Origin of the sequence: Kitasatospora sp. NPDC088346 (assembly GCF_044740765.1) — a bacterium.
GTDB lineage: Bacteria > Actinomycetota > Actinomycetes > Streptomycetales > Streptomycetaceae > Kitasatospora.
This window is the reverse complement of the sequence record NZ_JBIURH010000041.1, coordinates 1-56130: the sequence shown is the minus strand read 5'-3', so window position 1 is coordinate 56130 and position 56130 is coordinate 1. Positions and strand designations below refer to the sequence as shown.

The window sequence follows — 56130 nt, the reverse complement described above, 5'->3', positions numbered from 1 at the left end:
GCTGCCGCGGTCCTGCTGGGCGGTGCGCCAGCGGATGAAGCCGGAGACGCCCACCGCGTACAGCAGGTACTCGGCGAGGTAGAAGCCGTCGGCGATGGACGGGAAATCGAACTGGGCCAGGTACTCGGTCTGGATGACCTGGGCGATCTCCCCGACCGTGAAGCTGAGGTTCGCGAGCGCCAGCACGTACCAGTACTGCGGGTGGGCGGGCCGGTTCAGTCGGGTGCCGACCACGATGGCCGCGACACCGGTGAGACCGATGCCCGTCCACCAGATGATCCGTTCGTCCGGATTCTGGTAGTACACGACGGTCAGAACGGCCATCCAGCCCAGGTAACAGGCCATCAGTCGTTGTCTTCGACGCGTCAACCGAGCTACCTCCTTCGCGCCGTGGCGGATTCTGGAGGGGTCGATGCACGAGAGTTGGCCGCCGGCGACGCGGAGGCAGGGAGCCCAGCGGCTCCGTGACAATGCGTCTCAATGATACCCAAGGCCATTCGGGTGCCTATAGTCGAAGGTATCGGGGCCGGCCGAGGTCCGCAGCGGACAGGCCGGATCGCAGCAGCTCACCGCGTGCCGGCTCAGCGTCGTGTTCGCGTCGGTGGCCGGGCGGAGCACCAGCCGCCGTCCTTCTGTCTCCACACTCCCGAGGTCAGGCCGGTGGACCAGCCGAACCGCACCCCACAGCCGCAGTCCGGGCCGTACCAGGTGCTCATCAACGACGAGGCCGTGCACGCCCTGTGGCCGGACGACCTCCCCGTCCCGGCGGGCTGGCAGCCCGTGGCCGGGCCCGCACCCCTCCCCCAGTGCCTGCACGCGGTCGCCGAACGCTGGACCGACCTGAGACCGGTCAGCCGCCGGTGCGGCGGCGTCACGGTGCACGGGCTCTTCCGCCGGCAGGCCGCCCGCACCCCGTCGGCGACGGCGGTGATCGGCGACGACGAGCGGCTCAGCTACCGCGAGCTCGACCGCCGCAGCGACCGCCTCGCGCACGCCCTGCGGGCCGCCGGCGTGGTGGCCGACTCGGTGGTCCCGGTCTGCCTGGAACGCGACGCCGACATGGTGACCGCGCTGCTCGCCGTCCTCAAGGCGGGCGGCGCGTTCCTCCCGCTGGACCCCGCGCACCCCGCCCACCGGCTGCGCCAGCTGGTCTCGGACGCCGGCGCCGCGCTCGCGGTGACCAGCAGTGACCAGCACGGACGGCTCGGCCTGCCGGTGATCCTCGCGGCGGACTACCGGGGCCCCGGCGGTACGGTCTCCGTCCCGCCGAACACCACCGTGCCCGAGGACCTGGCCTACATGGTCTACACCTCGGGGACCACCGGGGTGCCCAAGGGCGTCCCGGTCAGCCACCGGACGATGGCACTGACCGTCTCCCGGGCGGCCGAGGCGTTCGGGCTCGGCCCGGCGGACCGGGTGCTGCAACTCGGTGCGCTGGGCTTCGACACCTCGCTGGAGCAGATCTTCGCCCCGCTGCTCAGCGGCTCGGCGGTGGTCCTCGGCGGCCGCAGCACCTGGGCGCCGATCGAACTCGCCCACTGGATCCTCGAACTGGGCATCACCGTCGCCGATCTGACGCCCACGTACTGGCACCGCTTCCTTGACCTGCTCACCGAGGGCGCCCGCCCGCCGGCGTCCCTGCGGCTGATGATCATCGGTGGGGACACCGTGCACGCCGAGGACTGCCGCGCCAGCCTGCGCCGGATGCCCACCGCCCGGCTGATGAACGCCTACGGGCTGACCGAGGCCGGCATCACCTCGACGGTGTGCGAGATCCTGCCCGGCATGCTGGCCTCGCCCGCGCACGCGCCGGTGCCGGTCGGCCGCCCCCTGCTGGGCACCTTCGTCCACGTCCTCGACCACACCCTGCGACCGGTGCCCCCCGGCGAGCGCGGCGAGGTCTTCCTCGGCGGCCAGGGCCTGGCCCGCGGCTACTGGCGCCAGCCCGGCCTCACCGCCCAGCGCTTCCTGCCCGAGCCGTACGCCGGTGACGCCGGCACCCGGATGTACCGCACCGGCGACTCCGCGCGCTGGCGCCCGGACGGCAACCTCGAACTGCTCGGCCGGACGGACGAGCAGGTCAAGGTCCGGGGCTTCCGGGTGGACCCGGCGGAGGTCGAGTCCCATCTGACCGAGCACCCGGCGGTCGGTCAGGCCAAGGTCCTCGCGCCCGAGGACATCGCCGGGGCCAAGGCACTGACCGCCTTCTACACCCCGGGCGAGGGCAGCGGGCCCGACTTCCGGGAGTTCCTGGCCGCCCGGCTGCCGGACTACCTGGTGCCGGCCGCGTTCGTCGCGGTCGAGCGGATGCCGGTGACGCCCAGCGGCAAGATCGACCGGCAGGTGCTGGCCGAGGCCGGCCGGTCCACCGCCCGCGTCGCCGGGGGCGTGACCAACGGCGGCAACGGACAGCGTGCCGGCCGCAACGGCGGGCGGCGCGGCAGCGAGGCCGCCGAACACGGACTGGCGTACCTCTGGGCCCAGTTGCTGGACGTGGACACCGTGGCCGCCGAGGACGACTTCTTCGCCCTGGGCGGCAACTCCCTGCTGGCGATGGAGATGCTCGCCCGCGCCCGGATCATGTTCGGCATCGGCGTCGACCGGGTCCGCGAACTCACCCGCGCGCTGCTCACCGACCCGACCCTGGGCGCCTTCACCGCCGCCCTGCACTCCGTCCGCCAGAGCCCGGGCGCCCCGGCGAGGCAGCCGGCCGGCCAGCGGATCGACTTCACCGGCGAGGCCGAACTCGGCGTCCCGGTACGGCGGATCGACCCGGCCGCGACCCGGCCGGAGCAGCCCGCGGAGATCCTGCTGACCGGCGCCACCGGCTTCTGCGGCGCCCACCTGCTGCACACCCTGCTCGCCACCACCGACGCCCAGGTGCACTGCCTGGTGCGGGCCCCCGACCCGGAGCACGCGCTGGAACGGATCCGCGCGGCCCAGCAGCGCTTCCTGCGCCGGGACCTCGACCCGGCCCGGGTCCGCCCGCTGGTCGGCGACCTGGCCGAACCGCTGCTGGGCCTGGACCGGACCCGGTTCGAGCAGCTGGCGGGCAGCGTGGACGCCGTCCACCACCTCGGCGGGCAGGTCAACTTCCTCTACCCGTACCACCAGTTGAGGGCCGCGAACGTGGCCGGGACCCGGGAGGTGATCCGGCTCGCGGGCCACTCCCGGGCCATCCCGGTGCACTACGTGTCCACCATGGCCGTGCTGGCCGGCTTCGGCCTCGCAGGCGTCCCCGTGCTCGACGAGGACACCCCGCTCGACCACGCCGAGCACCTCTCGGTCGGCTACGTGGAGAGCAAGTGGGTCGCCGAGGCGCTGCTGCACAACGCCGCCGCGGCGGGGCTGCCGGTCTCGGTCTACCGGGTCAACGACGTCACCGGCGACCTCACCACCGGCACGATGAACCTCGGCACCGAACTCTGCGCGCTCATCAAGTACTTCACCGACACCGGCGAGTTCCCCGACGTCGAACTCCAACTGGACTTCGTGCCCGCCGACTCCTTCACCCGCGCACTGGCCCACCTGGCCACCGACCAGCCGGCCACCGGGCAGGTCTACCACCTCACCAACCCCAACCCGGCGATGCTCCCCGCCCTGACCGACCGGGTCCGCGCCAGGGGCCGACGGACCGAGCAACTGCCCTACCAGGAATGGGTCCACCGCCTGGTCGGGTACGCGGCGGGGCACCCCGAGCACCCGATCACCCCGTTCGTCCCGCTGTTCGTGGACCGCCCGGCCGGGGCCGGGATGTCGATCAGCGAGATGTACTTCCGGCCGACGTTCCCGCTGTTCACCCGCGACCGGGCCGACCGGGCGCTCGCCGGCAGCGGCATCGACATCCCGCCGGTCGACGCCCGGCTGCTGGACTTCTACCTGGACCGGCTGGAGGCCACCGGGTACCTGGAGCCGGCGGCATGACCAGCCGGACCACCGACTGGTGGCACACCCTGGAACTGGCGGCCGCCCCGGCCGACGCGCCGGCCGCGTTCTGCGCGGACGTGGGCCCCGACAGCCTGCTGGCCGCCTACCGGGCCGGCCTGTTCCCGATGCCCGCCGCCGACGACTACGGCCGCTGGATGAACGAGGCGCTGTACGAGGAACGGGTCGCCGCCGGGGCGATCGCGGTACCCGGCAGCGACCGCGACCTCCCGTACCAGGTCGCCTGGTGGTCGCCCGACCCGCGGCCGGTACTGCTCCCCGGCCAGGCCCGGCTGGGCCGCCGGCTGGCCCGGCGGCTGCGCAACCGGCTGGACTGGTCGACCAGCGTCGACCGCGACTTCGGCCGGGTGGTCGGCCAGTGTGCCGCCGACCGCGAGCCGCGCTGGCTCACCGAGGAGCTCCGGCGGAGCCTGCTCGCCCTGCACGAACGGGGCTGGGCGCACAGCATCGAGGTCTGGCAGGGCGCGGAGCTGGTGGGCGGCGCCTTCGGCGTCCGGGCCGGGCCGGTGCTGAGCCTGGACTCGATGTTCCACCGCCGGCCGGACGCCTCCCGGGTGGCGGTCGCCGACCTGGCCGCGCGGTTCGGCGCGGTCGGCGGGCGGCTGCTGGACGCCCAGTGGGACAGCCCGCACATCCGCAGCCTCGGCGCCCGACCCCTCCCCCGGCAGGACTACCTGGACCTGCTGCGCTCCGGCCCGCCCGTCGGCGCACCGGCCACCGACCTGCTGCCGGCCGGCCGGCTCGTCACGGCCTGATGCCGCGCGGCGCCGGCGTCAGCCGCCCGCCGCCGCGGGCTGCGGATCCGGCCCGCCGGCCGGCGCGGTCCACGACACCGCCGGGGCGCGCTCGGCGGGCAGCGCCGCGGCCGCCAGCAGCGGGACGGCGGCCGCGGCCGCGAAGGCCGGCGGGTACCCGTGCCCGGTGATGACGGCGCCGACCAGCGGCGGGACCAGCACGATGGCACCGTGCTGGCCCACCCCGTGGACGCCCAGCGCACGGCCGGCCCAGCGCGGCCCGGCGTACTCGGCGACGGCGGTGTTGTGCAGGCCGTTGGTGCTGACGGTCAGCCCGGCGGCCAGCAGCAGCGCGGCGGTACCGAGGGCCGAGTCCCGGGCCGCGCCCAGGGCCAGCAGCCCGAGGTCGGCGGCGGTGGCCAGGATCAGCACCCGCATCGGCCGTACCCGGCTGCCCACCCGGTCGGACCACCAGCCGGCCAGCAGCCGCACCCCGGCGCCGGTCAGGTTGGCCACCGCCAGGACGGTCCCGGCCAGGCCCGGCGACCAGCCGCGGGCGTCGATCAGGAAGACCAGCGCGAAGCCCGTGACGACGAACTGCGGCACGCACAGCAGCGCGGCCACCGCGTGCAGCCGCCACAGGTAGGCGCCCCGGTACGGCGCGGGGGCCGGGCCGGCCGCGGCGGGGGCGGGCCGGGGCGGGTCCTGCGCGAGGACCGCGATGGCGGTGCCCGCCACGGCGCACAGCCCGGCGCAGAACAGCAGCGCCGCGCCCAGGCCCGCGGCGGCGGCGATCGGCGGCAGGACCGCGGCGGCCAGGGCGGTCCCCAGCGGCTGCGAGGCCTGCCGGACCCCCATCGCGACACCCCGCCGGTCGGGCGGGAACCAGCCGATCACCAGCCGTCCGGACGCCGAGTTGACCGAGGAGCCGGTCGCCCCGGCCACCACCAGCAGTGCGCCCAGGGCCCGGACGCCGTCCGCGTCCGCCGCCACCGCCATCGCCGCCGCGGCCGGCAGCAACCCCGCCGCGAGCGCGATCCGTTCGCCGAAGCGGTCGGCGACCAGGCCCCAGCCCACCAGCGCGAGCAGGATCCCGAAGACCGGGCAGGACACCAGGACGCCGGCGGCCGGCAGGGACAGGCCGAACTCCCGCCGGAGGGCCGGCACCAGGAACGGCAGCCCGTAGAGCACCGTGGTGCTGGCGGTCTGCCCGGCGGTGCCGAGTCCCAGCATCAGCCACCTGCGGTGCGCGCGCTCCTGGTCCATGCCGGGACCCTACCGCCGGTGCCGCGATGTGAGACAGATCGTTCTGCATGTCGAGACGACTCCGGGAGCGGCGGCCGTGCACCGCCGCCCACGGTCCGTCAGGCCGTCGTCGAGGCCAGCGTGACAATGGTGATGTCCGACGGCGCCCCCACCCGCACCGGCGGCCCCCAGGCGCCCGCGCCGCGGGTCACGTAGAGCTGGGTGTCGCCGTACCGCTCCAGCCCGGCGACGGTCGGGTTGGCCAGCTCGGCAAGGTAGTTGCCGGGCCAGAGCTGTCCGCCGTGGGTGTGCCCGGAGAGCTGGAGGTCGACCCCGAACCGGACGGTCTGGTGGATGGTGACCGGCTGGTGCGCCAGCAGGACGGCCGTGCGGGCGCGGTCCCGGTCACCGAGCGCCTTGGCGTAGTCCGGGCCCTGGCCCTCGGCGGTGCCCTGGATGTCGTTGACCCCGGCGAGGTCGAACCAGGGCAACTCGGTGCGGGCGTTCTCCAGCGGGTGGATGCCGAGCTCGCGGACGAACTCGACCCAGGGCGCGGCACCGGAGAAGTACTCGTGGTTGCCGGTGACGAAGAACGCCCCGTCCCGGGCCCGGAGCTGAGCCAGCGGCAGGGCGGCCGGACCGAGCTCGGGCACCGTGCCGTCGACCAGGTCGCCCACCACGGCGATCAGGTCCGGCTGGGCGCGGTTGATGGTGTCCACGATCCGCTGGGTGTGCGCGCGGCCCAGGATCGGACCGAGGTGGATGTCGCTGACCACGGCGATCCGGTAGCCGTGCGCCCGGCGCGGCAGCTTGGCCAGCGGCACGGTCACCTGCTTGAGGGACGGCCCGCGGAGCACCCCGTACATCCCGGCGCCGACCACCATCGCCGCGGCGCCGCCCGCCGCGACCGCCACCGACCGGGCCACCAGCAGCCGGCGGCCCGGATCGGCCGCCGTACCCTCGCGGGCGGTCCCGGGGACGCCGTCCGGCGCCGGGCCCGGGTCCGGTACCGCCACCGCGCCCGCCCGCCGGGGCAGGCGCATCAGCAGCGGCCGGACGGCCTCCCCCACCGCCAGCGCGAGCACCAGGTACAGCATCAGCGCCAGCCACAGGAAGCCCGGCCAGGCGAACCACCGCTCCACGCCCAGCGGCAGCAGCCGCCCACCCACCAGCGCGCCGACGCTCAGCAGCGGCAGCACCACCGCGAGCACCGTGCCGACCCGCCGGTACCACCCGCCCGGCGCGGACACGTCCCGCACCAGCCGCCGCCAGAGGTACCACTGCGCAAGGCCGACGCCGCCGAGACCCAGCAGCAGGACGAGAACGATCACCATCGCGCCAGTATCCGTCCCACCCCGCCCGGCCCCCGCCGCCGGGTCGGCCTCCGGTTCCGCCCCGCCTGCGGTCCGGCGGACCGGTACGAGCACTCCACGGGACGCCGCCGGGCGGCGGCGGACGCCGGCGGACATCGGCGGCCGTGGGCGAGGCGGTGGCCGCTCCGCGGGCGAGGCGGTGGCCGCGATGGCCGCTCCGTAGTCGAACGGTCACCGCACGGCGAACCTCCGCGGCGGTACCTGTGAGGCCCGCCACACCGGCCGCGGGGACTACTGCCGCCGATAGTTGATGCCGGAGCGTGAGGGCGCGCCCGCGCCGGGTGTGGGGGCCGAGGACCCGCGAAGTCGGGTCCATCGGCCCTGGTCAGGCCAGAAGTTCCGGGCGGCGGGGAGGAAATGGTTTGGCGGATGTAACGGCCGGGTAAACCCTCCCGGCGCGCCCGTGGACCGTCCGGGCGCCCCGCCGTGACTACGACCGGCGATAGTTTTCAGCTCGTTGCCACCGCCGCGCGGGTCTGCCAAGAATGTGCCGTCGCCGGGCGGCGACGGCCCTCCTGGACGCCACGCCGCCCGCCCGCCCCGGTCCACCGACGGGGGTGCCACGGCCGTCCGACCCGGCTCGCGAGCCCGTTCCCCGAACACGTCCCGCGATACCCGTGTGCCCGACGCGGCCCCGCCCGACGGAAGAGGTCCTCCCCATGCAGCACCCCAAGCACCGAATGCCGCGCAACCGGCGGACCGCCCTGATCGCCGGCGTCGCGACCCTCGCCGTGGCGGGCTCCGCGACCCTGGCGCTGGCGCTGCCGCAGGACGACAAGGTCGCCGAGGCCGCCGCGCCGCAGACCGTGGCCGCGCAGTCCGCCCAGCCCGCGCAGCAGCTCGCCGACCAGGCCGCCGCCGACGCCGCGGCCGCCGCCCAGGCGCAGGCCGACGCGGACGCCAAGGCCGCCGCCGACGCCGCGGCCGCGCAGGCGCAGGCCGATGCGGACGCCAAGGCGAAGGCCGACGCCGACGCGAAGGCCGCGGCGGACGCGAAGGCGGCCGCCGACGCCAAGGCCAAGGCGGACGCGGACGCCCGGGCGAAGGCCGCCGCGAAGGCGAAGGCGGACGCCGACGCGCGCGCCAAGGCCGAGGCGGCGTCCCGCTCCCAGGCGCGCAGCCCGCTGGCCGCACCGGTGCCCACCGGCTCGCCCAAGGAGATCGCGGCCCAGCTCGTCCCCGCCGGGCAGCTGCAGTGCTTCAGCAACATCGTGGAGCACGAGAGCGGCTGGAACGTCACGGCCACCAACCCGTCCTCGGGCGCGTACGGGCTGATGCAGGCCCTGCCGGGCTCCAAGATGGCCTCGGTGGGCGCCGACTGGAAGACCAACCCGGTCACCCAGATCACGTGGGGCCTGCAGTACATGAACGAGACCTACGGCAGCCCGTGCGCGGCGTGGGCGTTCTGGCAGGCCCACAACTGGTACTGATCGGTAGCTCCCACCGGGCGGCCGCCCCCCGTTCCGCGGGGCCGGCCGCCCGTCGGCGTACCGACCGTAAGCACACGGTGAAGATATCGCGGAGCTGCGCTGACCTATGACCCTGATTGACCGGTTTCGCCTGACTTCCGGCCTTTGCCCGGGGCCGGTCCGCCGCTTAGCCTCCCGGCCATGGCTCCACCGCTCATCACCGTCGTGCTCCCCGCCTTCGACCACCACCAGCAGCTCAAGGACTGCCTGGACGCGCTGCTCGCGCAGTCCTTCCGGGACTTCGAGGTGGTGCTGGTCGTCGACCGCTCCCCGGAGTGCCCGGAGCGGGTCGCCGACGCGTACGAGATCCGCGACCCCCGGGTCTCGGTGCTGCGGCTGGAGGCCTCGGTCGGCATCGGCCGCGCCCGCAACGCCGGGGCGGGCCGCGGCACCGGCCGGTACCTGCTCTTCCTGGACAGCGACCACCTGGTGGCGCCGGACGCCTTCCAGGCGATGGCCGACCGGCTGGCGGAGACCGGCGAGGTGGACCTGCTGCTGTTCGGCCACGACCGCGAGCACCGCGGCCGCCGCTGGCCCGGCGGCGCCGCCGAGCTGCTCGCCGCGGCCGGGCCGGAGGTGTTCGGCCCGCTGGAGCGGCCCGAACTGCTCAGCGCTCCCCCGCTGGTCTGGGACCGCCTGCTGCGGCGCGGCACCGTCCCGGCCTTCCCGGACGGGCAGTACGAGGAGGTCCCGGCCGTCCACGGGGCGCTGCTGGCCGCCACCCGGGTGGCGGTGCTGGACCGCGAGTGCGTCACCATCCGGCGCCGGCACACCGTGCACCCCACCGGCTCGCCCGGCAGCAGCCACTTCGACGTCTTCCAGCAGTACGAGCAGAGCTTCGGGCTGCTGGACGGGCGGCCGGGCCACGAAGCGGTGCGACCGCACCTGTTCACCCGGATGATCCGGCACTACCTGTTCGTCTTCGACCTCGCGGGCTGCGTTCCGCGGGCCGAACGGCCGCAGTTCTTCCACCGCGCGGCCGAGCACTACCGGCGCTTCCTGCCACAGGGCTACCGGCGGCCGGACGGCCGCGAGGGGGTCAAGTTCTCGCTGCTGGCGAGCGGGGCGTACGCGGCGTTCGAGGTCGCCAAGCTCTCGCACCTCGCCCGCGGGGCCGTCGGCCGCCGCTGAGCCCCGGGGGCCGCGGCCCCTGCGATGATCTGGTCATGGCCACCGGTCTCGCGCACGCCCTGTCCGCCGCCCTGCGCGGCGAGGTCCGCTTCGGCACCGCCGAGCGCGCGGTGTACGGCTACGACGCGTCCAACTACCGCCATCTGCCGCTCGGCGTGGTCAAGCCGGCCGACACCGAGGACGTCCGCGCCGCGCTGGCGCTGTGCCGGGAGTTCGGGGTGCCGGTCGTGCCGCGCGGCGCCGGGACGAGCATCGGCGGCCAGGCGATCGGCCCGGGCGCGGTGGTGCTGGACCTGAGGCGCCACGTCAACCGGATCCACTCGGTCGACCCCGGCACCCGTACCGCCCGGGTCGAACCCGGGGTCGTCCTGGACGACCTCCAGCGGGCCGCCCGCCCGTACGGGCTGCGCTTCGGCCCGGACCCCTCCACGCACACCCGCTGCACCATCGGCGGCATGATCGGCAACGACTCCTGCGGCGCGCACTCCGTCGCCTGGGGCCGCACCAGCGACAACGTGGAGTCGCTCGACCTGCTGCTCGCCGACGGCACCGAACTCACCGTCACCGGCCCGCTCCCGCCCGCCGCCCGCGCGGAGCTGCGCCGCCGCCCCGGCCGCGAGGGCGAACTCCACCGGGCCCTCCAGGACCTGGCCGCCGGGAACCTCACCACCCTCCGGCAGGGCATGCCGCGGCTGCCGCGCCGCACCTCCGGGTACCCGGTGGACGCGCTGCTGCCCGAGCGCGGCTACGACCTGGTACGGGCCCTCACCGGCACCGAGGGCGGCTGCGCGCTGGTGCTCGGCGCGACCCTCCGGCTGGTGGAGTCCCCGCCGGCCCGGGTGCTGGTGGTGGCCGGCTACCCGGACGAGACGGCGGCCGCCGACGCCGTCCCGGCCCTGCTGCCGCTCGGCCCGCTCACCGTCGAGGGCATGGCCGCCGACCTGATCGCCGCCCTGCTCGCGGCCGGCCCGCGTCCGCCCGCACTGGACCGCCTGCCCGAGGGCGGCTGCTGGCTCTTCCTGGAGGCCGGCGGCGGCACCCCCGCGGAGGCCCTGGAGGCCGCCCACGCGCTGGCCACCGCCGTACGGCGGGCACCGCGGGCCACCACCGCCGTGGTCACCGACGCCGGCGAGCAGCGCCAGCTGTGGGGTGTCCGGGAGGCCGGCGCCGGGATCGTCACCCGGCTGCCCGACGGCGGCGAGGCCTGGCCCGGCTGGGAGGACTCGGCGGTGCCCGTCGAGCGGCTCGGCGGGTACCTGCGCGAGCTGCGCGCCCTGCTGGCGCGGCACGGCCTGCGCGGCGTCCCGTACGGGCACTTCGGCGAGGGCTGCGTGCACCTGCGCCTGGACTGGCCGCTGACCGACCCCGGACGGCTCGGCGGGTTCCGGACGTTCCTGGAGCAGGCCGCCGACCTGGTGGTCGCGCACGGCGGGTCGCTGTCCGGCGAGCACGGCGACGGGCAGGCCCGCGCCGAGCTGCTGCCCCGGATGTACCCGCCGGAGGTGATCGACCTGTTCGGGCGGTTCAAGCGGATCTGGGACCCGGACGACCTGCTCAACCCCGGCTCGCTGGTCGACCCCCGCCCGTTCGACGCCGACCTCCGCTTCCCCGGCCGCGACCTGCCGCTCGCCCTGCCGTACCCGCAGGACGACGGCAGCCTGCTCAAGGCGGTGCACCGCTGCGTGGGCGTCGCCAAGTGCGTCGACACCACCGGCGGGGTGATGTGCCCGAGCTACATGGCCACCGGCGAGGAGCGGCACTCGACCCGCGGCCGGGCCCGGCTGCTCGCCGAGATGCTGCGCGGCGAGGTCATCACCGACGGCTGGCGCTCCGAGGAGGTCCGCGAGGCGCTGGACCTCTGCCTCGGCTGCAAGGGCTGCGCGAGCGACTGCCCGGTCCACGTCGACATGGCCACCTACAAGGCCGAGTTCCTGCACCAGCACTACCGGCACCGGCTGCGCCCGGCCGCCCACCTGTCGATGGGCTGGCTGCCGCTCTGGCTGCGCGGCGCGGCCCTCGCCCCGCGCCTGGCGAACCGGCTGATGCGGCACCCCCGCACCGGGGCCGCGCTGAAACGGCTGGGCGGGATCGACCCCCGCCGGGCCCTTCCGCCGCTGCCGGAGCGGACCTTCGCCGCCTGGTTCCGCCGCTACCGCGCCCAGCACCCCGAACCCGTCGGCGCGCAGCCCGTCCTGCTCTGGCCCGACAGCCTGTCCAACCTGCTGGACCCGGCACCCGCCCGGGCGGCGGTGGAGGTGCTGGAGGCGCTGGGGTTCGCCGTCCGGCTGCCCGACGGGCCGGTCTGCTGCGGACTCACCCTGATCTCCACCGGGCAGCTCCGGCTCGCCCGGCGGGTGATGCGGCGCAGTCTGCGCGCGCTGCCCGCCGGCCTGCCGGTGGTCGGGCTGGAGCCGAGCTGCACGGCGGCCCTGCGCGAGGAGTGGCCGCGGCTGCTCGGCACCGCGGCCGGCGGGCTGCCGGAGCGGGTGCGCACGCTGGCGGAGTTCCTGGACGGCGCCGGGGTCGAGCTGCCGCACCTGGGCGGCCGGGCGGTCACCCAGGTGCACTGCCACCAGCACGCCGTCCTCGGCACCGCCGCCGACCGGCGGATCGAGGCCGGCATCGGCCTGGACAACCGGGTCCTGGACTCGGGCTGCTGCGGCCTGGCCGGCAACTTCGGCTTCGAGCGCGGCCACTACGAGGTCTCGGTGGCCGCCGCCGAACGCGTCCTGATGCCCGCCGTACGCGCCGCCGACCCCGACACCGTGGTGCTCGCCGACGGCCTCAGCTGCCGCATCCAGATCAGCCAGCTCGGCGACGGCAGGCGGCCGCTGCACCTGGCCGAGCTGCTCCGCCGGGCGCTGCGCGAGGGGGACCGCCCGCCGGCCGGTCCGAATCCCGACCCCGGCGCGGCGGAGGGTGCTTGAGCCCGTCCGAAAGGTCGGGCGCCGGGCGGACGGGGCGTCCCGCCGAACGCCCGCCGGGCGTCCCCGGGATCCATCGCCGCCTGCCGCGGGTCCCGTACCCGGGCTCGGACGCCCGCCGGGGTGCCGGGCGTGGGGTCGCGCCCGAGGTCGGTGAGCCCGGCCCGGTCGACGGTGCCGAGAAAGCCCGCGCGAGACCCCTGGGCAGCGGGGCTACCGCGCAGTAGCCTCACCGGGCCGAGCCACCCCCAAGGCCGGCCCACCCTGGAGGTCCGTATGCGTCCAGCCCTGTCCGTCAGGCTCGAACTCCTCCTCGCGGCCCTGCTGTTCACCGCCTCGGTGCTCGGCCTGGCGGGCGCCTCGACGGCGTCGGCGGCCCCCGTCGCGGACGGCCGCACCCCCACCCACTACCTCGCCCTCGGCGACTCGCTCGCCGCCGGGTACCAGTCGACCCCGGACGGCGGCCACGTGGTCGGCCGCGGCTACGCCCAGGACATCGCCAAGGTCCTCGGCGGCCGAGCGGCGGCGGCCGGTCAGCCGTTCGCCTTCACCGGCCTCGGCTGCCCGGGCGAGTCCACGGCCACCATGATCGACGGCGGCTGCCCCTACCCCCATCCGTACTCCGGGCCGCAGTTGGCCGAGGCCGAGAGCTACCTGCGGGCCCACCACGGGGACCGGGTGCTGGTCACCCTGGACATCGGCGCCAACGACATCGGCCACTGCACCGCCGGCGGCTCGATCGACGTCCCGTGCACGCTGGCCGGCGTGGACACCGTCCGGCACGGTCTCGACACCGTCCTGACCAGGCTGCGGGCCGCGGCCGGCCCGCACACCCGGATCATCGGGATGAACCTCTACGACCCCTACCTGGCCGCCTGGCCCACCGGCGACCAGGGCCGGGCCACGGCGCTGCTGTCGCTCCCGCTGGCCGATCTGCTGAACGCCGTCATCGGGACCGTCGACACCGCGCACGGGGTGCCGACCGCCGACGTGGCCGGCGCGTTCCGCACCAACTCCCTCTTCCCGACGGTCCCGTCGGGCGCCGGCCGGGTGCCGCTGAACGTGGCGCGGGTGCTGCAGTGGACCAACATGGCGCGCGGCGACATCCACGCCAACGACGCCGGCTACCAGGCGATCGCGGACACCTTCCTCGCCCGGCTCTGACAGCGCGTTCCTCGCCCGGCTCTGACCTCGCGCGCGTTGCCGCCCGGGACGGGAGCCACCCGTCCCGGGCGGGAACCGGCCGGTCGCCGTCCGGGCGCTACTCCGCGCAGATCGCGCCGACGAACTCGGCGACCCGCTCCTGCGGCATGTTCCGGGCGATGTCGGCCTCGCTGATCATCCCCACCAGCTTGTGGTCGGGGTGGTTGATCACCGGCAGGCGCCGCACCAGGTGCTGCTCCATCACCCGCAGCACCTGCTCGGCGTCCTCGTCCTCCTCGACCACCATCGGCCGCCCGACGGCGAGTTCGACGGCGGGGACGGTGCTCGGGTCGCGGCCCTCGGCCACGCACTTCAGGACGATGTCCCGGTCGGTGAGGATCCCCAGCAGCTTCTGGTTCTCCCCGCAGATCGGCAGCGCGCCCACGCCCCGGTCCCGCATGATCCGCGCCGCGTCGGCGAGCGTCTCGGTCTCCCCGACGCACTCGGCCCCCGGATGCATGATCTCTCTGGCTGTGGTCATGGTCAGGCCTCCCGACGACGTTGAACAGCCCGGTTACTCCATCCTGGGACGGCCCCGGTGGCCACGCCACCGGGGCCGTCGCCGAGCCACGCCGCCGCCGGCGGGCTCAGGGCTTCGCCGACTTCAGCACCTCGTCCGCCGGCACCTCCCGGGCCAGCACCTCCTCCGCCGGCACCTCCCGGGCCAGCACCTCCTCCGCCGGCACCTCCGCGGCCAGCACCTCGTCGGCGGGCACCTCCCGGGCCAGCACCTCGGCGGCCGGCATCTCGGTCGCGAGCACCCCGTCCAGGTCCGGCAGTTCCAGCTGCTCGACCGGGCGGGCGTCCGGCAGCGGCTCCGCCGGCCGGTCCGCCGCCTTGGCCTTCGGCCGCGGACCGCCCTCGGCCTGCTGGGTGGCGCTCTCCAGGAAGCGCAGCAGCTCGACCGGGAACGGCAGCACCAGGGTCGAGTTCTTCTCCGCCGCCACCTCCACCACGGTCTGCAGCAGCCGCAGTTGGAGCGCGGCCGGGGTCTCCGCCATGATCGCGGCGGCCTCCGACAGCCGGGAGGAGGCCTGGTACTCGCCGTCGGCCGTGATGATCCGGGCGCGCCGCTCGCGCTCCGCCTCCGCCTGCCGGGACATCGAGCGCTTCATCGACTCCGGCAGCGCCACGTCCTTGATCTCCACCCGGTCGATCTGGACGCCCCAGCCCAGGGCGGGGCTGTCCAGCATCAGCTCCAGCCCCTGGTTGATCGGCTCGCGGTTGGCCAGCAGGTCGTCCAGCTCGCTCTTGCCGATGATCGAGCGCAGGGACGTCTGGGCGACCTGCGAGATCGCGAAGCCGTAGTCCTGCACGTTGACGGTGGCCTTCACCGGGTCCTCGACCTTGAAGTACACGACGGCGTCGACCCGCACCGTGACGTTGTCCCGGGTGATGCCCTCCTGGCCGGGCACCGGCATCGTCACGATCTGGACGTTCACCTTCCTGAGCCGGTCCGCCACCGGCATGATCATCACCAGGCCCGGCTCCCGCACCCGGTCCAGCACCCGGCCGAACCGGAACACCACCCCACGCTGGTACTGCTGCACCGTCCGCACGCTCAGTCCGGCCAGCACCGCGAGCGCCAGCACCACCCCTATCACCACATCCAGAACGAGCATCGCGTCACCTCGGGCAGGACGGGGACCCGTTCTCCACGCTACTCCGCCGCGCTCCTCTAGGATCCGGACCATGGACGTGCGTCACCCCCACCCCGCCGACGGCGTCCGCGACCTGGCCCGGCTGGACGCCCTGGTCACCGGCTGCCGGGCCTGCCCGCGGCTGGTCGCGTGGCGCGAGGAGGCCGCCCGGGTCAAGCGGCGGGCGTACCTGGACTGGGACTACTGGGCCCGACCGATCCCCGGCTTCGGGCCGCCCGACGCCGCACTCGTCCTGGTCGGGCTGGCCCCCGCGGCGCACGGCGCCAACCGGACCGGCCGGATCTTCACCGGCGACCCCTCCGGCGACCTGCTCTACCGGGCGCTGTACGACCTCGGTCTGGCCTCCCAGCCGCACTCCGTCGGCCGGGACGACGGGCTGGTGCTGCACGGCGTACGGATCACCGACCCGGTGCGCTGTGCGCCGCCCGAGAACCGGCCGACCCCCGCCGAGCGGGACACCTGCCGCCCGTGGATCGCCAGGGAGTTCGAGCTGATGCGTCCGACCGTCCGCGCCGTGGTGGCCCTCGGCGGCTTCGCCTGGCAGGCGGTGCTGCCCGCACTCGCGGCCGCCGGACGGCAGCTGCCGCGGCCGCGGCCGGTCTTCGGGCACGGCGCACGGGTCGAGCTGCCGGCGGCGGACGGCGGTGCGCCGCTGGAGCTCTTCGGCTGCTACCACGTCAGTCCGCGCAACACCTACACCGGCCGGCTCACCCCGGCGATGGTCCGCGAACTGCTGGCCGAGGCCGCCGGGGCCGCCGGGCTGCGGTGACCCCCGCGCGACGCGGTCACGCGCCGGTCGGCCGGCGGACCCGCCGCCAGGCCTCGGGGAACTCCTCGCGGGCCCGGGCGGCCTCGGCGAGCTGCAAGCCGTACAGCACCCCGTAGCCGAAGCCCCCGTCGGACAGTCCGCGCAGCGTGTGGCCGGCGATCACGGCGTCCTGGTGCCGTCCGAGGACCTCCTGCACGGCCTTCATCCCGGCGGTGAAGGCCGCCGCGTCGGGGCCGGCCGTCTCCCCGGTGTAGCGGGCCCGCTTGGCCGCCTTGCGGACGTCGTGCAGGGCGGACTCCGCCCCGGGGCCGGTCGCCCGCCCGGCCGCCCGGACCCGCCGTGCGGTGCGGCGGTACTCGCGGCGGACCGCCCGGGCGAGCTCCGGCCCGGCGGGGCCGCGGGCCCGGCCGGACGGGAGCGGGCCCGCGCACAGGTCGGCGAGGGCCCGCAGCAGGGCCGGGAAGCGCGGTCCGTCGAGGGCGGCCAGCACCTCGGGGCGGGCGAGCAGCAGTTGTTCGCGCTCCCACTCGGCCAGGTCGGCCACCAGGTCCTCCCGGCCGTCCTCGGGCGGCAGCCCGCGGGCCAGGTCGAGCAGACGGGCACCGAGCACCTCGCAGTCCCGGGCCCGGCCCAGCGCGCCGCCGAGCCAGGCCAGCTCGTCCGCGACGGCGCCGGGGCCGCCGTCGGCGTCCGGCAGCAGCCTCCCGAACACCCGCAGGGTGCTGCGCAGCCGGCGGCAGGTGATGCGCATCTGGTGCACCGCGTCGGGCTCCTCCGCCCGGACGGCCGGGGCCAGCGCGGTCAGCCGGGCGGCCAGCTCCGCGACCCGGGCGGCCACCACCGCCCCGGCGGTCCGCTCGGTCCGATCCCTGCGGTGCGGCACGGCCTCCGCCCTCCCTCTCCGATCGGACCAGCCTAGTCCGCGGGCGTTCACGGCCGGAGCCGGATCGCCGCCGAAAGGGTGTCCCCGACCAGGGCGCCGAGGAACGAGACGGCGGTGACGTGCGGCGGTCGGACCCCGGCCCCGCCCGGCCGGTGACACTCACCACAGCCCGGGCGGGCCCGTCGGCCCGGGCCGGCGCCCGCCCGCGGTCCCACCCGGCGGCCGTCGGGCCCGTGCCCCCCACGGCTCCCGCGCCAGCCGGCGGCCGCCCGGGCGGGGCACGGCCGGCGGGCGAACGGGCGTGCGACCACCCGATGCGCCCTCCCGTCGGGCCCGGCTCCCGTGACATACTCCGGAACCATGACCGAGAACCAGGCGACCAGGGCCCTGCGGGCAGCGGTGTTCACCGCGCTCGCCGTGCCGCTCGCCGCCCTGGGACAGGTCCTGCTGACCGGGCGGGCGCTGTCGCTCACCCTGGTCGCCGTCGTCTCCGCGGCCGTGTTCGTGCTGTCGATGGCCCTCTCGGGCACCCGGCGGGGCTTCCCGCACATCGCCGCCGTCCTGGTCCCGGTCGAGCTGCTGCTCAACACCGCCTTCAACCTCGGCCAGGACACCTGTGCCTCGGCCGCCCCCGGCCACGGCGTCGACCTGCTGGTCTGCGGCGGCGGTTCGGTGAACGGCAGTTCGCTGCTCACCGACTGGGCCGGGCACTCCGGCGGCTGGGTCAAGCTGCTGGTCCTGCTGGTGCACGTCGGCCTCGCCCTGGTCGCGGCGGCCTGGCTGCGGCTCGGCGACCGCGCGCTGACCGGCCTCGCCGAGGCCGTCCGCGCCGTCCGGGCCCTGCTGCCCGCCCCCTGGCGGGCCCTGCTGCCGAGCAGCCCGCTCGCCGGCTGCCCCGCGGCGCTGACGCCGGCCCCGGAGGCCGAGCGGCCCCTGCTGCGCCAGGCCCAGCTGGTCCTCACCCCCGCGCCGCGGCGCGGTCCGCCGGCCCTCGTGCTCGCCGGCTGACGCCTCCTCCACGGAGGGCTCGGCCGGCCCCACCGGCCAACCCACCCCTCCCGCATGCCCGGCGCGCGTTCGCGCGGCATGCCGCAGTCCAGGAGTCGACGGACCATCATGAGCAACAACCAGCAGACCCCCCTCTCCCCCCGCGAGCGCATGAAGCAGGCGAAGCAGGCGGAGGCCCGCAGTGCCGCCGTCCGCCGCCGGGTGATCGTCGCGGCGTCCGTGGTCGGCGCGATCGCGGTGGTCGCGGGCGCGACCGCCCTCGCGATCGGCACGGCGGACAAGGCGGGCGGCAGCTCCGACACCTCGGCCACCGCCTCCGGTACGGGCTCCGCCCTGGTCGTCCCGGCCAACGTCTCCGGCCCGGACGGCACCCTCGTCGTCTACGGCAAGGCGGACGCCCCGCACACCCTGAAGGTCTACGAGGACTTCCGCTGCCCGATCTGCAAGCAGTTCGAGACCTCGGCCGGTCCGACGGTGCAGCAGCTCGCGGACGACGGCACCTACAAGATCGAGTACAACCTGGCCGCGTTCCTGGACAACAACCTCGGCGGCAAGGGCTCCAAGACCGCGCTGGCCGCGGCCGGGGCGGCGCTCAACGAGGGCGTCGACAAGTTCAAGCAGTTCCACGACGTGCTGTTCGCCAACCAGCCGGAGGAGCGCGTCGACGGCTTCGGCGACGTCAACCGGATCCTCCAGCTGGCCGAGCAGGTGCCCGGCCTGAAGACCGAGGCCTTCACCAAGGCCGTCACCGAGGGCACCTACAAGCCCTGGGCCGCCAAGGTCGCGAACGCCTTCAACGACAGCGGCGTGACCGGCACCCCGACCGTGAAGCTGGACGGCAAGCAGCTCACCATCTTCACCAAGACCGGCCCGGTCAACGGCGACCAGTTCAAGGCCCTCGTCACCCAGTCGATCGGCGGCTGACCCCGTGACCGCCCCCGCGCCGGTCGGCGCGGGCCGCCGGTTCGGCTGGCTGCTGCTGGTCGGCGGCCTGCTCGGACTCGCGGCCTCGGCCGTGCTGACCGTCGACAAGATCCGGTTGCTCGCCAACCCGGACTACCGGCCCAGCTGCAACCTCAACCCGATCATCAGCTGCGGCTCGATCATGCGGACCGAGCAGGCCGAGGCCTTCGGCTTCCCCAACTCCCTGATCGGCCTGGCCGCCTTCGGCGCCCTGGCCGCGGTCGGCGCCGGCCTGCTGGCGGGGGCGGCCTACCGCCGCTGGTTCTGGCTCACCCTCCAGGCCGGCACGCTGTGCGGGCTCGGCTTCGTGGTGTGGCTGATCGACCAGGCGCTGTACGACATCGGTGCGCTCTGCCCGTACTGCATGGTGGTCTGGGCCGTGGTGCTGCTGCTGTTCTGGTACACCACCCTGCACAACCTGCGGACGGGCGTCCTGCCCGCACCGCGCTGGTGGGACGCGGTCGCCCGCTGGCACTGGGTCGTCCCGGCGGCCGGGTTCCTCACCGTCGCCCTGCTGGTGCTCAACCGCTTCTGGTACTACTGGAGCACCCTGCTCTGATGGACCACTCTTGATGGCTCCCACCCGCGGTTTTCCGGGTGGGAGCCATCAGCGCGTCTGCGCTGGACCGTCCACGGGCCGTCGGAGCGGTCGGCCGGCGGGCAGTCGATGCCGAGGGGCGCAGTCGTCGATCGGGTCGCTCGCCGGCCCGGGCTCAGTCATTGATCACGTCCGCGGTCTTGAGGTCGTTGATCTTCTTCTGGTAGTCGTCCAGCCTGTCCGGGCAGTACACCTTGACCACCTCGGCGCCCGCCTCGAGGATCTGCTTGTCGACGATGACCGGACGCATCCCGGGGCCACCGGCGCCGTTGGCGAGCTGGACCAGCCAGAGGCCGCGCTTGAGCGCCGAGTTCGGGTCGTTGCAGACGACGCCGCCGTCCGTGCCGAGGGTGAGGGCGATGTTCTCGACGTTCCGGGAGGCGAAGCCGTTGGCGACCAGGGCGTCGTTCAGCCGGGTCGCCTTTCTGTGGGCCTCGTTGGTGGCCCTCTGCTGGGTGTACGTGAACAGTCCGATGATCATCATGGCGACCAGCACGACGATCGCGCCGATGTAGATCCAGCGGTGCTGGGACTGCATCCGGGTGGGGCTCATGCGATACCTCCGTCCACCGGCACGGCGTCCGCGTCGGGCTGGCGCCAACTGGGTTTGCGTGCCTTCAGGAAGCCGAAGGGGATGACCACTCCGAGGAGCAGCAGGCCGCCGCCGACGATGGCGACGTACGCCCAGCCGCTGCCGCCGCCGAATTGGGAGGACGGGATGAAGCCGATCACCATGGCCAGCGCGGAGGCGACGAAGCCGACCACGCAGAGCGTGGTGAGCAGCGGCGCGCGGTAGCCGCGAGGGTGGTCCGGCAGTTTGCGGCGCAGTTGGATGGCGGCCAGGAACATCAGCAGATACATGATCAGGTACACCTGGGTGGTGATCACCGAGAAGATCCAGTAGACGCTGGACACGTTCGGGATCAGTGCGTACAGCAGGGCGATCACCGTGGTGAGCAGGCCCTGGGTGACCAGGATGTTCTGCTGGATGCCGTGCTTGTTGAGCTTCTGCAGGTAGGGCGGGAGGTAGCCCTCCTGGCGGGAGATCAGCAGCAGGCCCTTGGAGGGGCCGGCCAGCCAGGTGAGCATCCCGCCGAGCGAGGCGGCACAGAGCGCGAACGCGACGATCGGGACCAGCCAGCCGATGTGGAAGTACTGGAAGAAGGCGTCGAAGGCCTGCATGACTCCGGCGGTGAGGCTGAGCTGGTCGGCCGGGATGACCCAGCTGATGGCCAGGGCCGGCAGGATGAAGATCAGCAGCACCATGCCCATGGCCAGGAACATCGACTTCGGGAACTCCTTGGCCGGGTCGCGGAGCTTGTTGACGTGGACCGCGTTCATCTCCATGCCGGAGTAGCTGAGGAAGTTGTTCACGATGAGCACCAGGCTGGCGATCCCGGTCCACTCCGGGAGGATGTGCGAGGCGTTCATCGGTGCGGCGGAGGCGTTGCCCTGGCCGAGGAAGACGAACCCGAGCAGGACCAGCAACGTGCCGGGGATCAGCGTGCCGATGATCAGACCGCCGGAGGCCAGCCCCGCGACGGCATTCGTGCCGCGGGAGGACACCCAGACGCCGGTCCAGTACAGCACCACGATGACGATCGCGGTGTAGACGCCGTTGCTGGCCAGCGCCGGGTTGATCACGTAGGAGATCGTGCTGGCCACAAAGGCGAGCAGGCTGGGGTAGTAGAAGATCGTCATGGCGAACTGGCACCAGACGGCGAGGAAGGCCAGTGGCTTCGACAGCCCCTGCGCCACCCAGTTGTAGACACCGCCGCTCCAGCCGGAGGCCAGCTCGGCCGACACCAGCGCGGTGGGCAGCAGGAACACGATGGCCGGCACCAGGTACAGGAAGACACAGGCGAGGCCGTACACCGCCATGGTGGGCGAGGAGCGCAGGCTCGCGACGGAGCTGGTAGTCATCAGCGCCAGCGTCAACCAGGTGATCTTCTGCGATCCGGCCGTTGCCCGCGCTTCGTCCGCAGCCCGGGCTCTGCTCGACCGCCCGGCATCGTCCGCCGGCACATCCGCACTGCTCATCGGATCCTCCTACACCGCGATCGGCTGCGAGCTGACACTTCACTCGGAAGGATCGTTGGGATGCCCGCCGTCGGCATGTCGGCTTAGGCCGTCCGGAGTCACCGTGCCAGGTCCGCCAGCCAGCGGTGCCCCGGGTGGACGCGGGCGAGGAGTGCGGCCAGCGTCCGCCGCGCGGCGCCGTCCAGCAGGGGGAGCGCGCCGGCGAAGTCCTGCTGGTCCTTCGGGCGGACCGCCTTGGCCTTGAACAGCAGCGCCAACTCCGGTGCGAGGTAAGGGATCCCGTCCGGGGTGCGGCGGACGACGGCGGTGTACGGCAGGCGGATCGACGGGTCGCGCCGGCAGATCCAGGTCGGGCCGTCGTGCGGCTCGCGGAACACGTCCACCAGGTAGCGGCCGGTCGACGGGTCGCGCAGCCAGGTCTGGTGGGTCAGTCCCGAGACCTCCGGCGTGAGCTCCCAGATCCGGTCGAACGCCACGACGTCGAAGGCGAACCCGGCGAACCTCGACCGGATCTCGGCGAACCCGGCGGCCGGGACGGCGATCTCCAGGTCACCGTGCTCGCGGGTCCGGCCGCCCCGGAACAGGTCGACGGCCCAACCCCCGGCCACGTACCAGGGGGTCGCGAGGCCCGCCAGCCGGGCCGTCACCTCTTCGGGTGTCCAGGCGCCCACCCACCGGGCCGCGGCCTCGGCCTCGCCGATCCGGACCCCGCCCGGGGGCGGCCCTTGGCTCATCCGGCCAGCGTACCGGGCTCCGGCGCCCGAACCGCCCGTCCGCGCACGGCTTCTGTCACACCGTCCACCGCACCGTCGGCGCCGGGCGGCCCCGGCGCCGCCCGGCGGTCCGCGGCCGTCGCCGGGGCGTCCGGGAGGCGCCGGGGCCGCTCACCCGTCGTCCTCCTCGCTCCTGGTCCCCGCGCGGGCCGCGACGAGGAAGAGGACGAGGGCGACGGTGGAGCAGCCGAGAACGATGAGCAGCCAGAACATGATCCTCCTTCTTCCCTCGTTCTCGGCACCCGGACGGCGGTACATGAGCACCGGAAAGCTCCGTTCGAATGCGGACGGCCCTCGGTGGGGCGGCCGCGGGGGCGTGACGGCGGTGGGCCGCCCCGGCACCACACCCGTGCGTTCGATCAGAGCGTCAACCCGTGCTGTCCGGACCGTCGAGCGCGGGTCGCGGCGGCCGCTGCGGGGCCCGCGGCGTTCACCCGTGCGGCCGCGGCGTGCTCCCGGGGCGACCGCGCGCGGCGCCGCCCGGGCTGCCGGGCGGATCGGCCGATGGCAGTCTGGGTCGCGTGTCCGACCCCGTCGCCAGACCCCGTGGGGGCAGCAGATGAGTCCGTCCGGAAGGCTGGCGTCGCTCCCCTGCGGGCGCCGCAGCAAGTGGGTCGTGCTGGCCCTGTGGCTGATCCTGGTCGTGGTGGCCGGGCCGCTGGCGGGCAAGCTGATGGACGTGGAGGACAACGAGGCCTCCAGCTGGCTGCCCGGCAGCGCCGAGTCGACCCAGGTCCTGGTGGAGCAGCGCACGTTCCAGCCGGTCGACACCGCGCAGGCGGTGGTGGTCTACGAGCGGCCGGGCGGCATCACCCCGGCCGACCGGGCCAAGGCCGCCTCCGACGCGGCGTCCTTCGCCACCGCGCCGCACGTGCTCGGCAAGGTGATCGGCCCTCAGGTGTCCGCGGACGGCCAGGCGATGCAGACCGTGGTGCCGGTGGAGATCGGCTCCACCGGCTGGAACGACCTGCGCACCGCCGTGGACGACATGCGGGCGACCGCCGCCGCCGGCAGCAACGGGATGGCCACCCACGTCACCGGCCCGGCCGGCATCGGCGCGGACCAGGCCGCGGCGTTCGCCGGGATCGACGGCACGCTGCTGTTCGCCACCGTCGCGGTCGTGGTGATCCTGCTGCTGCTCACCTACCGCAGCCCGACGCTGTGGCTGCTGCCGCTGCTCTCGGCCGGTGTGGCGCTGTTCGTCGCCCAGGCGGTGATCTACCTGCTGGCCGAGCACGCCGGGCTGACGGTGAACGCGCAGAGCGCCGGCATCCTGATCGTGCTGGTGCTGGGCGCGGGCACGGACTACGCGCTGCTGCTCACCGCCCGCTACCGCGAGGAGCTGCGACGGCACGAGGACCGGCACGAGGCGATGGCCTTCGCGCTGCACCGGGCCGGGCCGGCCATCCTGGCGAGCTCCGCCACCGTGGTCGCCTCGATGCTGTGCCTGCTGATCGCCGAGATGAACTCCACCCGCGGTCTCGGCCCGGTCTGTGCGATCGGCGTGCTGGTGGCGCTGGCCGCGATGCTGACGCTGCTGCCCGCACTGCTGGTGATCTGCGGCCGCTGGGTGTTCTGGCCGGTGAAGCCCGGGTACGGCACCGCGGAGCCGACCCGGACCGGCCGGTGGGCGCACGTGGGTGCGTGGATCGCCCGCAAGCCCCGCAAGGTGTGGATCGGCACCGGGCTGGCGCTGGCCGTCTGCTGCATCGGGCTGGTCTCGCTGAACGCCAACGGCCTGTCCACGGCGGGCACCTTCACCGGTACGCCGGACTCGGTGGTCGGCCAGGAGGTGCTGGTCGAGCACTTCCCGGGCGGCACCGGCGCCCCGCTGACGGTGATCAGCGAGGCGGCCCCGGCGGAGGCCGTCCGGGCGGCGGCCGCGACGACCCCGGGCATCTCGGCGACCACCCCGGCGATCGTCCACGACGGGCTGGCCACCTTCCAGGCCACCCTGAGCGACCCGCCGGACAGCGAGGCGGCCAAGGACACCGTGGACCGGGTGCGCGACGCCGTCCACGCGGTGCCGGGCGCGGACGCCAAGGTCGGCGGCAGCACGGCGGTCATCCTGGACGCCGGCCGGGCCGCCTCCGCCGACAACCGGGCGATCATCCCGCTGGTGCTGGGCGTGGTCCTGGCGATCCTGGCGCTGCTGCTGCGGGCGGTCGTCGCACCGCTGGTGCTGATCGCGACGGTGGTGCTCTCGTACGCGGCGGCCATGGGCATCAGCGCGTTCTTCTTCGCGCACGTGTTCCACTTCGACGGCCAGGACAACGCGTTCCCGCTGTTCGTCTTCGTCTTCCTGGTCGCGCTCGGGATCGACTACAACATCTTCCTGATGACGCGGGTCCGGGAGGAGTCCAGCCACCGGGGCACCCGGGACGGCGCCCTGGTCGGCCTGGCCGCGACCGGCGGGGTGATCACCTCGGCGGGACTGATCCTGGCCAGCACCTTCGCGGTGCTCGGGACGCTGCCGGTGGTGGGGTTCGCCGAGATCGGCTTCGCGGTGGCGCTGGGCGTGCTGCTGGACACCCTGGTGGTCCGGTCGGTGCTGGTCACCTCCCTCACCATCGACCTGGACCGGCACATGTGGTGGCCGAGCGCGCTCTCCCGGGTCGGCCGGCCGCGCACCCCGTCCCCGGACGTCTACGCGGGGCCGTCCTGAGCGGCCCGGCCCCGCCCGGGCGGGCAGGCCGGGATCCGACGCTTGCGCCGGATGCCTTACGGGACCAGGGACTTGCCCATGCAGATGCTGTCCGGGTGGTCCTTGTAGTAGCCGAACTTGTCGATCGGCAGGTAGCCCTCGGAGGCGTACAGCGCGACCGCCTCGGGCTGCTTGTTGCCGGTCTCCAGGACCAGCCTGGTCCGCCCGGCCTCGACCGCGGCCCGCTCCAGGTGGCGCAGTACGCCGCGGGCGAGCCCGCGGCCGCGGGCGCCGGGCACCACGTACATCCGCTTGAGCTCGGCGTCTCCCTCGCCCAGCCCCTCCTCGTCCTTCTCGTTGACCCGCCAGCCGCCGCAGGCGACCGCCGAACCGTCGAGGTACACCACCACGAACAGGCCGTACGGCGGGTCGAAGTGGTCGGCGTGGATCGAGGTCTGGTCCATGTCGCCGTAGCGGCGGACGTACTCCTGCTGGACCTCGGCCGACAGCCTCACGGCGTCAGGGTGGCCGAAGCCGGTGGTGCGCATCTCCATGGTGGTCAAGCCTACGGGGGCCGGCTCAGCGCTTCTCGAAGCGGGCCACCAGGTCCTCCTTGCCGAACATCCGGGCGGTGTCCAGGGCGGAGGGGGCGCCGGCAAGGGGGTCCGCGCCGCCGTCGAGCAGCGCGTCGACGACGGTCGGCTCGCCCTTGAAGACGGCGCCGGCGAGCGGGGTCTGGCCGCGGTCGTTGACCCGGTCCGGGTCGGCGCCGCGCTCCACGAGGGCCCGAACGGCGTCCGCGTGGCCGTGGTAGGCGGCCAGCATCACCAGGGTGTCCCCCCGGTCGTTGGCGAGGTCGGCCGGCGCGCCCGCGTCCAGGTAGGAGGTCAGCAGGGCGGCGTCGCCGCTGCGGGCGGCGTCGAACAGCCGGCCGGCCAGCGCGATGACCTCGGCGTCTGGCCCCTGCGGGTCGTCGGGCGTCTTGGCGGCGGAGTCGGCCATGGCAAACCTTTCGTGGATGACCTGCGGAGGAGCGCGTGGGGCTGCACACGGCACGGTATCGGACGAGGTCGGGGCCGTGCGGTGGCGCATCCGTTCGAGCGAATTTCCGGCCGGCGCGGAACCCGGCGCGGCAGGGCGGGGACGCCTGATGCGCGGCACGGCGGCCCGGGACGTACACAGCCGATCCGCCCGCCTCGCCAGATCCACCCGTTTGCCACACTCCATCATCTATTACTTTTTGTCACGATAAGAGCACTTTCGGTTACCACTGTCCCCACCTCTCCGAGGAGCAGAACCGTGATCCTCTCCATCTCCGGCATCGTCCTGTTCGGCACCATCGCCTTCCTGTTCTTCCGCCGGGACGGCCTGAAGATCTCGCACGCCCTGGTGTGCGCGCTCCTCGGCTTCTACATCGCGGGCTCCTCGATCGCGCCGAGCATCCAGGCGGGCGGCGCGAGCCTCGCCAGCCTCATCGGCGGCCTGAAGTTCTGAGCCGCGGCACCGATCGACGGCCCGGGCGCGGATCCCACCGCCCGGGCCTTGGCCGTCCGCCGGCCACCACCTGCCGTCCCACCCGCCCGGGGAGTCCCACGATGCCTGTCACCCGCCACCTCAGCCGGGGTCGCGACCTCGCCCGCACCGCCGGCGACCACGCCGCCGACATGTTCGCCCCGCTCGCCCTGATCGGGCGCGGCCTGCGCCACCACGCCGAATGGGCCAAGGAGCGCTGGGCGGCGACCCCGAAGGACCGCCGGGGTCCGACCCTCTTCCTGGGCGCCGCGGCCGCCGTCGGCATCGCCCTGCTGCCGCACGGCCCGCTGTTCGCCGCGGTGGCGCTGATGGCGAGCGCGGCGTGGGTCGGGCGGCAGCCCAGGGCGGCCGCCGCCCCCGCGCCGGACGTCGCGGAGGTCAAGCTCGCCGCGCTCTACGCCGCCCTCACGCCGTACCTGGCCGGACCCGAGGAGCTCGGCTCGCCCTACCGTCCGGACGGCGACCACAAGGACGTCTTCCACACCTGGGAGTTCGACGCCGACGGGCGGATGACCTCGCTGGAGCTGTCCTACCCGGTGTACTTCACCGACACCGAGCCGGCCGCCCGGGCCCGGATCGAGCAGGTGGTGCAGGGCAAGGCCGGCCGGGCGCGCGAGTACCGCTTCGACTGGGACGAGGAGTCCAACCGGCTCGCGGTCAGCGCGCTCGCCGAGCTGGCCACCGACATCGCGGCGCAGCCGTTCGTCACCACCCCCGGCGAGGTGGTGCTGGGCTTCACCGACAGCGGCAGCAGCCACCGGACCATCCCGGTGGTCCAGGACGGGGTGTCGGCCCAGCAGCCGCCGGTGGTCTGGCGGACCGGCCCGCGGTCCTCCGAGCCGCACCTGCTGGCGCTCGGCTCGGCCGGCGCCGGAACCTCCTCGCTGCTGCGCTCGATCGCCCTCCAGGCCCTGCCGCACGGCGACCTGGTGGTGATCGACGGCGCCGGCACCGGGGAGCACGCCTGCCTGGTCAACCGGCCCGGCGTGCACACCGTGGAGACCAGCCTGCACGGCGCGCTGGCGGCCCTGGAGTGGGTGGCGAAGGAGACCGAGCGCCGGCTGACGGTGCTGAACGCGGCCCGGCACCACGGCGTCGCCGCGCCGGAGGACGCCACCCGGCCGCTGTGGCTGCTGCTCGACCACCCCACCGAGCTGTCGGAGCTGGCCCAGGCCGAGGGCCGGCCCGACCCGCAGGACCTGCTGGAGACCCCGCTGCGGCACGGCCGGGCGGCGCGGATCACGGTGGTCTTCGCGGACGACATCGAGGCCCGTGAGCGGATCAGTGCGACCGTCCGGTCCACCTGCCGGGCCCGGGTGGTACTCGGCCCGACCACACCGGACACGGCGGCCGCCGTGCTGGGCGCGCCACTGGACATCGCACCGGCCTCGCGGACCCCGCTCGGCCGCGGGTACGCCCGGGTGGGCGCCGCCGCGCCGGTCCGCCTCCAGGTGCCCGCGACGGTCGATCCGCTGGACGAGGAGGTGTCGGCCCGGCTGCGGGACGCGGTGATCGCCCTTCTGCCGCACCGCGACACCCGGACGGAGGCACCGGCTCCGACCGCGGTGCCGGTCGCCGCGCCGGTGGAGGAGGCGATCCGGACGGCTCCGGGGGACGTGGTCGAGCTGACGAAGGACGCGCAGGCCGTCCAGGCCCGCCCGGCCTGGTAGGCCGCCGCGGGCCCCGGCCCGGGGCCCCGCTCGACCGGGCGCGCGACCGGATCCGGAGGTCACGACCAAGCGAGCATCAAGCGCATGACGATAGGCTGTCCCCGCGTCGATCAGGCGGTCGCAATGTGCACAAGATGTGACACAGAGGGTGATATCACCGCTCAGATGTGACAAATCGGGCGACGATGGGTACAAACAGGGGCGGCACGACAGGCGACGCCCGTCCCGGGACGGGAATCTTCGTCGGCGGCCGAGCGTTGGACCGAACGACGAAGACAGCGACCACTAGTCCTGTGGGCCAGAAGCCCGGGAGGCACGATTCATGAGCGAGCGAGCTCTCCGCGGCACGCGACTCGGGGCGACCAGCTACGAGACCGACCGCGGCATCGATCTGGCTCCCCGCCAGACCGTCGAGTATGCATGTCAGAACGGACACCGGTTCGAGGTTCCCTTCTCCGTCGAGGCGGAGATCCCCTCGATCTGGGAGTGCCGGTTCTGCGGCCAGGAGGCAATGCTGCTGGACGGTGATGAGCCGGAGGAGAAGAAGGTCAAGCCGACGCGTACCCATTGGGACATGCTGATGGAGCGTCGGACGAGGGAGGAGTTGGAGGAGGTGCTGGCCGAGAGGCTGGCCGTGCTCCGCTCCGGCGGGATGAATCTGGCGATCCATCCCCGCGACACCCGCAAGAGCGCATAACCGCTCCTCCGCCACGGCGGTAGGGCATGGGAAGGGCCCCGGGCTGATGCCCGGGGCCCTTCCCATGCCCTACCGCCCCCTGCTGCCCGGGCGGCGGGGCTCAGCCTCAGCCGGCGATCGGGGGGCGGTACGCGGTGTCCGGGCCGTCCGCGCCGGGCTGCGGGTGCTCGACGACCTCGCCCTGGATCACCTTGCCGTCCGGCCGATGGATGCGCAGCTGCTCCTGGAGGCGCAGGGCGTCGGCGAGGGGGTCGGAGCCGGCCCGTGCGGTGGACTGCAGGGCGCGGCCGGCCACCCGCCGGCCGAGCGCCCGCCAGAGCGCCCGGGTGGGCGGGAACAGCAGGCTGAGGCCGAGCAGGTCGGACAGGAAGCCGGGCACGATCAGCAGCACGCCCGCCAGGACGGTCAGGCTGGTCCCGGTCTGCGCCTGCTCGGGCCGGGGGTCCCGGCTCTGCTCGACGGCCGCCGAGAAGGCCCGCAGGCCCGCCCGCCTGATCAGCGAGCCGCCCAGGAAGACCCCGGCGACCAGCAGCACCAGCACGGCGAACCAGCCGACCGCACCGGCCACCACCGTCAGCAGCCAGATCTCCAGCACCAGCCAGGCGGTGACGGCGAGCGGCAGGAAGCGCCGCACTCGACCCCGGGGGGCCGGGCGGACCTGGTCGGTTGTCTGGGCCACGGTACGAATCCACTCCATCGCGGTGCTCTCCGCACCGCCGGTGGACTCCGGCCGCGACTACGGCACCTGTGGGGTCAACGGCTCGGAGTCGGTCGATGTTCCACCCGAGCGGCGGCGGCGCAGGCCGGCCGCGGCCGCGAAGCCGCAGGCCAGCAGGCCGGCGACGGCGAGCGTCCACTCGGGTGCGGCACCGAGCCGGTCGGCCACCGTGCGGCCGTCGCGCAGCGGGACGGCCGCGTTCAGCACGGCCGGGGTCAGCTCCTCGGTGCGCGAGACCACCGAGCCGTCCGGGGCGATGACGGCGCTGATCCCGCTGGTGGCGGCGATCAGCACCGCGCGGCCGTGCTCGACGGCGCGCAGCCGGGACATCGCGAGCTGCTGCTCCGGCTGCCCGCTGCGGGCGTAGGTGGCGTTGTTGGTCTGCACGACCAGCACCCGGCCGCCCTGGTCGACGGTGTCGCGGACGATCTCGTCGTAGGCGACCTCGAAGCAGATGACGTCGCCGATCCGGGCCGGGCCGACCTGCATCACGCCGTTGTGGGTGCCCGGGTAGAAGTCGCGGGCGACCCGCTGGAGGCGGGAGATCACCTGGGACAGCTCGGCGCGGAACGGCACGTACTCGCCGAACGGCACCGGGTGCTGCTTGGTGTAGGAGGCGCCGGGGCCGGTGGCCGGGTCCCAGACGATGCCGTTGTTCTGGACGTGCTGCAGGTCCGGGCCGTCCACCAGGGCGCCGACCAGGGTCGGCACGCCGATCCGGCGGACCGCCTCGTCGATCCGGGCGTACGCGGCCGGGTCGGTGTACGGGTCGAGGTCGGAGGAGTTCTCCGGCCAGATCACCAGGTCGGGCTGGGGCGCCCGGCCGGCCGCGACGTCGGCGGCGAGCCGCTCGGTCTCGGCGGCGTGGTTGTTGAGCACCATCATCGGGCGGCCGAGGAAGTCCATCCCCGGCTGCGCGACGTTGCCCTGCACCAGGGCCACCTTGACGGTCTCGGCGCCGCCGGTGGGCACCGGCACCAGGTAGCCCGCCAGCAGGGCCGCCAGGGCCCCGCCGGCGCCCAGGGCGGCCAGCGGGAGGGAGCGGCGGGGGCCGCGGCGCAGCCGCAGGGCCGCCCAGGCCAGCAGGGTGCCGCCGAGGGCGACCGCGAAGGTCACCAGCGGGGCGCCGCCGAGCGCGGCCAGCGGGGTGAACGGGCTGGCGGTGTTGGCGAAGGCGAGCCGTCCCCACGGGAAGCCGCCGAGCGGCAGCCGGTCACGGGCCCACTCCTGGGTGACCCACAGGCAGGCCGCCCACAGCGGCCAGCCGGGCAGCCGGGAGGTGAGCGCCAGGGCGCCGCCGAGCGCGGCCAGGAAGAGCGCCTCGACGACCGACAGGCCGACCGTGGCGTCCCAGCCGATCACCCGCAGCCAGGACAGCAGCGCCAGGAAGAACGGCAGCCCGAACGCGAAGCCCGTCCAGGCGCCCTGGCGGACGGTCCGGCCCCGGGTGAGCAGCGAGAGGGCCGCGACGGCGAGGAAGGAGAGCGGCCACAGGTCGTACGGCGGGAAGGCGGCCGCCAGGAGCAGGCCGGCGAGCACGGCGAGACCGGTGCGGGGCAGGCCGGCCCGGATCCGGGTGAGCCGCCCGGGGCGGGCGGCGGCCGGTGCCGGCGTCGTGGCGTCCATCGCCGGTGTCTCCTGCGCTGCGGGCAGTGCCACCTGCGCACCACCTCTCTCGTCGTGCCTGCTCTCGGTCGCGGGCCGTCCGAAGAAGGTACCCCGCACCAGTATCCGTCCGGGCCACGGGGTGTCCCAGGTCACCCCGTGGCCGGACCGGGTTCAGGCCCGGAAGACCGTGCGCCCGCGGACGACCGTGCGCAGGCAGCCGGGCAGCGGCCGGCCGGGGGTGAGGTCGGGCAGGCCGGGGGTGCCGGAGCGGGGGTCGGTGGACCAGCCGGCCACCCGGTCGTCGGGGGCCTGGACGACCAGGTCGGCGGAGTCCCAGACGGCGAAGCTGGCCACCGCGCCGGGCACCAGGACGCCGTCCTGGTCGCGGCCGAGGGCCCGCCAGCCGCCGCGGGTGTGGGCGGTGAAGGCGGCCCGCACCGAGATCCGGTGCTCCGGGGTCCGGTGGAACGCGGCGGCCCGCACGGTGCCCCAGGGGTCGAGCGGGGTGACCGGGGCGTCCGAGCCGAAGGCCAATGGCACACCGGCCCGCAGCAGGGCGGCGAAGGGGTTCAGGGCCGCTGCGCGCTCGGCGCCGAGCCGCTGGACGTACATGCCGTCGGGGCCGCCCCAGGCCGCGTCGAAGGCGGGCTGGACGGAGGCCGTCAGACCCAGCTCGGTGAAGGCGGCGATCGCCTTGTCGTCCAGCGACTCGGCGTGCTCGACCCGGTGCCGGGCCGCCCTCACCCGGGCCGCGCCGACCCGGTCGGCGGCGGCCCGGACGCCCTCCAGGACGGCGCCGACGGCGGCGTCCCCGATGGCGTGGAAGCCGGCCTGGAGGCCCGCCTCGGTGCAGGCGGCGACGTGGTCGGCGACCTGCTCGGCGCTGAGGTAGGCGGTGCCGGTGTGGGCGGCGTCCGCGTACGGGGCGTGCAGGCAGGCGGTGCGCGAGCCGAGCGCGCCGTCCACGAAGAGGTCGCCGCCGGCGCCGACCGCGCCCAGGCGCCGCGCGGTCTCGACGCCGTTCAGCTCGCCCCAGTAGCCGAAGACCTCGGGGCCGTCGGTCTCGGCGGCCAGCGCGAGCAGCGCGGCGAGGTCCTGCTCGGAGGAGATCTGCGGGCCCGCGCACTCGTGCAGGGCGCCGATCCCGAGCTCGGCGGCCCGGGTCAGGGTCGCCAGCTGGGCGGCGCGGCGCTGCTCCGGCGTCAGGTGGGCCAGCGCGGCGGCGCGTACGGCGTGGTGGGCGTCGCGGCTCAGCGGGCCGTCCGGGTGGTGGCCGGGGAGGGCGGCCAGGCCCTCGGTGAGGGCGCGCAGCGCGGTGGAGGCGAGGGCGGAGTGCACGTCGGTGCGCGACAGGTAGACGGCCGCGCCGCCGGTGGCCCGGTCGAGCTCGGCCACGGTGGGCGGGCGGCCCTCGGGCCACTTGCTCTCGTCCCAGCCGTGGCCGATCAGCACGCCGGCGGGGGCGCCGGCGGTGAAGGCGGCGATCCGGTCGAGCGCCTCGGACAGGCCGGGGCAGCCGGTCAGGTCGAGGCCGGTGAGCGCGAGGCCGGTCGAGGTGGCGTGCACGTGGGCGTCGACGAAGGCGGGGGTGACCAGCGCACCGGCCAGCTCCACCACCTCGTCGGCGGTGTCCGCGTACGCCTCGGCGGCGCCGTCGCTGCCCACCCAGGCGATCTGCTCGCCCTCGACCAGCATGGCGGTGGCGAAGGGGTCGGCGGGGCTGTAGACGTTGCCGCCGCGCAGCAGGACGGTGCGGTTGGTGCGTTCGGTCATGGGCCCAAGTCTGCACCCGACCCACCGGGTCAGAGCTTCGGGGGGCGGGCCTCGTACGGGGTGGAGAGGACCACCGTGGTGCGGGTGGAGACGCCGGCGGCGGACCTGATCCGGGCCAGCAGGTCCTCCAGGTCGCCCGGGCCGGGCACCCTGACCTTGAGGATGTAGTTCTCGTCGCCCGCGACGCTGTGGCAGGCCTCGATCTCGGGCAGGGCGACCAGCCGGTCCGGGGTGTCGTCCGGCGCGCTCGGGTCGAAGGGCTTGACCGAGATGAACGCGGTCAGCGCCAGGTTGACGGCCTGGGCGTCGACGATCGCCGTGTACCCGCGGATCACCCCCCGCTGTTCGAGGCGGCGCACCCGCTGGTGCACCGCCGAGGTGGACAGGCCGGTGGCCTTGCCCAGGTCCGTGTAGCTCATCCGGCCGTCTTCGAGAAGCAGCTGGACGATGCGCTGGTCGAGATCCTCCACAAGGCGCAAACCTAGCGCCCCGGACGGCCGATCGCCGACCCGGCAGCTCACGGGGGCGGGAACCGGCCCGCCCGGCGGCCCCGGCGCGGACCGGGCCCCGGGCGGGCCCGCGATAGCGAACCGGCGCGTTGCAGGAGGCACATGCCGGAAGAATGTGGCGAAGGACACACCCCGTGCATCATCGTGCGCCGACCTGCAGGGTTATGACGGTCCGTCGGCGGGAAGTGCTGCTGTTGGCCCGGGCTTACCGGGCCGGCCCGATCCGAGGGGGATCCCGATGCCCACCACCGACCAGCGCTCGCTCCACACCGAGGACGAACACACCCGGGACGACCAGGCCGCGTTCGGCCCCACCGCCGGGTCCGACCCGGGCGAGGCCGACACCTGGGAGATCGTCCGGGTGCACTGCCCGTCCTGCGACCGCCCGATCGCCCTGGTGGGCGACGAGGAGCGGCTGCCGCAGCACGCCGTCCTGCCGACCGCCTGGCACCCCTTCTCCCCCGCCGTCTGCGCCGGCTCCGGCACCGCCACCGACGACCTCGCCGAGTGCGACACCCCCGAGCACGCGGGCACCGACCTCGCCGAGCTGCTCTCGCTGCCCGCCGAGCTGGACTGGCGCACCCAGCCGTTCTCGCACGCCGGCCCGGTCCGCACCGTGGAGCACGCCCCGCAGGTGCCCGCCCAGCGGGGCACCCCGGCGCGGCGCTGACCCGAGGGCCCGCAACCGGCCGGGGCGGCCCCGGGGCCCGTCAGCGGCCGGTCAGGTGCCGACCGATCACCAGGCGCTGGACCTGGTTGGTGCCCTCGACGATCTGCAGCACCTTGGCCTCCCGCATGTACCGCTCGGCCGGGTAGTCCTGGGTGTAGCCGTAGCCGCCGAGCACCTGCACCGCGTCGGTGGTGACCCGCATCGCGGCGTCGGTGCAGAACAGCTTGGCCATCGCCGCCTGCTTGGAGAAGGCCAGGCCCGCGTCCTTGAGCCGGGCGGCGGCCAGGTAGAGCGCCCGCCCGGCCTCGATCTGGGTCGCCATGTCGGCGAGCATGAAGGACAGCCCCTGGAAGTCGGCGATCGGCCGGCCGAACTGCTGGCGGGTGCCCGCGTAGTCCACCGCGAGGTCCAGCGCCGCCTGGGCGACACCGATCGCGCAGGCGGCGATCCCGAGCCGGCCCGAGTCGAGGGCGGCCAGCGCGATCTGGAAGCCCTGGCCCTCCTCGCCGACCAGCCGCTCGCGGGCCACCCGGACGCCGTCGAAGTGCAGCTGCGCGGTCGGCGAGGAGCGCATGCCCATCTTGTGCTCCGGCGGGGCCGCCGACAGGCCGGCCGCCCCGCCGGGGACCAGCAGGCAGCTGATGCCGCGGGCGCCGTCCTCGCCGGTGCGCACCATGGAGCTGTAGAAGTCCGCGTGGCCGCCGTGGGTGATCCACGCCTTGGTGCCGCTGACCACGTACTCGTCGCCGTCGAGCACCGCGCGGGTGCGCAGCGAGGCCGCGTCGGAGCCGGACTGCGGCTCGGACAGGCAGTAGGCGCCGAGCTGTTCGCCGCTCAGCATGCCCGGCAGCCAGCGGTCGCGCTGCTCGTCGGTGCCGAAGACGGCCAGCGCGTGGCAGGAGAGCGTGTGCACGCTCACGCCGAGGCCGACGGCCAGCCAGCCGGCCGCGAGCTCCTCCAGGACCTGGAGGTAGACCTCGTAGGGCTGGTCGCCGCCGCCGTACTGCTCGCCGTACGGGAGGGAGAGCAGACCGGCCCGGCCGAGGGTGCGGAACACCTCGCGCGGGAAGCGGTCACCGGCCTCGTCGGCGGCGGCGTGCGGTGCGACCTCGTTCTGCACCAGCTCGCGGGTCAGGCCGAGCAGCTCGCGGGCCTCCTCGCTGGGCAGCTGACGGTCCACGGGCTTGGCGGATACGGCGCTCATGGCTGCGTCTCCTCGATCGGGCGGGCCCAGGTGTGGCGGGCCCGGTACGGGGCTGACGGGTCGGGTGGACCGTCACCGGGCGAAGTGAACGCTCGTTCACAGGCACGGCGAAGCGAGTATGCCCGAAATACCCCTGGCCAGTCACTGTCTCGGGTCGATCACGGCCCGGAAGCCCACCTAGAGTGGCCTGGTGGTCGACCCCCCGGGCCTGCCGGAGCCGTTGGACGGGCTCGCGGCCGCGTGCCGAGCCCTCCCGCCGTCCCTGGGCCCCGTCCGGCTGATCGCCGTGGACGGGCACGCCGGATCCGGCAAGACCACCTTCGCCGGACGGCTGGCCGCCGCGCTCGGCGGCGCCCCGGTGGTCCACCTGGACGACCTGGCCACCCACGAGGAGCCGTTCGGCTGGGTCGGGCGGCTGCGCCGGCAGGTCCTGGAGCCGCTGGCGGCCGGACGGACGGCCGCCTACCCGGCGTACGACTGGACGCTGCGCCGCTTCACGGGCCTACGGCGCGCCCCGGCGGCGCCGGTGGTGCTGGTGGAGGGGGTCGGTGCGGGCCGGCGGGCGGTGCGCCCGAGCCTGGCCGCCCTGGTGTGGATGGAACTGGCGGCGGACGCGGCACGGGCCCGCGGCGAGCTGCGGGACGGCCCGGACCTGGCGGAGTTCTGGGCCGGCTGGGCCCGCGCGGAGCACGCGCACTTCGCCGCCGACCCGAGCCGCCGGTACGCGGATCTGCAGGTCGACGGAGTCACCGGGCGGATCGTCCGCGGCACCCTCGGTCAACCCGTGACACGCCCTTGACCTGGGGCATCGTCAGGACTTAGGTTTCTTCACGTCGGGAGATTGTTGATCCCGCAACTAAGACTCGGCGCCTCCGACTTGTTCCCCCGTGAGCCGGAGGCGCCGTTGCTTTCTCCCACGCCCGCGCGCCGAGGGCCCACGGCCCAAGCGCCGCTTGGATTTGAAGCGGTGCGGCACCCTTCCGGATCAGCTCCGCGCCGGTACGATTCCATCGGGCGCGCAGACGCCCCGGGGGTTGCGGACGGACGGGCGGGACGTGCCTGCCGCTCGTCGACCGACTTGGCCTCGATGCACTCGGCGGGGGGCGTGAGTGACGGTGGAGACGTCCGACATGGGGACCGGAGGCGGGCCCGCGCAGCAGGCCGACCGTGCCTGGCTGCGGGCCACGGACGCCTACGCGGCGGGCTCCTACGCCCGCGCCGAGGAGGAGTTCCGCGCCGCGGTCGAGCTCGACCCCGCGATGGCCGACGCCTGGCTCGGCCTGCACGCCCTGCGCAGCGACACCTCCGGCGCCCTCCTCGCGATGTACCGCCACCAGGACCGCTTCGGCGAGCAGCGCCGGCGCCACCGCCGCCCGCTCAGCTCCTGGTACTGGCTCGGCTGGTGGGTGCAGCCCGTCCTGGAGGACACCCGCGACCTGCTGCTGGCGCACGCCTCGCACTGGCTGGACGGCCGGCACCTGACCGAGCTCGACCGGGCCCTCGCCGAGTGCCCGCCGCCCGAGCAGGACCCCTCGGTGCGCTTCCTGCACGCCTGCCGGTCCTACCTGCTGAAGGACTGGGAGCAGTTGATCAGGGAGACCGACCAGCTGCTGGACGACCCCGTGCTCGGCATCGAGGCCGGACTGTTCGGCGGCATGGCCCGGGTCCGCCTCGACATGTGCGCTCAGGCACAGGCCCCGCTGGCGGCCTCACTGGCCCGCTGCCGCTCCGAACAGCCGCAGCGCAAGGAGCTGCGCTACTGGCTGGCCCGGGCGTACGAGGGCGCCGGGCGCAGCGCCGCCGCGCTGCCGCTCTACCGGGCCGTGCACCGGGCCGACCCGGCCTTCATGGACACCTCGGCCCGGCTGGCGGCGATAGCCGCCGACGGGGTCCTGGACGGGCTGCTGCTCACCGACGAGGACCGCTCGGTGCTCGAACCGGCCCTGCCGGACTCCGAGTTCGCACCGGACCCGGCCGGCGGTTACGACCCGGCCCCCGATCCGCCGCCCGCCGCGGGGCCGCTGGCCGAGCGCTCCTGCGCGCCGGTGGCGGAGCAGGCCGCCGACGGGCCGGCGGCCGACCGGCCGGGGCGCGCCGCCGCCGAGCCGCCGGCCGCGCAGGCCGCGCAGGCCACCGGCGCCGTGACGTACCCGCCGTCCCCGGGCACCGCCGCGGGGACGGGCCCCGGTGGCGACGGCCAGCTCGACGAGGCCCTCGCGGCGCTGGAGCGGATGGTCGGGCTGGCGCCGGTGAAACGCCAGGTCCGGGCGCTGTCGGCGCAGCTGAGAATGGCCCGGCTGCGGGCCGACCAGGGGCTGCCCGTCCAGCCGCCGAAACGTCACTTCGTCTTCTCCGGCCCCTCCGGCACGGGCAAGACCACGGTGGCCCGCATCCTCGGCCGGGTCTTCCACGCGCTCGGCCTGCTCTCCGGGGACCACCTGGTGGAGGCGCAGCGGGCCGACCTGGTCGGCGAGTTCCTCGGCCAGACCGCGGTCAAGGCCAACGAGCTGATCGACTCCGCGCTGGACGGCGTGCTCTTCATCGACGAGGCCTACAGCCTCTCCAACTCCGGCTACAGCAAGGGCGACGCGTACGGCGACGAGGCGCTGCAGGTGCTGCTCAAGCGGGCCGAGGACAACCGCGACCGGCTGGTGGTGATCCTGGCCGGCTACCCGGCCGGGATGAACCGCCTGCTGGCCGCCAACCCGGGGCTCAACTCCCGTTTCACCAGCCGGGTGGACTTCCCCAGCTACCGGCCCGCCGAGCTCGCCGAGATCGGCCGCACGCTGGCCTCGGCCGACGGCGACGGGTGGGACGAGGACGCCGCCGAGGAACTGGCCTCGATCTGCGCCCACGTGGTCGGCGAGGGGTGGATCGACGACCTCGGCAACGGCCGTTTCGTGCGCACCCTGTACGAGAAGTCCTGCGCCTACCGCGACCTGCGGCTGTCGGCCCAGCGCGAGATCCCCACCCGGGAGGACCTGGCCGCGCTGCGGCTGCCCGACCTGCTCCAGGCCTACGGCGAGCTGATCGACGGCCGCGGCGCGTAGCGCCCGGGGCGGCACGCGGCCGCCCCGGGCGCGGGCGTGGGTCAGGCGCGGGCGGCCGGGCGGTGGTCCGGGTCGTGGACCTCGCCCACCAGCTCCTCCAGGACGTCCTCCAGTGCGACCAGGCCGAGCTGGCGGCCGTCCGGGTCGGACACCACGGCCAGGTGGGCGGCCGCCCGGCGCATCGCGCCGAGCGCGTCGTCCAGCGGGAGGGTGCCTCGCAGCACCGTGACCGGACGCCAGAGCCGGGCCGGGACGGGGGCGTCCAGGTCGTCCACCTCCAGGGTGTCCTTGACGTGCAGGTAGCCGCGGACGGTGCCGTCGGCGTCCATCACCGGGAAGCGCGAGAAGCCGGTGCGGACGGCGAGCCGCTCGATCTCGCGGCCGGTGACGTCGGTGCCCACCGAGACCAGCTGGTCCGGCGGCAGCAGGACGTCGGTGACCGGCCGGTGGCCGAGCTCCAGGGCGTCCTCCAGCCGCTCCTGGCGGCTGCGGTCGAGCAGGCCGGCCTCCTGGGAGTCGGTGAGCAGCAGGAGCAGTTGCTCGGTGGTGTAGACCGACTCCACCTCGTCCCGGCCCTGCACCTTGAACAGCCGCAGCACCGCGTTGGCGAAGGCGTTCAGGAAGGTGATGACCGGGGTGAGCCAGCGGGCCGTCCGGTCCAGCGGCGGGCCGAGCCACAGCGCGGCCTTCTCCGGGCCGGCCAGCGCGATGTTCTTGGGCACCATCTCGCCGAGCACCATGTGCAGGAAGACCACCACGGCCAGGGCGAGGGCGTAGCTGAGCGGGTGCATCAGCGAATCGGGGACGCCGAGCGCGTGGAACGGGCCCTCGACCAGGTTGGCGATGGTCGGCTCGGCGAGCGCGCCGAGCAGCAGCGAGCAGACGGTGATGCCGAGTTGGGCGGCGGCCAGCATGGCGGAGACGTTGGACAGCGCGTGCAGCACCGTCCGGGCCCGCCGGTCGCCGGCCTCGGCGAGCGGTTCGATCTGGCTGCGGCGGACGGAGATCACGGCGAACTCGGCGCCGACGAAGAAGGCGTTGCCGAGCAGCAGGAGGATCGACGCGGCCAGCAGGAGCACGGTCATCGGGTCTCGTCCTCGTCGTACCGGTCGTCGTCTCGGGTGCGCCGGATCTCGACCCGGCTGGTGCGGTGGCGGTCGACGGCGAGCACGGTGAACCGCCAGCCCGGCAGCTCGGCCCGCTCGCCGACCTCGGGGAGCTTGCCGAGCAGGTCGGCGAGCAGGCCGCCGAGCGTCTCGTACGGGCCGTCGGGGGCGTGCAGGCCGATGATCGCCAGCTGGTCGATCCGGGCCCGGCCGTCGGCCTCCCAGACCGGCAGGGCGTCGACCGGGGGCAGCGGGCGCAGCTCGGGGACGTCGGCGGGGTCGTGCTCGTCCTGCACCTCGCCGACCACCTCCTCGACGATGTCCTCGATGGTGGCGACGCCGGCGGTGCCGCCGTACTCGTCGACCACGATGGCCATCGGCTGCTGACGCCGCAGCAGGTCGAGCAGGCGCTCGGCGGGCAACGTCTCGGGGACGAGCAGCGGCGGGACGCTGATGCTCGCGACCCGGGTGGCGGCCCGGCGCTCGGGCGGGACGGCCAGGGCGTCCTTGAGCGTGACCGTGCCGATCACCTCGTCCAGGCTGTCGCCGTAGACGGGGAAGCGGGAGAGGCCGGTGGCGCGGGTCAGGTTGATCACGTCGGCGGCGCCGGCGTCCCGCTGGAGCGCGGCGACCGCGACCCGGGGGGTCATCACGGACTCGGCGGTCAGCTGGCCGAGGCCGAGGGTCTTCACGAAGAGGGTGGCCGACTCCTGGTCTATGGCGCCGGCGCGGGCCGAGTGGCGGGCGAGCGCGACCAGTTCGGCCGGGGTGCGGGCGTGGCCGAGCTCCTCCTGCGGCTCCAGGCCGATCGCCCGGACCAGCCGGTCGGCGGAGCCGTTCAGGACGGTGATCAGCGGGCGGCAGGCGGTCGAGAAGGCCCGCTGCGGGCCGACCACGGCGTACGCGACCTGGAGCGGGCGGGCGATCGCCCAGTTCTTGGGGACCAGTTCGCCGATCACCATCTGCACCACGGTGGCGAGCACCAGGCCGGTGGCCAGCGCGATGCCGGTGGCGGCGGAGAGCGGGATGCCCATGGCGGTCAGCACCGGGGTGAGCAGTTCGGAGAGCGCGGGCTCGGCGAGCATGCCGACCACCAGCGAGGTGACGGTGATGCCGAGCTGGGCGCCGGAGAGCTGGAAGGACAGCTTGCGCAGGGCCTTGAGGAGGCCGGCCGCGCGACGGTCGCCGCCGGCGGCGGCGCGCTCGACCTCCCCGCGTTCCACGGTGACGAAGGCGAACTCGGCGGCCACGAAGAGGCCGTTGGCGAGGATGAGCAGCACGGCCGCGGCGAGCATGAGCCAGGCGGTGGTCACTGGGCCGCCCGCCTTCCGTGCTTCCGGGGCTGGGCGGCGCCGGGACTACCGGACGGATCGTCCATCGAGGGGAGGTGTCACTCCTCAGGTCGGGATGGGTTCGTGGCGGCCGGGCGGGTGTTTTGCCCCGGCTTTACCAGCGTAGACGATACCCGAACGAGTGTAGGGATCTTGATCGGTCCCCGGTGGCGGCACGCCGGGGCGGCCTCAGCGGGCGTGGTGCTGCTCGACCAGGTCGCGCAGGGTGCGGGCGGCCGCGATCGCGCGGTCCCGGCCGCCGCCGGCCTGGATGCCGACCGCGGCCAGCGCGGTGCCGTCGGCCAGATCGAGCGTCACCCAGGGGTCACCGGCGCGGAAGTTGACCCGGACGATCTCGGCCCAGGCCAGCCGGCGGCTGCGGACGAAGTTGACCACGGTGACGCCCTCGGCGTCGGCCCGCACCCGCGGCCGGGCCAGCATCAGCGCGACCCCGGCGAACAGCAGGCCGCTCACCACCATCGCCACCCGGTCGTTCAGGTGCCAGTTGGCGGGCAGTGCGAACGCCATCGTGGTGAAGACGACCACCAGCAGCACGCACAGCGGCAGCAGGACGGCCCGGGTGCGGCGCGGGGCCCAGGTGACGGGGAGGGGTGCGGCGGTGGACAACGGGGGCTCCAGGAGAACGGGAAGCGGGCGGGGGTCCGGTCGGGACCCCCGCCCGCGAAGTGTGCTGTCAGAGGCGGCAGGCGTGGATGTTGGTCACCAGGATGGCCCGGGCACCGATGCTCCAGAGGTCGTCCATGATCTGCTGGGCCTCCTTGCGGAGCACCATCGACCGGACGGCCACCCAGCCCTCGGTGTGCAGCGGGGAGACGGTCGGCGACTCCAGGCCGGGGGTGAGCGCGACGGCCTCGGAGACCTTCTCGGCCCGGATGTCGTAGTCCATCAGCACGTAGCGGCGGGCCACCAGCACGCCCTGCAGGCGGCGCATGAACTGCTCGACCCTGCTGTCCTCGCCCGCGCCCTTGGGCCGGATCACGACCGCGTCGGAGACCAGGATCGGCTCGCCGAAGACCTCCAGACCCGCGTTGCGCAGGCTGGTGCCGGTCTCCACCACGTCGGCGATCACGTCGGCGACGCCGAGCTGGACGGCGGTCTCGACCGCACCGTCGAGCTTGGTCACGGTCGCCTTCACGCCCTGCTCGGCCAGGTGCTGCTCGACCAGGCCGGTGTACGAGGTGGCGATCCGCAGGCCCTCCAGGCCCTGGACGTCCTCCACCGCCAGGCCGACCGGCTTGGCGAACCGGAAGGTGGAGCCGCTGAAGCCGAGCGCCAGCACCTCCTCGGCGTCGGAGGCGGAGTCCAGCAGCAGGTCACGGCCGGTGATGCCGACGTCCAGGCGGCCGGAGCCGACGTAGACGGCGATGTCGCGGGGCCGCAGGAAGAAGAACTCGACCTGGTTGCCCGGGTCGACCAGGACCAGTTCCTTGGGGTCCTTGCGCTGGCGGTAGCCGGCCTCATGGAGCATCTCCGCCGCGGGACCCGAGAGCGAACCCTTGTTGGGGACGGCGATGCGCAGCATGAGCGGGGATTCCTTCGCTGGGGGTGTGACGGACGGGACCGGAGTGGACACGGGGGCGCGGCTCAGAGGTGCGAGTAGACGTCGTCGAGCGTCAACCCGCGGGCGACCATCATCACCTGAAGGTGGTAGAGGAGCTGGGAGATCTCCTCGGCCGTCCGCTCGTCGGACTCGTGCTCGGCGGCCATCCACACCTCGGCGGCCTCCTCGACGACCTTCTTGCCGATCGCATGGACGCCCTGCTGGACGAGCTGCGCGGTACGGGAGGACGAGGGGTCGCCGGAGGCGGCCTTCTGCTGGAGCTCGGAGAAGAGCTCCTCGAATGTCTTGGAAGCCATGATGAGCTCACCTTACGGCTTGCCGGCGGGGCTCCGGTAAACAGTTCCGCACAGTGGACAGTACGTTGGACGGCCGCCGGGCTGCCCGTGGGCGCCCGGCGGCCGGACCGGCTCAGCGCCAGGGCTCGTTGACCGAGCGCAGGGCGACCGCGGTGGCGACGGCCGCGGTGACCGCCTCGTGGCCCTTGTCCTCGGCGGAGCCGGGCAGCCCCGCACGGTCGATCGCCTGCTCCTCGTTGTCGCAGGTGAGCACGCCGAAGCCGACCGGGACGCCGGTGTCGACGGCGACCTGGGTCAGGCCCAGGGTCGCGGCCTGGCAGACGTAGTCGAAGTGCGGGGTGCCGCCGCGGATCACCACGCCGAGGGCGACCACGGCGTCGTAGCCGCGGCCGGCCAGCTGCTTGGCCGCGACCGGCAGCTCGAAGGTGCCCGGGACGCGGACGACGGTGGGCTCGTCGATGCCGAGCTCCTTCAGCGCCCGGTGGGCGCCGTCCAGCAGGCCGTTCATGACCTGGTCGTGCCACTGCGCGGCGATCACCGCGACCCGCAGGTCGGCGCAGTTCTTCAGGGTCAGCTCAGGGGCTCCGTGGCCGCTCACGTCGGTTACTTCCTGTTCGCTGTCGAAGGGGGGAAGGGGGTTCTCAGGCGTTGTCGTCGTCGAGCCAGGGCAGGTGGTGGCCCATCCGGTCGCGCTTGGTCCGCAGGTAGCGGAGGTTGTGCTCGCTGGTGCGGACGGCGAGCGGGAGGCGGCCCTTGACCTTGAGGCCGTGCTCGGTCAGCGCGGCCTGCTTCTCCGGGTTGTTGGTGAGCAGGGTGAGCGAGCGCACGCCCAGGTCGGCGAGGATCTGCGCGCCGATGCTGTAGTCCCGGCCGTCGGCGGGCAGGCCGAGGTCGAGGTTGGCGTCCACGGTGTCCCGGCCCTGCTCCTGGAGCTCGTACGCGCGCAGCTTGTGGGCGAGGCCGATGCCCCGGCCCTCGTGGCCGCGCAGGTAGAGCACCACGCCGCGGCCGGTCTCGGCGACCTTCGCCAGCGAGGCCTGCAGCTGCGGGCCGCAGTCGCAGCGCAGCGAGCCGAACACGTCACCGGTCAGGCACTCGGAGTGCAGCCGGACCAGCACGTCCTCGCCCTCGGGCAGCCGGCCGTCGGCGTCGAGGCCGCCGGCCACCAGCGCCAGGTGCTCCACGCCGTCGATGGTGCCGCGGTAGGCGACGGCGGTGAACTCGCCGTGCTCGGTGGGCAGTGCGGTGACGGCCGCCCGGTCCACGTGCAGCTCGGTGCGGCGGCGGTAGGCGATCAGGTCCTCGATCGAGATGATCGCCAGGCCGTGCTCGCGGGCGAAGACCACCAGCTCGGGCAGGCGGGCCATGGTGCCGTCGTCGTTGACCACCTCGGCGATGGCGCCGGCCGGGGCGAGACCGGCCAGCCGGGCCAGGTCGACGGCGGCCTCGGTGTGGCCGGGGCGGACCAGCACGCCGCCCTCGACGGCGCGCAGCGGGAAGACGTGGCCGGGCCGGGTGAGGTCGCCCGGCGCGGTGCCGGCCGAGGAGAGCAGCCGCACGGTACGGGCCCGGTCGGCGGCGGAGATGCCGGTGGAGACGCCGTCCCGGGCGTCCACCGAGACCGCGTAGGCGGTGCCCTTGCGGTCCTCGTTGACCCGGGTCATCGGGGGCAGGTCCAGGCGGTCCAGCTCGTCGCCGGTCATCGGGACGCAGATCACGCCGGAGCTGTAGCGGATGGTGAAGGCCATCAGCTCGGGGGTGGCGGCGGAGGCCGCGAAGACGATGTCGCCCTCGTTCTCGCGGTCCTCGTCGTCCACCACGATGACCGGGCGGCCGAGGGCGATGTCGGCGATGGCGCGCTCGACCGGGTCGAGCACCGGGACGTCGTCGGTCTGCTGGGTGCTCATGCCGTGGCTCCCTTGGGGATGTTGATGCTGACGGGACGGGAGGTGCGGGTGCGCTGCCACCAGGCGCGCAGGCCCAGCAGCACCAGGACGAAGTAGATGCTGTAGGTCAGGCCGGAGAACGCGTAGCCGCTGTTGAAGGCGAGGGGGACGCCGACCACGTCGACGGCGATCCAGGCGAACCAGAACTCGATCCACCCGCGGGCCTGGGCGTACATCGCGGCCAGCGTGCCGACGAAGATGTAGGCGTCCGCCCACGGGCTCCAGGACCAGCTGGGGTTGGCGAAGTAGAGCCCGGCCAGGCCGAGCGTGCCGAGGGCCAGCGCGGCGGTCAGCACGGCCCGTTCGCGCCAGGTGGCGAACCGGACGGCGATCTCGCCGGCCGAGCGGCGGCCCTGCTGCCAGCGGGTCCAGCCCCAGGCCGCGGCGGCGATCACGATCACCTGCTTGCCGATCAGTCCGGGGTTGGGCGCGTCACCGCCGAGGTACGCGGCGATCAGCACCGCACCGGAGAGCAGCTGGACCGGCCAGCTCCACACCGAGCGGCGCCAGCCGAGCGCCAGGCCGCCGAAGCCGAGCAGGTTGCCGAGCATGTCCGCCCAGACCACGTGCTGGCCGAAGGCGGTGAACGCGGTGCCGCTGAGCCAGTTCACGAGGCGTCCCGGGGGGTGAGTGCGGCGGGCAGGGTACGGGTGTCGAGCAGCCGCTCGACGTACTTGGCCAGGACGTCCACCTCCAGGTTGACCGGGTCGCCGACGGTCTTGGCGCCGAGCGTGGTCAGGGCGAGGGTGGCCGGGATGAGCGAGACGGTGAAGGAGTCGAGGGCGGCCTCGACCACGGTCAGGCTGACGCCGTCGACGGTGATCGAGCCCTTCTCCACCAGGTAGCGGGTGATGCTCGGCGGCAACGAGAAGCGCAGCACCTCCCAGCGCGGGGTGCCGTCGGCGTCCAGGTCGCCGGGCTCGCGGGAGAGCAGGGTGCCGGTGGCGTCGACGTGCCCCTGGACGAGGTGGCCGCCGAGCCGGGCGCCGAGCGCCATGGCGCGCTCCAGGTTGACCCGGGAGCCGGGCCGCAGCACGCCGAGGCTGGAGCGGTGCAGCGTCTCGGCCATCACGTCGGCGCTGAACTCGCCGGTGCCCCGGGCCAGTTGCTCGGGGCCGTCGAGCACGGTCAGGCAGACGCCGTTGACCGCGATGGAGTCGCCGTGCCGGGCGTCCGAACAGACCACCGGGCCACGCAGGCGGATGCGCGAGGAATCGCCGATCTCCTCGATGGAGACGACCTCGCCGAGCTCTTCGATGATGCCGGTGAACACCCGGGTTCTCCTCGCGCTTGGGGCGCGGACTCCGGGGCGGCAGACGGGAGATGACGCGGACAGCGGTACGCGGAACAACCCCCCGGTCCGGCGCCGTCGCCGGACGGGAGCTCTCCCGTCGCACCTGCGCCACGGCTCGCGGACGAGCCGTGGTCCAACTGATCCGCCGCGCACGCCTCCCATCCGGACTTTAACCGTCGGTCCAGGAATTTCACCTGGTCAACCGGCCGCTGGCTGCGGACGGGTCGCGGACTGTAACCGCCGGTTCGGATTTTCACCGACCCCGGAGTGCGCTGAACGTCACTGCTACTACTGCCGTCATTCTGCCATGATCGGCCGCTCGGCAGCAGACCTTTGTCATGTGGCCTGCTTCACTCCGCGACCGCGTGCTCACGGGAATACCGCCGACCCCGGTGGCGGGGCGGCCGCGGACGTGGTGGCCGGGAGACCCGCGCCGGAAGGGCCGTCCGTACGCGGGGGGGTTGTGCGGGGCCGCAACGGCGGGACGCACCGGGGGTTACGCCAAGATCGCCCGTCGCGTAGGTTCGGGGGACGTGAGCACCCCACCGGAGCACCGCAGCCCCGTCTTCGCCGCCCTCGACGCCGCCGCCGTACGGGAGACCGCAGGCCTGCGCGACCTGTACGAGATGCCGAGCGAGCTCGTCCGGCACAAGGAGGTCGACCGGATCCACGACGTCGCGCGCCGGGTGATCGGCCGGTCCTCGCTGGTCTTCATGGCGAGCGCCGGCGCGGACGGCCGGTGCGACGTGACACCGCGCGGCGGCCCGCCGGGATTCGTCGCCGTCCTGGACGAGTTCACGCTGGCCCTGCCCGACGCCACCGGAAACCGACGGCTCGACTCGCTGCACAACATCGTGGAGACCGGCCGGGTCGGCCTGATCTTCGTCATCCCCGGCCGGGAGGCCACCCTGCGGGTCAACGGCCGGGCCTGCGTGTCCGCCGACCCGCGGCTGCTGGAGCAGCTGACCGCCGTCGGCAAGCCGCCGCGCAGCGCCGTCGTGGTGGAGGTCGAGGAGGTGTACGGGCACTGCCCCAAGGCCCTCCTGCGCAGCTCGGCCTGGAAGCCGGAACAGTGGATCGCCGCGGACGCCGCGCCCAGCTCCGCCGAGGTCACGCTCTCCCACCTCGGGAACCCCGCGGTGTCCCTGGAGCAGGTCCTGCGCGCCGAGGAGGAATCGCTGCTGCACCGCTACGAGTGACCGCGGCCCGGCCTCACAGCGGCAGCCGCTCCCCCGCCCGGTAGCTGCGGACGGTGACGGCGCCGGCGGCCCGCGCCACCAGGTGGACCCGGCCCAGCCCGCCGACCCCGGCCGTGCCGCCGCTCACCGACAGCGCGGTGTTCTCGTCGATCGCCACGCCCCGCTCGGCCTCGCCCCGGGCCACCGCCTCCACCAGCCGGGGCAGGGTGCCCCACTGGGCGGCGTGCACGTCGACGGTGAAGGCCACCAGGCCGAGGCCCGGGCGGACCTCGATCTCCTCCAGGTCCTCGCCGGTCTCCTCCGGGCAGAGCTGGACGCCGTCCGTGAGCCAGCCGCCCACCACCGCCCGGTCGGCGGCGATCGCGGCGCCCGCCGAGAAGCCCGCGTACGGCAGCGGTCGCCCGGCCAGGTAGTCGGCCAACGGGACGGCCAGCGAGGCCTGGTAGGCAGGGGTCAGACCGCCGCCGACCAGGACGGCGTCGGCGCCGTCCAGGGCCGACAGGTCGGCGCAGCCGCCGATCGGCACCGCGACCAGCCGCGTCCGGCACGCTGCGACGGATCGCAGCCGCTCCGTCCACTGGGCGAAGTACTCGGCCGCGTCCCCCTCGTCCACGAGGACGCAGGCCACCAGCGGGTCGGGCCCGGCCGCGGCGAGGAACGGCCCGTAGAGGGCCGCGAAGCCGGCGGGCTCACTGCCGCCACCGACCAGCTGAACGATCGTCATGTCCCACCCCTGCAGTCGTCCGGACCGGCGAACCGTACCAACCGGGCGGCGGGCCGGGCCGGGAATTTCCGGGTCGGCGGGGCGGTGGAGGCGGGGCGGCCGACGGCGCCACGGGTGGGCACGCGGTGGGCGGACCTGGCGGGGTCGGGTCGTGTACGGGGTGCGGGGGGAAAGCCGGTGCGGCCATAATCGGGGCCCGACGACCGGAGCCCGCCGACCAGGGGAGTTCTCGTGGCACCCGCCGAGCCGACGCCCGCCAGCCCGCGGACGGCCGCCGCCGCGCCGGCCGCCGCGATCTCCGACCTGAGCGAGGAACTCCCCTCCGGCGAAGGCCCGGTGGAGTCGTCCTCGGACGTGGTGGCCGGCCGGCCCGACCACGTCCGGCCCACCCGGCGGACCCTGGTGGCCGCGGGTGCGGCCGGGGCGGCCGTGCTCGGACTGGGCCTGTACGCCCGGGGGTTCTCCCGGCCCGATCCCCCACCGCGCCTCCCCGCACCCCGGTTCACCGGCCCCGCACCGCTGTGGACGTACCGCGGCACCGAGCGCGCCGCACCGGGCCGGCTCGGTCCGGGCACCCGGGCCCCGCTGTTCCCCACCGCCGCAGCGGTCGACGTCCTCGACCCGGCCACCGGGACGAGGCGGCTGCGGCTACCGCTGGCCGCGGACGGCCCGCCGGCGTACGGCAGCGGCCGCAGCTGGCTGCTCGCGCCGACCGCCGAGCGGGTCCACTCCCTCGCGGACGGCCGGCTCGACGGCCACGACCTGCGCACCGGGCACCCGGACCGCCCGGTCGAACTGGCCGCGCTGCTCGGCGGCCGGGTCACCTCGCACACCCTGCTGGGCACCGACGGCCACGCACTGATCTGCACCGCGGACCTCGCCCCGACGGCCTCGGCGGGCCCGGCCGAGGTCCTGTTCGCCGTCGACCCGGCCGCCGGCCGGCTGGTCTGGTCGCGGTCGCGGCGGGAGCAGGACTCGCTGCTGCTGCGGACCGGGCTGCTGGACGGCAGGCTGTTCGCCCTGGACACCGGGGAGCGTCTGGTCGCCGTCGACACCCGGGACGGGCGGACCCTGTGGCGGGCCCCGGCCGGGCCGTCCGTCAGCTGGCTCGCACCGCTGCCGGACCGGGTCTGCCTCGGCGTCGACCCCGGTGACCTGCGGGTCCTGGCCGCTCTCGACGGCAGCCCGCTCCGGCCACCGTCCCGGCCGCCGGGGGCGACCTGGCGCTACCTCCCGCCGATCACCGACGGCCGCGCGCTGTACGCCGTGCGCTCGGACGGCGAGATCACCGCCCTGGCCCCCGAGGACGGCCGGCAGCTGTGGTCCTGCACCCTGCCGTACCGGGTGGACCTGCGCTCGGTGCCGCTGGTGGTCGGCCGGGTGCTGTACGTCCCCGGCGGCGCCGACGACGGGGTGACCGCCGTGGACGTCGCGGACGGCCGCACCCTGTGGACCTTCACGGACGGGCTGCCGGGCGTGGACGTCTGGTGGCTGGGCACCGACGGCGAGCGGCTGTTCGCGGGGCACGACTCCGTGCTGCACGCCCTGCCGACGGCCTGAGGCCCCCGGCGGGACCACCCTGCACCCGGGCCTCCCGATCCCGTTCCTGCTCCTCCCCGCCGTGCTGTCCGCGCCCGGCGCCGGGTTCGGGATCGGGATCGGGTTCGGGTTCGGGATCGGGATCGGGATCGGGAGAAGGTGCCGGGCGGCCGGGAGAGCGGGATCATCAAGGGGCGGCCGTTACGGCGGGTTCGTCGAGGTCCTCCCCCCGCTCACCCCGGCCGAGCCGCACCGACCGCGCCCCGGCCCACCACCGAGGAGGACCACGTGCACGCAGTACGGCACCGCAGCGACCGGCTCGCCGACGCCCGCCACCTCCTGCTGACCACCTTCGACCCCGACGGCACCGCCACCGCCATCACCACCTGGGTGGTGCAGGACGGCACCGCACTCGGGGTCTGGGCGCCCGCCGACTCCGACACCGTCCGGCGGATCCGGCTCCACCCGGGCGTACTGCTCACCCCCTGCGACGCCCACGGCCGCCCGGTCGCCGCCCGGACCCGGGCCCGCGCCACCCTGTGCGACGCCGACACCACCGCCCGGTACCGGACCGCACTGATCGACAAGTACGGCCTCACCGCCATGCTGGCGCTCGCCCGCAGCCGCCTGCGGGTGGGCCTGGACGGCACGGTCGGCATCCGCCTCACCGTCACCGACCTCGACCGCCTCGGCATGGGACGGGAGTGGCGGCCGAGGGGCCCGTACAGCCTCAACTGACCCGCGCGCACGAGAAAGCCGGGCCCGACAGGATCACCTGTCGGGCCCGGCTTTCACGCGTGCGGGATCAGCTCGCGGCGTCGGGGGCCGGAGCCGGCTGCGCCGGGGCCGCGTTGGTCCGCTCCGTCAGCCCCTTCACGAACTTGACGATCAGCAGGACGGGGAGGATGAAGGCCTGGAAGAACATCCGGTACTCGGCGCCCTCGAAGAAGAACGCGAGGTAGATCGCGTAACCCAGGAAAGCCGCTCCGGCCAGGCCGTTGAGGACCCGCATGCCCGTGCTCTGACCCGCCGTGAAGGCGCCGAGCCCGATCATGGCGACGCCGCTGATCGCCAGCAGGACGACGTACCACGAGAAAAGCGGGTCGACACTGAAGTCAAGGTTCAAGAGAGGTTCCCCGGGTGAGGTGTGATGAGAGACGATCCGCGACCCTAGCGGATTCCGTCGGCATTCGCCCCCCCCGGTATCGCCGGTGAATTCCCACCGATGAAACGAGGATGCCGAAGCGACGCGGAGCCGGCCGCGCGACCGCGCCAGAATGGCACACGGACGGCGGGGTCGACCACGGATTATCCACGTCCGGGGCAACGCACCGGCACCCGGGACGACGCGCCACCCGATTCCGCACCCGTTGCATCGGCCGGGGCGGACACCAATTGACCCGACATCCGGGAAAAGGGACGAAGTGCCGCCATTCCCTCCGAATCGGCTGGACCCATGCGCCGGCTCCCGGCGGCACACCCGGCCGGATTCCGTTCCACCGCGCCAGCGGTGACGTCCCGGCGGACGTCGAGCGGAAGCTGGTGATGCGAAGTCAATCCCCGTTCGTCCGACCGTTCACCCGATCGGTGGGCCCGGTCCGGCGGTCCGGACGCCGGGGACCGGCCCGTTCGCGTGCGGGCGTCCGAAGGGGCAGCGGCGGGCCCCGGCAGGCGGGGATACTCCGGTGCGTGCGCATCCTGATCGCGACCGCGGGCTCCCGCGGTGACGTGTCCCCCTTCCTCGGCCTCGGCCACCGGCTGGCCTCGGCCGGGTTCACGGTGGCGCTCGCCACGCACACCACGTTCGGGGCCCAGGTGCGCGAGGCGGGCCTGGAGTTCCGCGCGTTGCCCGTCGATCCACGGGCGGAGCTCGCCTCCGAACGCGGGCAGCGGATGCTCCGCACCGGTGACGGGCCCCGGGCCATGGTCCACCTGCTGCGGATGGGGCGCGGCTTCATGCCGGAACTCGCCCGCGGCATCGCGGACGCCACCGCCCTCGGCACCGACCTGCTCCTGCTGTCCGCGCCCACCGCACCGCTCGGGCAGGTCGTCGCCGAAGCAGCCGGGATCCCGAGCGCCGCCCTCCACCTCCAACCGCTCGACCCCACCCGGGACTTCCTCCCCGTGGTGGCCGGGACGGCCCGCTCGCTCGGCCCCTGGGGCAACCGCGCCGCCGGGCACGCCGCCAACCTCGCGGTCGACGGCATCTACGGGCCGGCCGTCCGGATGCTGCGCCGCCGGCTCGCGCTGCCCGCCGCCTCGGCGGGCCGGCTGCGACGCCGGAACGCCCGGCAGGGCCGGCCGGTCTTCCACGGCTTCTCCCCCACCGTGGTCCGCCGCCCCGCCGACTGGCCGGCCACCGCCCGGATCAGCGGCTACTGGTGGCCGTACGACGCCCCCGGGCAGCAACCGCCCGCCGAGCTCGTCGACTTCCTCGCCGCGGGGCCGCCACCGGTGTTCGTCGGCTTCGGCAGCAAGGTGGTGGGCGACACCGAACGGCTGGCCCGGACGGTCGCCTCCGGACTGCGGTCCGCCGGCGTCCGGGCCGTCGTCCAGCGCGGCTGGACCGGCCTGAGGCTGGACGGCCCGGACGTCCTGACGGTCGACGAGGTCCCGCACTCCTGGCTGTTCCCGCGGACCGCCGCCGTCGTGCACCACGCCGGCGCCGGCACCACGGCCGCCGGGCTGCGCGCGGGCGTGCCCGCGGTGCCCGTCCCGATGCAGCTCGACGCCGCGTTCTGGGCGGCCCGGCTGACGCACCTCGGCGTCGCGCCCGAGGCGATCACCCTCCGCCGCCTCACCGCCGAACGCCTGGCCGCAGCCGTCCGCCGCGCGATCGACGACCCGGCGCACCGCCGGCGGGCCGGACGGATCGCCGACCGCCTCGCGGCCGAGGACGGCGCCGCGGACGTCCTGCGCTTCGCCGAACGGATCGCCACCGGCCGCCCGACCCACCGCCCGGTCACCTGACCCGCCGCGGCAGGCGGGGAAACCGGTCCACGGCCGCGACGCGCGCAGCCCCGCTCGCCCGAGGCCGCGCGCACCGGGACGGCAGCCGGGACCTACCGTGACAGCAGCAGGTTGACGTCCCCGAACTCGTGCCAGAGGTAGCGGCCCGCGACCGCCTCCGCGTAACAGCGCTCCAGCAGCGGACGGCCCGCGACCGCCTCCAGCATCAGCAGGTGCGAGGCCTGCGGCTCGTGCCAGCCGGTGAGGAGGCCGTCGACCGTGCGGACGCCACGCTCGGGGGTGATCACCAACTCGGTCCAGCCGTCCGCCGGGTGCGGGCGCCCGTCCGGGCCGACCGTCGACTCCAGGGCCCGCACCACCGTCGTCCCGACCGCGACCACCCGCCCGCCCGAGGCCCGCACGTGGTCGACCAGCCGCGCCGTCGACGGCGGCACCCGGAACCGTTCCGCGTACGGCGTCTCGTGGACCTCCGGGGAGGCCACGCCCGTGTGCAGGGTGACCGGCGCCACCAGCACCCCGCGGGCCGCCAGCCGGGACACCGTCCGATCGGTGAACGGCCTCGCCGCGCTGGGCATTTCACTGCTGCCCGGCTCCGAGGCGAACACCGTCTGGTATACCTCGACCGGCCAGTCGCGGTCGACGTAGCCGTACCGGATCGCCCGCCCGTACCGCCCCAGGTAGCCGACCGCGCCGCCGGGCAGAGCCAGCCGGGCGTGCCACAACCGGGGCGTGTGCGGGGCGGTGAGCTCCGCCCGCGCCCCGCCGGGCAACTCGATCCGCAGCCCGCCGCGGGCCGGCGAGGACCCCGGCGGGTAGTACTCGGCGGCACCCGCGGTCGGGCGGCGCAGCTCGACCAGGTGGTGGCCCAGCCGGTCCGGCTGTGCGGTCGACACGTGCAGGACCACGGTGCCTCCGTCGGGCAGCCGGCCCGGCAGTGCGGCCGGCAGGGTCGCCGAGTTGTTGACCACCAGCAGATCGCCGGGGCCCAGGACGTCCGGCAGCTCACGGAAGGTGCGGTGCTCGACGACGGGACCGTCCCGGTACCCCACCAGCATCCGGACGCCGTCCCGGGCCAGGCCGCGGGCCTCCGCCGGGGCGCGGGCGGACAGCTCCGCCGGCACCACCACGTCCAGGGCGGGACGGGTGTCCGCCGCCACCTCACTCACCTGCCGCGAGCAGACCGACCGCGCTGTAACGACCCGAGGCGAGGCGGTCCCGCAACAGGCCGAGGAAGGCGGGCACCACGGTCGCCGGCACCGGCCGGTCGGAGATGTCCTCACCGGGGAAGGCCTCCTGGTGCATCCGGGTCCGCAGGTCGCCCGGGTCCACGGCCCAGACGGCGACCGACGGCTCCTCCCGGCCGAGAACGGCGGAGGCGTGGTCGAGAGCCGCCTTGCTCGCCCCGTACGCACCCCAGCCGGCGTACGCCTCCACGGCGGCGTCGGAGCTGATGTTGAGGACGGCGCCGCGGCGCTCGCGCAGCTGCGGCAGGAGCAGCTGGGTCAGCACGATCGGGCCGAGGACGTTGACCTCGAAGGTCTCCAGCAGACCGGCCTGCGGGTGGTCGGCGAGGGCCGGCGGCCGGGCGCCCGCGAGCTCGTAACCCGTCAGCGTGGAAGCGTTGTTGACCAGCAGCGAGGCGCCGCCGAGGGCGGCCGCCGCCTCCGCGATCCGCTCACGGTGGTCGTCGTCGACGACCGAACCGGTCAGCGCGACGACCTTGGTCAGGGCCGCCAGTTCGGTTTCGGCGGCGGCGAGTTCGGCCCCGCCCCGGGCCGTCACCACCAGCTGCCAGCCGTCGGTCGCGAGGGCCCGGGCGAGCGCCAGCCCGAGGCCACGGGAGGCCCCGGTGACGACGGCGACCCGGGCGGTGTTCTGCGTCTCGTTCATACCCCGAGCCTGCCTCCCCAGGGCCCCGGCCAGATCGGGCGGCAGGCTCACCACCGCCGGGCCCTTCGACCTAGTACCGCGGCGCCCCCACGGGGGTGGCCCGTACGGACGGGGGGCGCCCCTAGGCGCTCAGCACTGCCCACGGCGGAGGGCCGCAGCGCCACACCTTCCGCAATCGCGCAGTTCCCCGCGCCCCCGGCAGCCGGCACGTACGGACGGGGGGCGCTCCGAGGCGCTCAGCACTGCCCACCGCGGAGGGCCGCAGCGCCACACCTTCCGCAATCGCGCAGTTCCCCGCGCCCCGGCGGGCGGCCCGTACGGACGGGTGGCGCGCCGAGGCGCTCAGCACTGCCCATGGCGGAGGGCGGTAGCGCCGTATCGCCCCCGGTGGTGGGTTAGGGGCGGCCGGGGGATGGGAGGGGGGCGGGGGTGGGGCGGGGGAAGCGGCGTTCGGGGTGGGTGAGGAGGAGGGTGAAGCCGAGGGCGGCGGCGAGGAGGTGGCCGATGGTGGTGAAGTCCGGGATGGGCTCGGACCAGTCGACGCCGCCGAGGGGCCAGGCGAGGAGGAAGGCGGCCCACGGGAGGCGGGCGAGGCGGGGCAGGGCGGCGGTGGAGGCGGCCATGACGGCCTGGGCGCCGTAGCTGATGCCGTAGTCGAGGGTGTTCCGCACGCTGTCGTCGTACCAGCCGCGGCGGAGGGCGAGGCCGATGACCGCGGCGGTGAGCAGGGTCGCGCCGATGTGGCCGACGAGGAAGACCGCGAAGGCGCGGAGCGCGCCCCAGCGCCGTTCCGACCAGGCGAGGAAGCCGCAGACGCCGAGGCCCAGGGTGATGAAGGTGGCCGGGAACTCCAGGGAGGCGACGTCCGTCAGGGTGCCGTCGAAGAACAGCGTGCTGCCGAGCAGGGCGGTGACCGGGTGGTCGCCGAGGTTGGTGAGGTTGGTGCTGACGTGGTGCAGGAGGGAGGAGGACTGCTCGTCCGACATCCCGTAGCCGACCCAGGCGTGGGTGAGCAGCAGCACGCAGACGTAACCGAGGGTGAGCGGTGATCGCGTCGGGTAGGTCCGGAGGGTGTGCAGCAGGCGACGGAATGCCATCGGACGGCTCCGATCTGGGCGTCGGCCTCGATGGAGGACGAACTGCCCGGGGTGCAGGGGGCGGTGACGGGCGGACGGTCGACCGGGGCGTCCGCCCCATGGGCCGAAACTAGCCGGTACGGAAACCGGTCCCGGCGCCGGGGTCCCACCCGGCGGCGGCCACCTGACCTGCGGCGCAGCTGCGGTGATGGCACGTCAGTCCGCACGCGCGGCCCCGTCGGCGTGTGTGGGAGCGGAACTCCCCCGGCCGGTACGGGACTTCGCGTGGGCATGCCTGTGCCCCGCCTCCCGGGGTGTGGGTGGCGGGGCGGTGGGCCGTGCGGGGGCCGGTTACTTGGTGAGGCCGGCCTTGACGGAGCAG

General features: G+C 74.7%; 51 protein-coding genes and 1 riboswitch (1 of these 52 only partly in view). Of the genes, 21 read left to right on the top strand and 30 right to left on the bottom strand.

The window, feature by feature from the left end:
- A protein-coding gene (locus ACIOFR_RS33160; protein WP_401003001.1) for a putative bifunctional diguanylate cyclase/phosphodiesterase crosses the window boundary here: on the bottom strand, positions 1 to 369 show its 5' end (the start). The gene continues 2754 nt to the left of window position 1, outside the view; only the first 369 of its 3123 coding nucleotides appear in the window; it begins with the start codon at positions 367 to 369; its stop codon lies beyond the left edge, outside the window.
- 291 nt (positions 370 to 660) lie between these two features.
- On the opposite strand from ACIOFR_RS33160, the gene ACIOFR_RS33155 reads away from it, so the two are divergent.
- Positions 661 to 3924 (top strand): amino acid adenylation domain-containing protein, encoded by a 3264-nt coding sequence (locus tag ACIOFR_RS33155; protein ID WP_401002999.1) that lies wholly within the window; start codon positions 661 to 663, stop codon positions 3922 to 3924.
- Positions 3921 to 4700 (top strand): leucyl/phenylalanyl-tRNA--protein transferase, encoded by a 780-nt coding sequence (locus ACIOFR_RS33150; RefSeq protein WP_401002997.1) that lies wholly within the window; start codon positions 3921 to 3923, stop codon positions 4698 to 4700. The genes ACIOFR_RS33155 and ACIOFR_RS33150 overlap by 4 nt, the downstream gene beginning before the upstream one ends.
- An 18-nt stretch (positions 4701 to 4718) precedes the next feature.
- Here the strand turns inward: ACIOFR_RS33150 and ACIOFR_RS33145 are convergent, their stop codons facing one another.
- Both ACIOFR_RS33145 and ACIOFR_RS33140 read right to left on the bottom strand, forming a co-directional pair.
- Positions 4719 to 5945 (bottom strand): MFS transporter, encoded by a 1227-nt coding sequence (locus tag ACIOFR_RS33145; protein ID WP_401002995.1) that lies wholly within the window; start codon positions 5943 to 5945, stop codon positions 4719 to 4721.
- 98 nt (positions 5946 to 6043) lie between these two features.
- The gene (locus ACIOFR_RS33140; RefSeq protein ID WP_401002993.1) at positions 6044 to 7258 is read right to left on the bottom strand and encodes a metallophosphoesterase; all 1215 of its coding nucleotides are present in this window, start codon (positions 7256 to 7258) and stop codon (positions 6044 to 6046) included.
- Between the two features lie 698 nt (positions 7259 to 7956).
- Between ACIOFR_RS33140 and ACIOFR_RS33135 the strand changes: the two genes are divergently transcribed.
- The 4 genes from ACIOFR_RS33135 (at position 7957) to ACIOFR_RS33120 (ending at position 13985) form a co-directional block, all read left to right on the top strand.
- Positions 7957 to 8727 carry a transglycosylase SLT domain-containing protein gene (locus tag ACIOFR_RS33135; RefSeq protein ID WP_401002991.1) on the top strand — a complete coding sequence of 257 codons (771 nt, stop codon included), beginning with the start codon at positions 7957 to 7959 and terminating at the stop codon, positions 8725 to 8727.
- 180 nt (positions 8728 to 8907) lie between these two features.
- Positions 8908 to 9897: a glycosyltransferase family 2 protein gene (locus tag ACIOFR_RS33130; protein ID WP_401002989.1), complete on the top strand. Its 990-nt coding sequence runs from the start codon at positions 8908 to 8910 to the stop codon at positions 9895 to 9897.
- A 35-nt stretch (positions 9898 to 9932) separates the two neighbouring features.
- Positions 9933 to 12824, top strand: a complete 2892-nt coding sequence (locus ACIOFR_RS33125; protein WP_401002985.1) for an FAD-binding and (Fe-S)-binding domain-containing protein — start codon at positions 9933 to 9935, stop codon at positions 12822 to 12824.
- Between the two features lie 273 nt (positions 12825 to 13097).
- Complete coding sequence (locus ACIOFR_RS33120) at positions 13098 to 13985, top strand: SGNH/GDSL hydrolase family protein (RefSeq protein WP_401002983.1); 888 nt, start codon at positions 13098 to 13100, stop codon at positions 13983 to 13985.
- 97 nt (positions 13986 to 14082) lie between these two features.
- Here the strand turns inward: ACIOFR_RS33120 and ACIOFR_RS33115 are convergent, their stop codons facing one another.
- Positions 14083 to 14505 carry a CBS domain-containing protein gene (locus tag ACIOFR_RS33115; protein WP_401002981.1) on the bottom strand — a complete coding sequence of 141 codons (423 nt, stop codon included), beginning with the start codon at positions 14503 to 14505 and terminating at the stop codon, positions 14083 to 14085.
- 106 nt (positions 14506 to 14611) lie between these two features.
- A complete protein-coding gene (locus ACIOFR_RS33110) occupies positions 14612 to 15646 on the bottom strand; it encodes an SPFH domain-containing protein (protein ID WP_401002979.1) in 1035 nt (344 codons plus the stop codon).
- A 70-nt stretch (positions 15647 to 15716) separates the two neighbouring features.
- On the opposite strand from ACIOFR_RS33110, the gene ACIOFR_RS33105 reads away from it, so the two are divergent.
- Positions 15717 to 16454, top strand: coding sequence for a uracil-DNA glycosylase (locus tag ACIOFR_RS33105; RefSeq protein ID WP_401002977.1), 738 nt, complete (start codon positions 15717 to 15719; stop codon positions 16452 to 16454).
- Positions 16455 to 16470: 16 nt separating this feature from the next.
- Here the strand turns inward: ACIOFR_RS33105 and ACIOFR_RS33100 are convergent, their stop codons facing one another.
- Complete coding sequence (locus tag ACIOFR_RS33100) at positions 16471 to 17337, bottom strand: CHAD domain-containing protein (protein ID WP_401002975.1); 867 nt, start codon at positions 17335 to 17337, stop codon at positions 16471 to 16473.
- A 360-nt stretch (positions 17338 to 17697) separates the two neighbouring features.
- Between ACIOFR_RS33100 and ACIOFR_RS33095 the strand changes: the two genes are divergently transcribed.
- The 3 genes from ACIOFR_RS33095 to ACIOFR_RS33085 all read left to right on the top strand — a co-directional run bounded on the left by ACIOFR_RS33095 (position 17698) and on the right by ACIOFR_RS33085 (position 19867).
- A complete protein-coding gene (locus ACIOFR_RS33095; protein WP_401002973.1) occupies positions 17698 to 18345 on the top strand; it encodes a hypothetical protein in 648 nt (215 codons plus the stop codon).
- A 108-nt stretch (positions 18346 to 18453) separates the two neighbouring features.
- Positions 18454 to 19269, top strand: a complete 816-nt coding sequence (locus ACIOFR_RS33090; RefSeq protein WP_401002971.1) for a DsbA family protein — start codon at positions 18454 to 18456, stop codon at positions 19267 to 19269.
- Between the two features lie 4 nt (positions 19270 to 19273).
- Positions 19274 to 19867 (top strand): vitamin K epoxide reductase family protein, encoded by a 594-nt coding sequence (locus tag ACIOFR_RS33085; protein WP_401002969.1) that lies wholly within the window; start codon positions 19274 to 19276, stop codon positions 19865 to 19867.
- Between the two features lie 154 nt (positions 19868 to 20021).
- On the opposite strand, the gene ACIOFR_RS33080 is transcribed toward ACIOFR_RS33085, so the two are convergent.
- From ACIOFR_RS33080 to ACIOFR_RS33070, 3 genes are all read right to left on the bottom strand, one after another.
- Positions 20022 to 20459: a hypothetical protein gene (locus ACIOFR_RS33080; protein WP_401002967.1), complete on the bottom strand. Its 438-nt coding sequence runs from the start codon at positions 20457 to 20459 to the stop codon at positions 20022 to 20024.
- On the bottom strand, positions 20456 to 21946 hold the full coding sequence (locus tag ACIOFR_RS33075) for an APC family permease (RefSeq protein WP_401002965.1): 1491 nt from the start codon (positions 21944 to 21946) through the stop codon (positions 20456 to 20458). Before ACIOFR_RS33075 ends, ACIOFR_RS33080 begins: the two co-directional genes overlap by 4 nt.
- Positions 21947 to 22044: 98 nt before the next feature.
- A complete protein-coding gene (locus ACIOFR_RS33070; RefSeq protein ID WP_401002963.1) occupies positions 22045 to 22680 on the bottom strand; it encodes a nucleotidyltransferase domain-containing protein in 636 nt (211 codons plus the stop codon).
- Between the two features lie 598 nt (positions 22681 to 23278).
- Between ACIOFR_RS33070 and ACIOFR_RS33065 the strand changes: the two genes are divergently transcribed.
- The gene (locus tag ACIOFR_RS33065; protein ID WP_401002961.1) at positions 23279 to 25384 is read left to right on the top strand and encodes an MMPL family transporter; all 2106 of its coding nucleotides are present in this window, start codon (positions 23279 to 23281) and stop codon (positions 25382 to 25384) included.
- 56 nt (positions 25385 to 25440) lie between these two features.
- Here ACIOFR_RS33065 and ACIOFR_RS33060 read toward each other — a convergent pair whose 3' ends face one another.
- Positions 25441 to 25917, bottom strand: coding sequence for a GNAT family N-acetyltransferase (locus ACIOFR_RS33060; protein WP_401002959.1), 477 nt, complete (start codon positions 25915 to 25917; stop codon positions 25441 to 25443).
- Between the two features lie 25 nt (positions 25918 to 25942).
- Entirely contained in the window at positions 25943 to 26365 is a 423-nt protein-coding gene (locus ACIOFR_RS33055; RefSeq protein ID WP_401002957.1) for an ankyrin repeat domain-containing protein, read from the bottom strand.
- Positions 26366 to 26662: 297 nt separating this feature from the next.
- Between ACIOFR_RS33055 and ACIOFR_RS33050 the strand changes: the two genes are divergently transcribed.
- From ACIOFR_RS33050 to ACIOFR_RS33040, 3 genes are all read left to right on the top strand, one after another.
- A complete protein-coding gene (locus ACIOFR_RS33050; RefSeq protein ID WP_033817540.1) occupies positions 26663 to 26857 on the top strand; it encodes a hypothetical protein in 195 nt (64 codons plus the stop codon).
- 101 nt (positions 26858 to 26958) lie between these two features.
- On the top strand, positions 26959 to 28566 hold the full coding sequence (locus ACIOFR_RS33045; protein WP_401002955.1) for an FtsK/SpoIIIE domain-containing protein: 1608 nt from the start codon (positions 26959 to 26961) through the stop codon (positions 28564 to 28566).
- 322 nt (positions 28567 to 28888) lie between these two features.
- Positions 28889 to 29263 (top strand): RNA polymerase-binding protein RbpA, encoded by a 375-nt coding sequence (locus ACIOFR_RS33040; RefSeq protein WP_401002953.1) that lies wholly within the window; start codon positions 28889 to 28891, stop codon positions 29261 to 29263.
- 106 nt (positions 29264 to 29369) lie between these two features.
- Here ACIOFR_RS33040 and fxsA read toward each other — a convergent pair whose 3' ends face one another.
- The 4 genes from fxsA to ACIOFR_RS33020 all read right to left on the bottom strand — a co-directional run bounded on the left by fxsA (position 29370) and on the right by ACIOFR_RS33020 (position 33832).
- Positions 29370 to 29942 carry an FxsA family membrane protein gene (fxsA, locus tag ACIOFR_RS33035; protein WP_401002951.1) on the bottom strand — a complete coding sequence of 191 codons (573 nt, stop codon included), beginning with the start codon at positions 29940 to 29942 and terminating at the stop codon, positions 29370 to 29372.
- A gap of 57 nt (positions 29943 to 29999) precedes the next feature.
- A complete protein-coding gene (gene lnt / locus ACIOFR_RS33030; RefSeq protein WP_401003021.1) occupies positions 30000 to 31607 on the bottom strand; it encodes an apolipoprotein N-acyltransferase in 1608 nt (535 codons plus the stop codon).
- Positions 31608 to 31760: 153 nt separating this feature from the next.
- Positions 31761 to 33362 (bottom strand): amidohydrolase, encoded by a 1602-nt coding sequence (locus tag ACIOFR_RS33025; protein ID WP_401002949.1) that lies wholly within the window; start codon positions 33360 to 33362, stop codon positions 31761 to 31763.
- A gap of 29 nt (positions 33363 to 33391) precedes the next feature.
- Positions 33392 to 33832: an Lrp/AsnC family transcriptional regulator gene (locus ACIOFR_RS33020; RefSeq protein WP_401002947.1), complete on the bottom strand. Its 441-nt coding sequence runs from the start codon at positions 33830 to 33832 to the stop codon at positions 33392 to 33394.
- A 277-nt stretch (positions 33833 to 34109) separates the two neighbouring features.
- Between ACIOFR_RS33020 and ACIOFR_RS33015 the strand changes: the two genes are divergently transcribed.
- On the top strand, positions 34110 to 34541 hold the full coding sequence (locus ACIOFR_RS33015; protein WP_401002945.1) for a hypothetical protein: 432 nt from the start codon (positions 34110 to 34112) through the stop codon (positions 34539 to 34541).
- A gap of 40 nt (positions 34542 to 34581) precedes the next feature.
- Here the strand turns inward: ACIOFR_RS33015 and ACIOFR_RS33010 are convergent, their stop codons facing one another.
- The gene (locus ACIOFR_RS33010; RefSeq protein WP_401002943.1) at positions 34582 to 35745 is read right to left on the bottom strand and encodes an acyl-CoA dehydrogenase family protein; all 1164 of its coding nucleotides are present in this window, start codon (positions 35743 to 35745) and stop codon (positions 34582 to 34584) included.
- A 190-nt stretch (positions 35746 to 35935) separates the two neighbouring features.
- Here ACIOFR_RS33010 and ACIOFR_RS33005 point away from each other — a divergent pair, with 190 nt between their 5' ends.
- Together ACIOFR_RS33005 and ACIOFR_RS33000 are read left to right on the top strand one after the other, a co-directional pair.
- Positions 35936 to 36544, top strand: coding sequence for a uridine kinase (locus ACIOFR_RS33005; protein ID WP_401002941.1), 609 nt, complete (start codon positions 35936 to 35938; stop codon positions 36542 to 36544).
- A 331-nt stretch (positions 36545 to 36875) separates the two neighbouring features.
- Positions 36876 to 38795 (top strand): AAA family ATPase, encoded by a 1920-nt coding sequence (locus ACIOFR_RS33000; RefSeq protein WP_401002939.1) that lies wholly within the window; start codon positions 36876 to 36878, stop codon positions 38793 to 38795.
- Positions 38796 to 38836: 41 nt separating this feature from the next.
- Here ACIOFR_RS33000 and ACIOFR_RS32995 read toward each other — a convergent pair whose 3' ends face one another.
- From ACIOFR_RS32995 to ACIOFR_RS32955, 9 genes are all read right to left on the bottom strand, one after another.
- Positions 38837 to 39880 carry a hemolysin family protein gene (locus ACIOFR_RS32995; RefSeq protein ID WP_401002937.1) on the bottom strand — a complete coding sequence of 348 codons (1044 nt, stop codon included), beginning with the start codon at positions 39878 to 39880 and terminating at the stop codon, positions 38837 to 38839.
- Positions 39877 to 41214, bottom strand: coding sequence for a hemolysin family protein (locus ACIOFR_RS32990; RefSeq protein WP_401002935.1), 1338 nt, complete (start codon positions 41212 to 41214; stop codon positions 39877 to 39879). The genes ACIOFR_RS32995 and ACIOFR_RS32990 overlap by 4 nt, the downstream gene beginning before the upstream one ends.
- A 207-nt stretch (positions 41215 to 41421) precedes the next feature.
- Positions 41422 to 41859, bottom strand: a complete 438-nt coding sequence (locus tag ACIOFR_RS32985) for a PH domain-containing protein (RefSeq protein WP_401002933.1) — start codon at positions 41857 to 41859, stop codon at positions 41422 to 41424.
- A gap of 67 nt (positions 41860 to 41926) precedes the next feature.
- A complete protein-coding gene (gene hisG, locus ACIOFR_RS32980; RefSeq protein WP_401002931.1) occupies positions 41927 to 42775 on the bottom strand; it encodes an ATP phosphoribosyltransferase in 849 nt (282 codons plus the stop codon).
- A 62-nt stretch (positions 42776 to 42837) separates the two neighbouring features.
- A complete protein-coding gene (locus ACIOFR_RS32975) occupies positions 42838 to 43110 on the bottom strand; it encodes a phosphoribosyl-ATP diphosphatase (protein ID WP_371501575.1) in 273 nt (90 codons plus the stop codon).
- 112 nt (positions 43111 to 43222) lie between these two features.
- A complete protein-coding gene (gene ribH, locus ACIOFR_RS32970; RefSeq protein WP_401002929.1) occupies positions 43223 to 43708 on the bottom strand; it encodes a 6,7-dimethyl-8-ribityllumazine synthase in 486 nt (161 codons plus the stop codon).
- Between the two features lie 43 nt (positions 43709 to 43751).
- Positions 43752 to 45017: a bifunctional 3,4-dihydroxy-2-butanone-4-phosphate synthase/GTP cyclohydrolase II gene (locus tag ACIOFR_RS32965; protein ID WP_401002927.1), complete on the bottom strand. Its 1266-nt coding sequence runs from the start codon at positions 45015 to 45017 to the stop codon at positions 43752 to 43754.
- Complete coding sequence (locus tag ACIOFR_RS32960; RefSeq protein WP_401002925.1) at positions 45014 to 45667, bottom strand: nicotinamide riboside transporter PnuC; 654 nt, start codon at positions 45665 to 45667, stop codon at positions 45014 to 45016. Before ACIOFR_RS32960 ends, ACIOFR_RS32965 begins: the two co-directional genes overlap by 4 nt.
- Entirely contained in the window at positions 45664 to 46329 is a 666-nt protein-coding gene (locus tag ACIOFR_RS32955; RefSeq protein ID WP_401002923.1) for a riboflavin synthase, read from the bottom strand. Before ACIOFR_RS32955 ends, ACIOFR_RS32960 begins: the two co-directional genes overlap by 4 nt.
- Positions 46330 to 46496: 167 nt before the next feature.
- Positions 46497 to 46624: riboswitch (FMN riboswitch) on the bottom strand.
- Between the two features lie 259 nt (positions 46625 to 46883).
- Here ACIOFR_RS32955 and ACIOFR_RS32950 point away from each other — a divergent pair.
- Positions 46884 to 47549, top strand: a complete 666-nt coding sequence (locus tag ACIOFR_RS32950; RefSeq protein WP_401002921.1) for an MSMEG_1061 family FMN-dependent PPOX-type flavoprotein — start codon at positions 46884 to 46886, stop codon at positions 47547 to 47549.
- Positions 47550 to 47562: 13 nt separating this feature from the next.
- Here ACIOFR_RS32950 and ACIOFR_RS32945 read toward each other — a convergent pair whose 3' ends face one another.
- Positions 47563 to 48273 carry a Type 1 glutamine amidotransferase-like domain-containing protein gene (locus ACIOFR_RS32945; RefSeq protein ID WP_401002919.1) on the bottom strand — a complete coding sequence of 237 codons (711 nt, stop codon included), beginning with the start codon at positions 48271 to 48273 and terminating at the stop codon, positions 47563 to 47565.
- Positions 48274 to 48504: 231 nt separating this feature from the next.
- Between ACIOFR_RS32945 and ACIOFR_RS32940 the strand changes: the two genes are divergently transcribed.
- Together ACIOFR_RS32940 and ACIOFR_RS32935 are read left to right on the top strand one after the other, a co-directional pair.
- Positions 48505 to 49833 (top strand): PQQ-binding-like beta-propeller repeat protein, encoded by a 1329-nt coding sequence (locus ACIOFR_RS32940; RefSeq protein WP_401002918.1) that lies wholly within the window; start codon positions 48505 to 48507, stop codon positions 49831 to 49833.
- A 267-nt stretch (positions 49834 to 50100) separates the two neighbouring features.
- A complete protein-coding gene (locus ACIOFR_RS32935; protein ID WP_401002917.1) occupies positions 50101 to 50550 on the top strand; it encodes a PPOX class F420-dependent oxidoreductase in 450 nt (149 codons plus the stop codon).
- Positions 50551 to 50617: 67 nt separating this feature from the next.
- Here the strand turns inward: ACIOFR_RS32935 and ACIOFR_RS32930 are convergent, their stop codons facing one another.
- Positions 50618 to 50938, bottom strand: a complete 321-nt coding sequence (locus ACIOFR_RS32930; protein ID WP_401002916.1) for a hypothetical protein — start codon at positions 50936 to 50938, stop codon at positions 50618 to 50620.
- Between the two features lie 563 nt (positions 50939 to 51501).
- On the opposite strand from ACIOFR_RS32930, the gene ACIOFR_RS32925 reads away from it, so the two are divergent.
- Positions 51502 to 52782, top strand: a complete 1281-nt coding sequence (locus ACIOFR_RS32925; protein ID WP_401002915.1) for a glycosyltransferase — start codon at positions 51502 to 51504, stop codon at positions 52780 to 52782.
- A gap of 92 nt (positions 52783 to 52874) precedes the next feature.
- Here the strand turns inward: ACIOFR_RS32925 and ACIOFR_RS32920 are convergent, their stop codons facing one another.
- From ACIOFR_RS32920 to ACIOFR_RS32910, 3 genes are all read right to left on the bottom strand, one after another.
- Positions 52875 to 53948, bottom strand: coding sequence for an S-adenosylmethionine:tRNA ribosyltransferase-isomerase (locus ACIOFR_RS32920; RefSeq protein WP_401002914.1), 1074 nt, complete (start codon positions 53946 to 53948; stop codon positions 52875 to 52877).
- Positions 53941 to 54672: an SDR family NAD(P)-dependent oxidoreductase gene (locus tag ACIOFR_RS32915; RefSeq protein ID WP_401002913.1), complete on the bottom strand. Its 732-nt coding sequence runs from the start codon at positions 54670 to 54672 to the stop codon at positions 53941 to 53943. The genes ACIOFR_RS32920 and ACIOFR_RS32915 overlap by 8 nt, the downstream gene beginning before the upstream one ends.
- 395 nt (positions 54673 to 55067) lie before the next feature.
- Entirely contained in the window at positions 55068 to 55769 is a 702-nt protein-coding gene (locus ACIOFR_RS32910) for a rhomboid-like protein (protein WP_401002912.1), read from the bottom strand.
- Positions 55770 to 56130: the final 361 nt, after the last annotated feature.

What these genes read in the sequence shown, in the direction of transcription:
- ACIOFR_RS33150 (WP_401002997.1), top strand. Translation starts at nt 3,921, where the DNA reads ATGACCAGCCGGACCACCGACTGGTGGCACACCCTGGAACTGGCGGCC.
- ACIOFR_RS33145 (WP_401002995.1), bottom strand. Translation starts at nt 5,945, where the DNA reads ATGGACCAGGAGCGCGCGCACCGCAGGTGGCTGATGCTGGGACTCGGC.
- ACIOFR_RS33140 (WP_401002993.1), bottom strand. Translation starts at nt 7,258, where the DNA reads ATGGTGATCGTTCTCGTCCTGCTGCTGGGTCTCGGCGGCGTCGGCCTT.
- ACIOFR_RS33135 (WP_401002991.1), top strand. Translation starts at nt 7,957, where the DNA reads ATGCAGCACCCCAAGCACCGAATGCCGCGCAACCGGCGGACCGCCCTG.
- ACIOFR_RS33130 (WP_401002989.1), top strand. Translation starts at nt 8,908, where the DNA reads ATGGCTCCACCGCTCATCACCGTCGTGCTCCCCGCCTTCGACCACCAC.
- ACIOFR_RS33125 (WP_401002985.1), top strand. Translation starts at nt 9,933, where the DNA reads ATGGCCACCGGTCTCGCGCACGCCCTGTCCGCCGCCCTGCGCGGCGAG.
- ACIOFR_RS33120 (WP_401002983.1), top strand. Translation starts at nt 13,098, where the DNA reads ATGCGTCCAGCCCTGTCCGTCAGGCTCGAACTCCTCCTCGCGGCCCTG.
- ACIOFR_RS33115 (WP_401002981.1), bottom strand. Translation starts at nt 14,505, where the DNA reads ATGACCACAGCCAGAGAGATCATGCATCCGGGGGCCGAGTGCGTCGGG.
- ACIOFR_RS33110 (WP_401002979.1), bottom strand. Translation starts at nt 15,646, where the DNA reads ATGCTCGTTCTGGATGTGGTGATAGGGGTGGTGCTGGCGCTCGCGGTG.
- ACIOFR_RS33105 (WP_401002977.1), top strand. Translation starts at nt 15,717, where the DNA reads ATGGACGTGCGTCACCCCCACCCCGCCGACGGCGTCCGCGACCTGGCC.
- ACIOFR_RS33095 (WP_401002973.1), top strand. Translation starts at nt 17,698, where the DNA reads ATGACCGAGAACCAGGCGACCAGGGCCCTGCGGGCAGCGGTGTTCACC.
- ACIOFR_RS33090 (WP_401002971.1), top strand. Translation starts at nt 18,454, where the DNA reads ATGAGCAACAACCAGCAGACCCCCCTCTCCCCCCGCGAGCGCATGAAG.
- ACIOFR_RS33080 (WP_401002967.1), bottom strand. Translation starts at nt 20,459, where the DNA reads ATGAGCCCCACCCGGATGCAGTCCCAGCACCGCTGGATCTACATCGGC.
- ACIOFR_RS33075 (WP_401002965.1), bottom strand. Translation starts at nt 21,946, where the DNA reads ATGAGCAGTGCGGATGTGCCGGCGGACGATGCCGGGCGGTCGAGCAGA.
- ACIOFR_RS33070 (WP_401002963.1), bottom strand. Translation starts at nt 22,680, where the DNA reads ATGAGCCAAGGGCCGCCCCCGGGCGGGGTCCGGATCGGCGAGGCCGAG.
- ACIOFR_RS33065 (WP_401002961.1), top strand. Translation starts at nt 23,279, where the DNA reads ATGAGTCCGTCCGGAAGGCTGGCGTCGCTCCCCTGCGGGCGCCGCAGC.
- ACIOFR_RS33060 (WP_401002959.1), bottom strand. Translation starts at nt 25,917, where the DNA reads ATGGAGATGCGCACCACCGGCTTCGGCCACCCTGACGCCGTGAGGCTG.
- ACIOFR_RS33055 (WP_401002957.1), bottom strand. Translation starts at nt 26,365, where the DNA reads ATGGCCGACTCCGCCGCCAAGACGCCCGACGACCCGCAGGGGCCAGAC.
- ACIOFR_RS33045 (WP_401002955.1), top strand. Translation starts at nt 26,959, where the DNA reads ATGCCTGTCACCCGCCACCTCAGCCGGGGTCGCGACCTCGCCCGCACC.
- ACIOFR_RS33040 (WP_401002953.1), top strand. Translation starts at nt 28,889, where the DNA reads ATGAGCGAGCGAGCTCTCCGCGGCACGCGACTCGGGGCGACCAGCTAC.
- lnt (WP_401003021.1), bottom strand. Translation starts at nt 31,607, where the DNA reads ATGGACGCCACGACGCCGGCACCGGCCGCCGCCCGCCCCGGGCGGCTC.
- ACIOFR_RS33025 (WP_401002949.1), bottom strand. Translation starts at nt 33,362, where the DNA reads ATGACCGAACGCACCAACCGCACCGTCCTGCTGCGCGGCGGCAACGTC.
- ACIOFR_RS33015 (WP_401002945.1), top strand. Translation starts at nt 34,110, where the DNA reads ATGCCCACCACCGACCAGCGCTCGCTCCACACCGAGGACGAACACACC.
- ACIOFR_RS33010 (WP_401002943.1), bottom strand. Translation starts at nt 35,745, where the DNA reads ATGAGCGCCGTATCCGCCAAGCCCGTGGACCGTCAGCTGCCCAGCGAG.
- ACIOFR_RS33000 (WP_401002939.1), top strand. Translation starts at nt 36,876, where the DNA reads ATGGGGACCGGAGGCGGGCCCGCGCAGCAGGCCGACCGTGCCTGGCTG.
- ACIOFR_RS32995 (WP_401002937.1), bottom strand. Translation starts at nt 39,880, where the DNA reads ATGACCGTGCTCCTGCTGGCCGCGTCGATCCTCCTGCTGCTCGGCAAC.
- hisG (WP_401002931.1), bottom strand. Translation starts at nt 42,775, where the DNA reads ATGCTGCGCATCGCCGTCCCCAACAAGGGTTCGCTCTCGGGTCCCGCG.
- ACIOFR_RS32975 (WP_371501575.1), bottom strand. Translation starts at nt 43,110, where the DNA reads ATGGCTTCCAAGACATTCGAGGAGCTCTTCTCCGAGCTCCAGCAGAAG.
- ACIOFR_RS32965 (WP_401002927.1), bottom strand. Translation starts at nt 45,017, where the DNA reads ATGAGCACCCAGCAGACCGACGACGTCCCGGTGCTCGACCCGGTCGAG.
- ACIOFR_RS32945 (WP_401002919.1), bottom strand. Translation starts at nt 48,273, where the DNA reads ATGACGATCGTTCAGCTGGTCGGTGGCGGCAGTGAGCCCGCCGGCTTC.
- ACIOFR_RS32915 (WP_401002913.1), bottom strand. Translation starts at nt 54,672, where the DNA reads ATGAACGAGACGCAGAACACCGCCCGGGTCGCCGTCGTCACCGGGGCC.
- ACIOFR_RS32910 (WP_401002912.1), bottom strand. Translation starts at nt 55,769, where the DNA reads ATGGCATTCCGTCGCCTGCTGCACACCCTCCGGACCTACCCGACGCGA.